The organism is Paenibacillus sp. 1-18 (assembly GCF_000520755.1).
Lineage (GTDB): Bacteria > Bacillota > Bacilli > Paenibacillales > Paenibacillaceae > Paenibacillus > Paenibacillus brasilensis.
Map to the genome: position 1 here is coordinate 1 of NZ_ASSB01000204.1, position 57,671 is coordinate 57,671.

Genomic DNA, 57,671 nt, shown 5'->3' on the forward strand with positions numbered 1-57,671 from the left:
GGTGTCACCTATATTTTGTCGGAAGCCTGTCCACCCAATGGGCTGGGAGATGCCGTTATGAACCGCCTGTTGAAAGCCGCAGGTCATCGAGTCGTTCGTCTTTAGCAAGACTCACGTACCTTGTTGGAGAACAGAAAGGGTTCCCGTCTTGTCTGACCGCTCTTAATAAAATCCTCCTCTCTCCTCGTCCTCGTACAGGCGCTTCCGTTGTATGCTTGTACTGTTTTCCCCCTTGTCCGCATAACGTTAACAAGAACGGACGGATAATGGAGGGATGGAGTATGCTGTCAGCCTCTGCCCATGTCGGGCAGGTTGTAACGATTCTGATCATGGCAGTAGCGCTGGGAATGGATGCGTTATCGCTGGGCGTAGGGATCGGCATGAAGGGGATACGCCTGCGGGATGTGCTGCGCATCAGCACGGTAATTGGCTTTTTTCACATTCTGATGCCATTGCTGGGGATGTTCACAGGGCATTATATGAGTTCTTTACTGGGCCATGTAACGACCTATTTTGCAGGTGGGTTACTCATCCTTTTAGGCGGGCATATGGTATATAGCTCCTTCAAGGGGGACGGTGTACAAGTATTGGATCATCGTTCACCTCTGGGTCTCTTGCTGTTTGCACTTGGGGTGAGCATTGACTCGTTTTCTGTAGGGGTGTCGCTGGGGATGTTCCAGAGTGATCTGGTGCTGAGTGTTCTGGCATTTGGCTTTTGCGGAGGTGCAATGGCAATGCTGGGATTGCTGGTGGGCCGCAAGGTCAGCCGTAATCTGGGGGATTACGGAGAAGCCGTAGGCGGTGCTATTTTGCTGGCATTTGGCTTTATGTTTATGTTTTGATTTTAGCGTGGACAGTGTAAAATAAATACAGGATTATAGTAAGGCTTAGGATTATAGATAATGATCCTCTGTTTACATATTTTTAACATACGGGGGGTGAAAACGTTGAAGCATATCTTATTCGTATGCACAGGGAACACTTGTCGCAGTCCAATGGCTGAAGGGATGCTGCGCAAGCTGGCCGCTGAACACGGGCTGGAGCTGGAGGTGCGCTCTGCGGGAGTGGCGGCGATGGAAGGTACACCGATATCTCGACATGCAGAGGCGGTTCTACGGGACCACGATATCTCGGATCAGTTGACCTCGACCCCTTTGAGCGGCGGACTTGCAGAGTGGGCACATCTGATTTTGACCTTGACGCAAGGGCATAAGCAGCACGTCATTCAGCGCTTTCCCCATACGGCGGGCAAAGTATTTACGCTCAAGGAATACGTGGAGGATCGGGATGAAGTGCTGAATGATGTACAGGAGTTAGACGGCTTGTACGCTTCACAGCAGCTGATGGCTTCACTCGGACAAGAACTGTCGGCGCAGGAGCGTGAGCGGATGATTGAGCTGAACCAACGGATTCCGGGCTTTGATATTTCCGATCCATTTGGGGGTTCGCGGGAAGATTACGATGTCACGGCTGCGGAAATCCGCACAGCACTGCATAAGTTGCTGGACAAGCTAAAGACTTCTTCCGAATAAAGTCGGTGTCACTCATCTGATTTGTACGGATTCTGTTGATTTTCGACGATTAATCCGTTAAGATAAGGTGGAAAAATGAGAATCCGGTGTAACTGGCGACAAAAGTGGGATTAACCACGATGGAGCACCGGATATACGGCCGGTCGCCTGGGCAAAAGAGCAATTCCACGTAGGTGTGGACTGCTCTTTTTTCGTATATGAGCTATTCCAGATTTTTTGCTGTCTTCTTGCTCTTCAATTTTTCTGCTCGAAATCCAAATCATCGGCTATAATATAGTCAGATTGTGATATCAGGAGAAAGTGTGTTGAACTTACGGCATGAGACCATGCCTAGTCTCTGAGGGACTGGTCAACCAGGGGAGGTTCCAATGGTAGGACAATTGGATCGTGAGATTTCACTTGAAGCACAGGCCGCTTCTGTCGTGCGGGAGCTCGCTGAAGCAGTCGGTTTGAAGGCTGGGCGCCTGCTGGTGATTGGTGTAAGTACGAGTGAAGTGGCCGGAAGCCGGATCGGCACGGCGGGAGCGCTCGATGTGGCGCAGCAGCTGCTGGCTGGAGTAGATTCCGTACGCCGGGAATATGGCTTTGACGTGGCGTTTCAATGCTGCGAGCATTTGAACCGTGCGCTGGTCGTTGAACGGGCTGTGCTGGAACGGCTGGGATTAATAGAAGTTGCCGCTGTTCCTGTACGCACGGCAGGCGGCTCTATGGCTGCGGTTGCCTACCGGTCACTGGACGATGCGTGTTTGGCGATGAACGTGCAGGCGCATGCCGGGATAGACATTGGCGAAACGCTGATTGGCATGCATCTGCGTCCCATAGCCGTTCCGTTTCGTCCAAGCCTTCGCTGGATTGGCGAAGCACGTGTGACTGCGGCGTTCACGCGTCCTCCACTGATAGGAGGACAACGGGCGGTGTACACCCTTGAACAAGAAGACGGCGGAAACTGTGATTAGCATTTGGCGTGGACTGTTTGTTTTATACTTTGTATACCCAACAATTGACTATGGAGAGGGAGTAATCAATCATGATGGAACATCTGCGTAATAGTGACCCGGCAGTGCTGGAAGCAATGGGACTTGAACTGAAGCGACAACGCCACAATATCGAGCTGATCGCATCCGAGAACATCGTTAGCGAAGCGGTTATGGAAGCGATGGGCTCTGTACTGACGAATAAATATGCTGAAGGTTATCCGGGCAAACGTTACTACGGTGGCTGTGAGCACGTAGATATCGTCGAGGACATTGCGCGTGATCGCGCCAAAGAATTGTTCGGTGCTGAGCATGCCAACGTGCAGCCTCACTCTGGAGCACAAGCCAACATGGCGGTCTATTTGGCAGCACTCAAACCTGGTGATACCGTACTGGGTATGAATTTGGCGCATGGCGGCCATCTGACACACGGAAGCCCCGTTAACGCTTCCGGCTTGTTGTATAACTTTGTTGCTTATGGTGTACGCGAAGACAACTTCCGCATTGATTATGATGAAGTGCGCAAGGCAGCCTTCAAGCATCGCCCTCGCCTGATTGTAGCCGGAGCGAGCGCATATCCGCGTACGATTGATTTTGAAGCCTTTGCTTCCATCGCCAGCGATGTGGGTGCGCTGTTCATGGTAGATATGGCACACATCGCCGGTCTGGTAGCAGCGGGTATTCATCCTAACCCGGTTCCGCATGCCCAATTTGTGACCACAACCACGCACAAAACGCTGCGTGGTCCGCGCGGAGGAATGATTCTGACTCGCAAAGCGTGGGCGCAAGCGATTGACAAGGCGATTTTCCCAGGCATTCAGGGCGGTCCATTAATGCATGTGATCGCGTCCAAAGCCGTTGCCTTGGGTGAAGCACTCCAGCCTTCCTTCAAAACCTATGCACAAAACGTAGTTCGCAATGCACACGTACTGGCAGAGACGCTGCTGGCGGAGGGGATTAACATCGTATCGGGCGGTACAGATAATCACCTGATGCTGCTGGATACGCGTAACCTGAATATTACAGGCAAAGAAGCCGAGCATGTATTGGATTCCGTAGGCATCACGGTGAACAAAAACGCGATTCCGTTCGACCCGACAAGTCCGTTCATTACCAGCGGAATTCGTATTGGTACCCCTGCTGCGACATCCCGTGGTATGGATGAAGAGGCTATGGTTAAAATCGGTAAGATCATTGCCGAAACACTCAAAAATCCGAAGGATGATACGGTATTGTCCAAAGCGAGCCAAGCGGTTGGCGAGCTGACTGAAAAATTCCCAATCTATCCAGGTACTCAATACTAATTAAATCAACCACCTATCCATGTTGAATAAGGCTGTTTTCCTTCCGTAAGCCGGAGGGGGAACAGCCTTTTTTGTTTTCTGGCGACTCGAAACTTACATTTTTGGTTAATAAGCGATTAAGGATTTATTTGTATTTTCCTGCACGATCTACACAGAGGAGTGATGACACTTGAGTCAAAGAAAATCCGCGCAGTTATTGCAGCAGCTCGTATTTATAGGCCCTATGGCGTTGTTTTTCGTCTTGATTATGGTCATTCCGTTCCTGCTGGGACTATATTATTCCATGACCAATTGGGACGGAGTGTCGGAAAATGTCCAATGGCTCGGATTGGGGAATTACGTCCATATTTTTAGAGATGATCCGGATTTTCGAAATGCATTTTGGTTCACGGTCCGTTTTACCGTATGTGGCGTGATCCTGACGAATCTGATCGGCTTTTCCCTGGCTTATGTACTTACAAAGCCGTTGCGTACCCGCAATGCGTTACGGACTGTATTTTTTATGCCTAATATGATTGGTGGCTTACTGCTTGGCTTCATCTGGCAATTTATCTTTGTGCGCGGTTTTTCTGCGGTGGGGGAGGCAACCGGGCTGTCCCTTTTCAAGCTACCATGGCTTGGTGATGGGCCAACTGCTTTTTGGGGAACTGTCATCGTGTTTGTTTGGCAGTACGCAGGCTATCTCATGGTTATCTACATATCCTCGTTAAATAATGTCTCCCATGCCCTGATTGAATCAGCTCAAATCGACGGTGCAAGCCGAAGACAGATTTTACGCCAGGTAGTAGTGCCGCTTATTATGCCAGCCGTAACCGTTTGCCTCTTTTTGGCGATATCCTGGTCCTTTAAAGTGTTTGAGCTGAATTTAGCCCTGACAAAGGGTGGACCCTTCAAGTCGACAGAGTCTGTAGCGTTGGACATATATAATGAAGCGTTTACAAATAATCGTCTTGGATTGGGGACCGCCAAAGCTATGATTTTCTTTATCATCGTAGCAATCATTACGATCATTCAGGTGCGTCTCACGAAGAAGAAGGAGGTTGAAATGTAATGGGGAAAACGCCAAGCTACCGCTTGGGTACGTGGGCTGCTGAAATTGTGCTCATTGTGCTCGGATTGATCTTTCTGATTCCGTTTTATTTTTTGCTCGTCAATTCCGTTAAATCCTTTGGCGATATTTTGGCTCATTCCGCTTCGTGGCCGACAACCTTTCGGTTTGAGAACTACGCCAACGCCTGGAATAAAATAAACTTTCCGACAGCGCTGGGGAATTCATTGCTCGTCACCATCGTCAGCAATGCTCTCCTGCTGCTGATCAGCTCGATGGCTGCTTACCAGATGGTTCGCCATGACACGCGTTTTAACCGATTGCTGTTTGGTCTGCTTGTGGCTGCAATGGTCGTGCCTTTTCAGTCCATCATGCTGCCGCTTATGGAGGTATCCAACGTGCTGAGATGAACAATAGCATACCAGGATGCATTGCAGCCGGTGCGGTCAAGGGCTGATGGAGGGATAACCGATGAAAAAAACAGTGCTGCTTGTCCTCTCCCTGATCGTACTGCTCGCATGTACGCTTTCGGGTTGTGGAAATACGCAGGCCGGGCCAAACGAGACGAAAACGATACACATCTATCAGTTCAAAGTAGAGATTCAGAGCCGCTAAACAAACTCAAGGCGGATTATGAAAAAACGCATCCGGGCATCAAGCTGGATATCCAATCTGTCGGAGGCGGTACGGATTACAGTGCTTCGTTGAAGGCTAAATTCGCCTCAGGTGATCAGCCGGACATTTTCACCAATGAGGGCTATCAGGACCGTGATACGTGGTTTGAGTATTTGGAGGACTTGTCAGATCAGCCATGGGTAAAGGACCTGGATGATTTTGCCCGCAAGCCGATGACCGTTAACGGTAAGATTTACGGACAGCCCATGAACCTGGAAGGCTTCGGATTTGTTTACAACAAGGATTTGTTCAAGCGGGCGGGCATAACCAAGCTGCCTCAAACGATAAGTGAGCTGGAGGAAGCAGCGAAGCGCCTGAAAGCAGCAGGGATTACACCGTTTGCTAACGGATATGCGGAATGGTGGGTGCTGGGGAACCATTTTGTCAATATTCCGTTTGCCAGACAGCCGAACCCGGAGACCTACGTCGAGCATTTAAACAAGGGAACAGCCCGTATCCCTGGCAACCCTGTGTTTGATCAGTGGGTGAAGCTGCTTGACCTGACTTTAAAATATGGTAACAGCAATCCCCTTACGACAGACTATAATACACAAGTCACGTTATTTGCGACAGGCAAGGCCGCCATGATGCATCAGGGGAACTGGACTCAGCCACAAATAGACGGTATTAATCCTGACTTGAATCTGGGGATTCTGCCTGCGCCTATAGATAATGATCCTGCTAAAGGAGGCAGGCTTGCAGTGGGGGTGGCATCCAACTGGGTGGTCAATAAAAATTCGCCTGTGAAGCAGGAGGCAAAAGATTTTCTCAATTGGCTGGTTACTTCGGAGATAGGCAAGCACTATATTACCAAGGAGTTCAAATTCGTCCCCGCCTTCAAAAGCATTACATCCAGTGATGAAACGACAGGTGATCTTGGTGCGGAAATATCCCGGCATGTGAGGGAAGGCAAGATATGGAGCTGGAACTTCCAGCGCTTCCCGAAAGGACTGAATCAGGATTTGAGCAGTAGTATGCAGGCCTATATTGCGGGGGTTATTACAAAAGACGAAATGCTGCAGCAATTTCAGGGAGCGTGGGACAATTTGAAGTATAGATAAAAACGTCGCTTCATCAGGAGCCCGAACCCCAACTTATAGCACAGAGGGGAATTTTGAGTTCGACAGGCTTTGACGGTCAAGGGCCGTTAGAGCCTTTTTTGATGTGGTTTTCCATGACAAAAGTCACTCATAATGTGGCAGGGGAGATATTTTACTCTACATATCTTTCTCTTGGCCAAAGGTTGTGGTGGCAGGTGTTAAATCAACCAAGGGAATGTTATAATAAACAGGATTTACAGGCACGCACTGCATCTGTGCTTATTTGGTTTGTACAAATAGGTTACATAGATCCTTTCCATTCAGGATGTTCGATATTCTGGTGCGGAAGAACGTGACGATAATACCGGAGGGAATATATCATGGCAAAACTGGTGGTTTGTGATCACCCTTTGATCCAGCACAAACTTACATTTATCCGCGATGTGCGGACCAACACCAAGGATTTCCGCGAGCTCGTGGATGAAGTAGCAACTTTGATGGCTTATGAAATTACGAGGGACATCCCGTTGGAAAGCATTACGGTGCAAACACCGGTTGCTGAGACAGAAGGTAAAGTGATTTCCGGACGTATGCTGGGCCTTATTCCGATTTTGCGTGCAGGCTTGGGTATGCTGGATGGCGTTGTAAAGCTGCTGCCGGCAGCAAAGGTAGGCCATGTGGGATTGTTCCGCGACCCTGAAACATTGCAGCCTGTGGAATACTACACAAAGTTGCCTACAGATGTGACAGAGCGTGAATTGATCGTCATTGATCCGATGCTTGCAACAGGCGGTTCGGCGATTGCAGCCATAGATGTGTTGAAAAAAAGAGGCTGTACCCAAATTAAAATGATGAATCTGATTGCTGCTCCTGAGGGTGTCAAAGCTGTGCAAGAGGCACATCCTGATGTAGACATTTATGTCGCTGCTCTGGATGAGCGTTTGGATGAGCATGGCTATATTGTCCCAGGTCTTGGTGACGCAGGAGACCGCTTGTACGGAACGAAGTAGACCGTCTTTGGAGGTTCGGCAAATTTATGGACGTTGCGGCCAGGCTGATTTCGTATAAAAAAGATTTGTGAACCGAACGTTTATTATGAAAAGGGGTTTTAACTTAAAATGTCCAAAATCAAAGTAATGACCATTTTTGGCGTGCGTCCGGAAGCGATTAAAATGGCTCCTCTCATTTTGGAGCTTCAGCGTCATCCGGAGCATATCGAATCTGTGGTATGCGTTACGGCTCAACATCGCCAAATGCTTGATCAGGTTCTGGAGGTCTTTAACATTCACCCTGACTATGATTTGGATGTGATGAAAGACCGTCAGACACTCAACGAAATTTCCATACGTGTACTTCAGGGGCTGGAACCTGTATTACGCGAGGCCAAGCCGGATATCGTGTTGGTTCACGGCGATACGCTGACCACTTTCCTCGCTAGCTATGCAGCCTTTATGCAACAAATTGAAGTAGGGCATGTAGAAGCAGGCTTGCGGACATGGAACAAGCTTTCTCCATATCCTGAGGAAATGAACCGTCAGCTCACAGGCGTGCTGTCTGATCTTCATTTCTCGCCTACTTCTTTATCGGCTGGGAATTTGCGGAAGGAAAATAAACCTGAATCTCGAATATATGTAACAGGTAATACGGTGACTGACGTATTTCAGTATACGGTTCGCCAGGATTACGAGCACCCTGTACTGGAATGGGCCCAGGGCAAGCGCTTGATTCTAATGACAGCCCACCGTCGGGAGTCACAGGGGGAACCACACCGTCAAATTTTTAATGCGGTAAAACGGATCGCAGACGAATTTGAGGATATCGCTATCGTTTATCCGGTTCATCCAAGTCCGGCTGTGAAGGAGCCTGCATTCGAGATTTTAGGCAACCATCCGCGTATTAAGTTGATTGATCCGCTGGATGTTGTGGATTTGCACAATTTTTATCCGCACACACATCTGATTCTTACGGATTCCGGCGGTCTTCAGGAAGAAGCGCCTTCGTTCGGCGTACCTGTACTGGTACTACGGGATACGACCGAAAGACCGGAAGGAATTGAGGCGGGTACATTGGAACTGGTCGGTACGAGTGAAGAGAATGTCTACAATCGCACTAAGGCCCTTTTGACGGATTCCGGGCTGTATGAGTCTATGAGTCAGGCGGCAAATCCTTATGGCGATGGACAGGCATCGGTAAGAATTGTCAATGCGATTTTGCACCATTACGGTGTCAAAACCGAACGACCTGAAGAATTTCACACAATGTTCACAAAAGGCGTCTGCTCGTAATAATATTCCTTTACAAGGCAAGCATACAGTTAAACTGTACGGTTACCAAGGGATACAGCATTTTTAGATGCTTTGTCGACTGATTTTTATACTTTAGGGCGCTAAAATATCTCAATTGACAAAGCATCTTATATTTAAGTAAAATGGACTGGAATTACAGGGGTGACATGGAAAAGTGGTCAGACCTTCCAAGCAAAACAACAACCGAAATAACACCGGAAATGCCTTCAAGGCAATTGGACTGGTGAGCGCTATCGGCATTGATCTGACGGTGTGCACACTGGGTGGTTTCTATGCGGGAAAATGGCTTGATGCCAAACTTGGTGGCTCCGGAATTTGGACTGGCGTAAGCGTTCTCGCAGGCTTGGTTGTAGGCGCATTAAGTATTGCCCTTGTGATCGGAAAGGTATTGAGGGATAACCATGAATGAGATGACCCGTATGCAAAAAAAGTTATGGATCGTAGCGCTTATTATAATGGCTCTGTGTTTCCCGGTCTCCGCCCTCATGCCCCAACATCGTGACATTGCTCACGGAATCATTCTGGGAACGGGAGTAAGCTGTCTAAATGTGCTGTATATGGCCTACAGAATTCGACAGGTTGCGAGTGCGGCCGCCGGTGAAAGAAAGAAGAGAGTGGTAGGTATTGGCTTTGGCGTTCGATTAGGGACCTCAATTTTGGCCGTGGTGCTGGCCATAGAATTTCCGGCCTATTTCCATGAGATCGCTGTAATGGCAAGCCTGGTGACTGGGCAATTTCTTCTTTTAATTATAGGCATCATATTCGCGCTTCAGGAAAAATGATGGCTCAACTGAGAAAGGGGTGAGAAAACATGTTGCATGAATCACCGATTATCCAATTGGGCGGGTTTAACATTGACTTGTCCGTCATTATTATGCTGGTTGTGACCTGCGCTATTGTGTTTGGACTGGCTTTTGCTGCAACGCGCAATTTGTCTGTGGACAATCCCGGAAAGCTGCAAAACTTTATGGAATGGGTTGTGGAATTCGTTCAAGGGCTCATATCCAGTACGATGGATTTGAAAAAAGGGAAGCCATTCCTTTCTTTAGGGATGACGCTGATCATGTTCATTTTCGTCGGAAATATGCTGGGTCTGCCGTTCGGGATCGTGACTGAATTTGATAATGTGCAAAGCGCACAAGTATTCGGGCATGACATCGTTCCAGTCAAGGAAGCATTAGAGCAAGCACAGGCGACTCATCCGGGCGAAGCTGCCCATATAGGTGTCAACTGGTGGAAATCACCTACCGCAGATGCAGGGGTATCTATTGGACTGGCATTGATGATCTTTGTTCTGGTTCATTTTCTGGGAATTTTCCGTAACACCAAAGCTTACTTTAAGCACTATGTTCAGCCATTTCCATTCTTTCTGCCAATTAACCTGATTGAGCAGTTCTCAAAACTATTGACACATGGTATGCGTCTATTCGGTAATATTTTTGCCGGCGAGGTTTTGATCAGTGTTCTGCTGAAAATGACAGCACTTGGTGTGGGAGGTATGGTTGCTTCCGTATTGGGGCTCGTAGTCTGGCAAGGATTCAGTATTTTTGTCGGCAGTATCCAAGCGTTCGTCTTTACAATTCTGACGTTCGTATATATTTCACAATCCATTGATACGCATGAAGAAGAGCATTAGACAAGCTCATTTTTCGGTTTTTAGTTAAGTTCAGAAGTGCGCTTCGCTCTTAACTGCAAATACATGTAAAACACAAATACACATCACTAAGGAGGATTTTAAAAAATGGGAGTTTGGGCATATATCGCAGCTGCAATCGCAGTAGGTTTGGGCGCTTTGGGCGCTGGTATCGGTAACGGTCTGATCGTAAGTAAAACAGTTGAAGGTATCGCTCGTCAGCCTGAAGCAAAAGCAACGTTGCAAACAGTAATGTTTATCGGTGTAGGTCTGGTCGAAGCCCTGCCAATCATCGGGGTCGTTCTGGCATTCATTTTCTACTCAGCTGCTTAATTGAATGGAAGCAAGGTTTGGCGGGGAAGGCACAGCCATCCGCGCCTTCTTTGTTCGTTTGAATATGAAAGATCTAGGACTGACGTTCACCGGAAAGGAGTGACTTCAATTGCATTTAAATTGGACAAGTATCGTGTTTACTGTCATTGCATTTTTGATCTTGTACTGGTTGCTGACCCGTTATGCATTCGGCCCTCTCTTTTCAGTTATGGAGAAGCGGCGTGAGCTTGTTTTGAAGCAAATGAGTGAAGCGGCACAAACGCGTGAACAGGCTGCTGCCTATGTCGAGGAGCAAAAACAGGCTCTCCAGCAAGCGCGTAAGGAAGCTTACGATATTATTGAGCAGTCGAAACAAACAGGTAACAAGCAAGCGGAGCAAATTATTATTCAGGCTAAAGACGAAGCAGTTCGCCTGAAAGATGAAGCTGTTCGTGAAATCACAAGCGAGCGCAATAAGGCAGTTGCCGAGCTGCGCAGCGAAGTGGGTAAAGCTTCGGTACAAATTGCTTCCAAGCTGATTCAAAAAGAAATCAAGGAAGACCAAGTCCAGGGAGAGCTTGTCGACCAATACCTTAAAGAGGTAGGAGGCAAAGCATGAGCCGGGATACGGTAGTTGCCAAACGGTATGCGAAAGCCTTGTTTGAAGTGGCAGAGCAGGAGCAGACCATTATGGAGACCGAGCAGGAACTGCGAGCTTTTGTAGAGGCTGTATCAGGGGATGCCGAAATCCGTAAGTTCATTAATTCTCCTAACATTACGGAAGAGGTCAAGCTTCAGGTTCTGGCCAACAGCTTTGAAGGCAAGATGTCTGCCTCGCTGATTAACACGATTAAGTTGTTGATTCAGCGCAGCAGAGCCGATTTGTTTGAAGCTCTCCTTGATGGATACCTTGAGATTCAGGAGTACAAGCTGGGGCTGGCTCATGCAAAGGTGTATTCCACCTATGCGCTCAGTGAGCAGGAAAAAGCAACGGTAGCTGAGGAATTCGGAGCCCGTGAACATAAAACAATCCGCGTGGAAAATATAGTAGACCCGAGTCTGCTGGGTGGATTGAAAGTGTTTATTGGCGATACACTGTATGACGGCAGTCTGGCAGGCAAGCTGGATCGTCTTGAAAAATCCTTTAACAGACGAGTATAGAAGATAGGGGTGAACACACTTGAGTATCAAACCTGAAGAAATCAGTTCATTGATTAAAAGTCAGATTGAACAATATAAAAATGATATCGAGGTCGTTGAAGTCGGCACTGTTGTTGAAGTCGGCGACGGTATTGCCCGCGTCTACGGACTGGAAAAAGTCATGGCCGGTGAATTGGTTGAATTCGATAACGGCGTATTGGGCTTGGCGCTCAACGTGGAAGAGAGCAATGTCGGTGTCGTTATTCTTGGACCATTCTCCGACATCCGTGAAGGCGGTCAAGTTAAACGTACAGGCCAAATCATGCAGGTCCCTGTTGGGGACGCACTGATTGGACGCGTAGTTAATCCATTGGGTCAGCCGGTGGATGGCAAGGGTCCAATTGCTACCACGGAATTCCGTCCGGTGGAAAGTCAGGCCCCTGGTGTTATGGCCCGTAAATCCGTACATGAGCCAATGCAGACAGGAATTAAAGCCATTGACGCTATGGTTCCAATTGGCCGCGGTCAACGTGAGCTGATCATCGGTGACCGTCAAACAGGTAAAACTTCTATTGCAATTGATGCGATTCTGAACCAAAAAGGCAATGGTATGAAATGCATTTATGTTGCTATTGGTCAAAAACAATCTACAGTAGCTCAAGTTGTTGAAACATTGCGTCGTCACGGTGCTTTGGAATATACGATTGTTGTTACAGCATCTGCTTCTGAGCCATCACCTTTGCTGTACATTGCCCCTTACTCCGGCTGCGCTATGGGTGAGTATTTCATGTACAAAGGCGAGCATGTCCTTGTCGTATATGATGACTTGACCAAACAAGCGTCTGCATACCGGGAGCTTTCCCTGTTGCTGCGTCGTCCACCGGGTCGTGAGGCTTATCCGGGTGACGTTTTCTATCTGCATTCTCGCTTACTGGAACGTGCAGCGAAGCTGAATGATGAATTGGGCGGCGGCTCACTTACCGCGCTTCCGTTTATCGAGACACAGGCGTCCGACGTTTCTGCATACATTCCAACCAACGTAATTTCCATCACAGATGGGCAAATTTTCCTGGAGGCAGACTTGTTCTATGCGGGTCAACGCCCGGCGATTAACGTAGGTATTTCTGTATCCCGTGTAGGGGGCTCCGCTCAGATTAAAGCAATGAAAAAGGTTGCAGGCTCTCTGCGTCTGGATCTTGCTCAATATCGTGAGCTTCAAGCGTTCTCCCAATTCGGTTCCGACCTGGATAAATCCACTAAAGCCCGTCTTGACCGAGGCGCTCGCATGATGGAAATTTTGAAACAGGGTGTACATCAGCCGTTGCCTGTTGAAAAACAAGTTGTGAGCTTATACACCGCTGTTAAGGGCTTCCTTGATGATATCCCGGTAACGGAAGTAAAACGTTTTGAAAAGGACTTCCTGTCTTTCATGGAGTCTGATCATCAGGATGTGCTTCAATCTATCCGTGATACAAAAGACTTGGTGGCTGATAACGAAACAGCTTTGAAGGCAGCTATCGAGAAATTCAAAAAATCGTTTGCCACGTCGGTTTAATACATGAAATTGCCTGTTTATGACGAAAAATGTTCTAAGGAAGCATGCCCCTCGGGCCTTGGCTTCCTTGGCATGTTTTACCCCTAATAACAGGCCCTTTAACATATGTCCGGCTGGACTTGAATCTTACGAAGAGCTTTGTTTTTCTCAAAGCTAAGGGATTGCTTACGAAGTTAGCTTTGGCTTTGCCAAAGCTTGAAGGTGGTGAAATCATGGCAAAAGGTATGCGCGAGATTAAACGTCAGATTAAAAGTATACAGAGTACAAAGCAAATTACGAAAGCGATGGAAATGGTCGCTGCATCCAAGCTGAGAAAAGCTCAGGAGAAAGCGGAGTCGGCTCGTCCTTACGCGGAAAAGCTTAAGGAAGTCGTCAGCAGTATTGCTTCTGGATCGAACAACGTCAAGCATCCGATGCTGGAGACGCGTCCGGTCAAAAAGACTGCTTATCTCATCATTACATCTGATCGTGGTCTGGCTGGTGGTTATAACGCCAATATTTTGCGGCAGGTTACGCAGACGATTGCGGAACGTCACCGTTCACAGGATGAATTTGTGATTTTCATCATCGGACGAAAAGGACGGGATTATTTCAGACGTCGTGAGTTCCCTATTGCAGAGTCAGTAACTGACTTGTCGGATACGCCTGCTTTTGCAGATATCAAAACGATTGCAAGCAAGGCTGTAAAAGGCTTTGAATTTAAAGAATTTGATGAGCTTTATCTATGCTATAACCGCTTTGTCAATGCACTGACTCAAATTCCAACAGTTGACCGTTTGTTGCCAATGGCAACACTGGATTCGAATACTGCTTCATCCTCGATTGATTACGAGTATGAGCCTTCACCAGAAGGAGTGCTGGAAGTATTGTTGCCGCGTTATGCAGAAACACTCATCTACGGCGCTTTGCTGGATGGTAAGGCCAGTGAGCTGGGAGCGAAGATGACGGCGATGGGTTCAGCTACCAAAAATGCGACCAAGCTGATTGGTGAACTGTCGTTGACCTATAACCGTGCTCGTCAAGCGGCTATTACCCAGGAAATTACGGAAATTGTGGCAGGTGCAAATGCTCAATCTTAATGAGCTTTTGCAGATTGCTGTATAGCAGAGCCTATACTAATATGATAATTTGCGGGCGCAAAACAAATCAGAGTTGTTCAGATTTGCGGCTGTGCAAGCTTGTAGGAGGGAAACCAAAAGATGAACAAAGGACGCGTAGTGAGCATCCAGGGTCCGGTTGTTGACGTTGAATTTGAACGCGGTCAGCTTCCGGAGATCCTAAATGCTATTCATATTGGGACTGTGCTGGAGACTGGAGTTAAGCTGGATCTAACGCTTGAAGCATCAAAGCATCTGGGCGATAATCGTGTACGTTGTATTGCCATGTCTTCCACAGACGGTCTGGTTCGCGGAGCTGAAGCGGTAGACCTGGGGGCGCCTATTTCGGTGCCTGTTGGTGAGGCTACTCTGGGACGCGTATTTAACGTGCTGGGAAATCCAATTGATAACGGTGCTGACATTAGTACAGCAGAAAAAAATCCGATTCACCGTCAGGCCCCTTCTTTCGATGAATTGACGACTCAAGCGGAAATGCTCGAAACAGGCATTAAAGTTATCGACTTGCTGGCTCCTTATGCCAAAGGCGGTAAAGTTGGATTGTTCGGTGGTGCTGGTGTAGGTAAAACCGTAACCATCCAAGAATTGATTAACAACATTGCTCAGGAGCATGGCGGTATTTCTGTATTTGCAGGTGTAGGTGAACGCACACGTGAAGGAAATGACTTGTACCATGAAATGAAAGAGTCCGGCGTTATCAACAAAACAGCGATGGTGTTTGGACAAATGAATGAGCCTCCGGGTGCGCGTTTGCGTGTTGCCCTCACGGGTCTGACGATGGCGGAGTATTTCCGTGATCAAGAGGGCCGCGACGTATTGCTCTTTATTGATAACATCTTCCGCTTTACTCAAGCGGGTTCTGAGGTTTCAGCCCTGCTGGGACGTATGCCTTCCGCAGTAGGTTACCAGCCTACGCTGGCAACTGAAATGGGTCAATTGCAAGAACGGATTACTTCAACTAAAAAAGGTTCTGTTACTTCCATTCAGGCGATCTATGTGCCTGCGGATGACTACACTGACCCGGCACCTGCTACAACATTTGCCCACTTGGATGCAACGACAAACCTGGAACGTAAAATTTCCGAAATGGGTATTTACCCAGCGGTTGATCCACTCGCATCAAGCTCCCGGATCTTGTCTCCAGACGTTGTAGGTGAAGAGCATTACAATGTAGCGCAAGGGGTAAAACAAATTTTGGCCCGCTACAACGAACTTCAGGATATCATTGCCATCCTGGGTATGGACGAACTGAGCGAGGAAGACAAAATGCTGGTAGCACGTGCACGTAAAATCCAGCGTTTCCTGTCCCAACCTTTCCACGTTGCCGAGGCGTTTAACGGCTTCCCGGGTAAATATGTACCGGTTAAAGAAACGGTACGAAGCTTCAAAGAAATTCTGGAAGGGAAGTATGACCATCTTCCAGAAGCAGCGTTCCTTTTCGTAGGAGCCATCGAAGAAGCAGTAGAAAAAGCCAAAACAATGTAATTACACAGGCAAAGAATAGCCGAAAGCCTTACGAAGTGAGCTGTCTGTGGACAGCTTTCAGGAGGGATTCAAGTGAGCACGTATTTATTAGAGATTGTGACGCCGGAGCACCTGGTCTATACAGAGCAGGTCAACAGCATCAGTGTTCGCGGCTCGGAAGGCGACCTTGGTATTTTACCTGGACACCTTCCCTTGGTCACTCCCTTGAAGATTGCACCGGTAAGTATCAAAATCGGTGGTCAGACTGAGGTGATCGCGGTCAATGGGGGCTTTGTTGAAGTCCGCAAGGATAAAGTGGTTATTTTGGCTGAGAGTGCGGAACGCTCTGAAGATATTGACGTAGAGCGTGCCCGTGCGGCAAGGGAGCGGGCGGAGCTGCGGCTCCAGAGCAAGCAGGAGCAGATAGACCATCATCGGGCGGAAGTGGCTCTGCAACGGGCGCTTAACCGTTTGAATGCTACAAGTATCAGGACCAAATAAGAATTAAATATTAGGTTTTAGTGGAATTATTAAAGGGTTCGGCATAGTATACGGATGGAATGACAGGGAGACCGCTTCATAACTTCTGCCAGAGAATGTCCGGCAGGTGGAGAGGAGAACCTTTCCTTCCTTCAATCACTGTGATCGGGCCCTTTTTTTAATATCATTACCAAATATGCAGTCCTATTTCTTGCTCGGCAGCTAGGTACATAGTACCTTTTAAATTCACGAAACAGAAGTAATTATTCATATTTTGTCGAGATAAATGTTCTGAAAGCAGAAATATGACTAGCATATTAGGCGCTCGCCGAGTATTATAAAGAAGTCTGTGAAGCAGATGGGAGGGATTACAGATGAACGGGAAGCAGCAGCTGGCTGAACAGCTAAGTCAATCGGCGAGTATGACCGCGTTGATCTCCATGATCGTGTCACTCATCTGTATAGCGCTAGCTTGGTGGGCTTTACAGAGCTTAAAGCTGGATTTAATAATCCGGCACCCCAAAGGACCGCATGGCAGATTGTTGCACTTGTTTCTTGCTATTATCGTCGGACAGTTGGTTTCTGGTTTCCTGCTGAGCTACATCTCATGGAGCCAGATGCTCTAGTGTGTTGTTTTAACATGGAGCGAGCGGGTTATATGACTTTATGACTGCGTCATTGCGGGAAATGTCGAATAACATCGTTTCAGATTGTCAACAATGGTAAACAAAAGAACCATACATGTATAACCGACTGAATCAGTTGGAGTATGATGGACGTCAAGTACAAAAAACGCTTGTATACTTGTTTTGATCAGTGGTATGATGGCAGTTAGGGTATTAATAAAATCTTGTTTTTTATGTAATTGAAAAAGCAAGGCATGAAAATAGCGGAATATGTTCTTTTTTTCCATGATGGAAAAGGGAAATGACGCGCGGAGGGAACCATAGATGAGCAAATTTATCGTCCGCGGTGGCAACAGATTGACCGGGAGTGTCAAAGTCAGCGGAGCCAAAAACTCAGTTCTGCCGATCATCGCTGCTTCTCTGCTAGGAGAAGAAGGAGAAAGTGTTATTATTGATGCGCCTCCTCTAGACGATGTGATGACCATTAACAAAGTACTGGAGTCCTTAGGAGCAGGCGTTACATACCAAGATGAGGTCATTCGTGTTGACGCGCGGAAGATAATTTCCTGTGAAGCCCCTTATGAGTGGGTTAGGAAAATGCGCGCATCATTCTTGGTTATGGGACCGTTGCTTACACGTTTGGGACATACGAGAATTTCGCTTCCGGGCGGCTGCGCAATTGGCACACGACCAATTGACCAGCATTTGAAGGGCTTTGAAGCATTGGGGGCCGAGATTAGTCTAGGCCAAGGTTTTATTGAAGCGAAAAGTAACGGGCGTCTGCGTGGAGCCAAGGTTTATTTGGATGTAGCCAGCGTAGGAGCAACCGAGAATATTATGATGGCCGCTACTCTTGCCGAGGGCGTAACCACTATTGAGAATGCTGCTAAGGAACCTGAGATCGTTGATCTTGCGAACTTCCTCAATGGTATGGGAGCCAAGGTACGCGGTGCGGGTACTGGCGTTATTCGTATTGAAGGCGTCGAGAAACTTCATGGTGTGAAGCATACGGTCATTCCCGACCGTGTAGAAGCAGGTACTTATATGGTTGCTGCTGCGATCACAGGCGGGAACGTATATGTGGAAGGGGCAATATCTGATCATTTGGGACCTGTTATCTCCAAGATGGAAGAAATGGGTGTAACCATTCAACCAGATGAAAACGGAGTTCGTGTTATCGCTGATAAGCCGTTAAAGGCTGTTGATGTTAAAACGTTGCCTTATCCTGGTTTCCCTACGGATATGCAGTCTCAGATGATGGCACTTCAACTTGCTGCTGAAGGAACGAGCATTATCACCGAAACCGTCTTTGAAAATCGCTTCATGCATGTGGATGAATTTCATCTTATGAATGCGGAGATTAAAGTCGAAGGTCGTTCTGCGATTGTAACAGGCAATGCGAAACTGACAGGCGCGAAAGTGACTTCGACAGATTTGCGTGCAGGTGCTGCGTTAATTCTGACCGGGCTTATTGCGGAGGGTACTACAGAGGTATCCGGTGTACATCACATTGACCGTGGCTACGTTCATTTGGCTGAGAAGCTGACTGGATTGGGTGCGGATATTTACAGAGTGACCGTAGAAGAGCCGAAGCTGGATCATTCGTCCACTACAGAGCGTGTAATATCGGAAGAAACTACAGGGAATTTGTTCAAAAAGATTCAACCTTCTCTGGCATAAGCTTTAACACACGCGGTGTATGAATATGGTTTACAACAATTAGGAACCAAGTCCGAAAGGGCTTGGTTTTTTCGTGTTTTCGGCTTGTCTTTTTCATTCTTTCAGTCCTCTTAAAACGGTTCTATCAAAGTGGACGACCTCATATGATTGAAAATATCTACTGGAGCAGTTTATTGCTTCCAGCCAGATATTCAGCCCTTTGATGGAGGTTTATGCCCATGAAAGATTCACAGGTTCGCATTCGTATACCGATTCATCATGCCAACGATCATCGCCGGACTTTACCTGAAGAGGAAAGTCCCGGCTTTATAGCTGCTCCGGCACAGACAAGCAGGCTTGCCCAGCAGAGATCGGGTACACGAGGCCCAATGACCGCTGAAGCCAGGTACGCACGGCGTGCAACGGCAGTGACTCCCGCTGTGCATCTCGTAAGCGCGTCGCTGCCTGCCACCGGCGCAGCAGCTCGTGCCACACGCGACGTAAGCTTACCGCCCGCATCAATGCCCGTGCCACACCTGCGGCCTGCCACCGGGCGTGCTCCACGCTGGGGAAGCCACCGTCCCTGGCTGCCAGCTGTCGCCATAGCAGGCCTGCTGGCGCTTGCACTGGCTGTGCCTGCGTTAATGACGTGGCCACGTCATACGGCGAAGCCGTTGCCACCGGGCAGCCGCAAGGTAGCCCCCGAGATATCCGTCGCGGCTGCGAAGTCTGAAGCCACCGTCACGCGGCTGCCTGGGGTTCCACCCATCCCCGCGATCCCCGCTGCTCCAGCGCGTGGTGTTCCGACAGTGGCAGAGCCGGACGTGCGTGTTTACGTCACGTCTACGGGCCGTACAGAGACGCTGCCGCTGGAGGAGTACATTGTCGGTGTTGTAGCCGCCGAAATGCCGCCCAGCTTCGAAGGCGAGGCACTGAAGGCGCAAGCTATTGCCGCGCGCACCTTCATTACTCGGCGTTTGCTGGCTGATGATACCAGCGGCGCACCAGCAGGAGCAGATGTGACGGATACCGTTAAGCATCAGGCTTATATTTCTAAAGCTAAACTTACTAGAGAGTGGGGGCATTCCGGTAAAGCTGCTGAGCTGGCTAAAATTCGGCAGGCTGTACGCGATACCAAGGATACAATCATGGTGTATGAGGGCAAACCGATTACCGCTTCTTTTTTTTCTACCAGCAACGGTTATACCGAAAATTCAGAGGATGTTTGGGCCAAGGCAGTGCCCTACTTACGGAGTGTATCGAGTCCCTGGGACAAGCAGCTGGCTCCACGATATAAAGAAACCATCACACTAAGCCGTCAGGGCGTGTTTGATAGACTGGGATTGAGCCGTGCTGCGATGGCCGATTCTACTGGAGGAGTAAGTATGCCCGAGATTCAGGTGCTTTCCAAGACAGAAGGCCATCGGATCAAAAAGATTAAAGTAGGAGGGACAGTCTTTACAGGACCGGAAATTCGCAACAAACTGGGACTTCGTTCGGCTGAATTTACCTGGAGGATCGAAGGAAACAAGATTGCTATAACGACCTATGGCTACGGCCATGGTGTCGGCATGAGCCAGTGGGGGGCCAATGGAATGGCCAAGGAAGGCTATACTGCCACTCAAATTCTCCTTCACTACTATACTGGCATTTCCTTTACACAGGCTTCTCGTATTCTAGGTTAGTAAATTTTTCAAAACTTTGAAGTATAAAAGAGTTGCACCCGGTAACACTGGTTACTGAGGTGATGAGCAAATGAGTGAACAAAATAAAAACCAGAACCAAAATCATGAAGAAACACCCAAAACCTTTCAGGGTGGAAGAGCTTCACAGCCGTCTTCGTGGAAAAAGCTGTTGTCCAAAAGGTGGGCATACCCGGCAGCCTACATTGCCGCAGCAGCCATTATACTAACTTTAGTGTGGGTCTATCAGGATGCCAGCCAGAAGTCTTTCAAACCTGACCCAGCTAGTCCATCGGTACAGAGCACAAGCGCAGTCGATACAGATGTTAACGGACAACAGCCAGAAAGTATGGAAGTCGTTGCCCAGTCGGAAAATATCGCATGGCCGGTGGCAGATGCCGCCGCAGTAAAGGTCGTAAAGCCATTTTTTGACGAAAATGCGACAGCTGATGAGCAGGCAGCAGCCATGGTAGAGTATGATAAAACCTTTACTGCTAACACCGGAATTGATCTTTCCCGGGCCGACGATCAAGCGTTTGAAGTGAGAGCCGCCCTGAGTGGCAAAGTATCCCGTGTGGAACAAAATCCGCTGGTGGGGAATGTCGTAGAAATCACGCATGATAACAATCTCAAAACGGTGTACCAAAGCTTGAGCGATCTGAAAGTAAAAGAGGGCGATCAAGTTAAACAGAATGATGTGATTGCTTCAGCGGGTCGTAACGAGCTTGAAAAAGATTTGAAAACGCATCTGCATTTTGAAGTGTACCAGGATGGCAAGCCGGTGAATCCTACAGGTCTGCTTCCTAAAAAATAAATTCAGTTATGGCTTTGCATGCAAAGCGGGGAATCCATATTCCCTGCTTTTTTCTTATTCATTTTTGTTCAGGAGGTAAACAGATAAGTTGCTTCTGTCAAATAAATAGGCCTTCGGAAGCATGTCTTCCCGCCAAACCGCGAATATATAAGCACGCTCCTCATATAATGTACCAAACTATCCACAGTAGGGAGGCGGGAGCGTGCACGATTACATCAAGGAACGGACCATCAAAATCGGTCGCTGTATCGTGGAAACAAGGAATACGGTCCGTACGATTGCCAAGGAATTTGGTGTCTCCAAGAGCACGGTGCATAAAGATCTGACCGAACGGCTGCCTGAAATCAACCCGGATCTTGCCGATCAAGTAAAGCACATTCTCGAATACCATAAATCCATCCGCCATCTGCGGGGAGGGGAAGCGACGAAAATTAAGTACAAAAAAACGAGTGGGAAAAGAAGGGAGATTCTCATTTCCGGCAAGTCTTAAAAATATATAGTGAATTGGCTGGCAAAGCCATTGAATCAACCCCCTGAAGTATGATATGTTAAAAGATGGTACAAGACGAAAAATGACATGTAACCGTAGGTTTATACATATATTTGCCGCTTCTTGTCGAATCTTAGCTTTTAAAATATCACTTTGGGGGCCTTTTTAATATGTTCAGTAATGATATCGGTATCGACCTCGGTACGGCCAACGTGCTTATCCACGTCAAAGGGAAGGGGGTTGTTCTTGACGAACCTTCCGTTGTTGCGATAGAAAGCGATACAAAAAAAGTATTGGCTGTCGGAGAGGAAGCGCGTCGCATGGTTGGGCGGACTCCTGGTAATATCATAGCCATTCGTCCTTTGCGTGATGGTGTTATCGCCGATTTTGAAGTGACGGAGGCAATGTTAAAATATTTTATCAATCGGGTAGGGGGGAAAAGCTGGTACAGCCACCCTCGTATTTTGATTTGTGCACCGACGAACATTACCTCAGTGGAACAAAAAGCGATTCGTGAAGCGGCAGAGCGCAGCGGGGCGAAAGAAGTATTTTTGGAGGAAGAGCCAAAAGCAGCTGCCATCGGGGCAGGAATGGATATCTTTGAGCCTAGCGGCAACATGGTCGTGGATATTGGTGGTGGAACGACAGACGTCGCAGTCCTTTCTATGGGGGATGTGGTCACAGCTTCTTCCATTAAAATGGCAGGGGATAAGTTTGATACAGCCATCATGAAATATGTGAAAACCAAGTATAAGCTTCTCATTGGGGAACGTACGGCCGAGGATATCAAGATTGCTATCGGAACCGTGCATCCGAGTGGAAAACGTGCGGAAATGGACATTCGTGGACGGGATATGGTATCCGGATTGCCCAAAACATTAAGTATTTCCGCCGATGAAGTACAGGACGCGCTTAGAGACCCTGTGTCAGCGATTGTTGCTGCGGCCAAGTTTGTATTGGAGCAGACCCCACCGGAACTGTCAGCCGATATTATTGATCGTGGTGTCATTCTGACTGGTGGCGGTGCGCTGCTTAGCGGATTGGACGAGCTGCTTGCAGAAGAATTACGTGTTCCGGTATTGGTTGCCGAGGATCCGATGCATTGTGTTGTTAAAGGCACAGGAATTATGCTGGATAATTTGGATCATGTGGTTAAGAAAAAGTTCTAATCTGCCGATAGTGACTATATGAGACTCGTGTGTGGTCGGACAGGTTGCCTTGTATATCGGCTTCCAAACCTCCATGCGAGTAGATGATGCATTAGCAGAGTATAGGATTGGGGTGCACGATACATGTTGAGAGGTCTATATACTGCGGCAGCCGGAATGATGACACAGCAACGACGCCATGACACTGTGACGCAAAATATTGCCAATATGGATACGCCGGGATACAAGCAGGAGAACAGCGTTCAACGTTCTTTTCCGGAAATGCTTATTTCTATGACGGGCGGTAACCCGGATAATCCGAACCGTACGGTCGGCAAGCTCAATACTGGCGTTTTTGCCGAGGAAAGCCTCTCCCCTTACATTCAGGGGATATTGAAGGACAGCGGCCAGGCCACGGATTTCGCGATACAGTCCAATATCAATGTGAACGACCCGGCAACGGGTCAGCCTATGGCTTTTGATCAGGCAGGGAAATTTGTTAATGCTAACGGTGAAGTCACCTATCGTCCAGAAGCGTTTTTTACGGTCCGTGACAATAACGGTAATGTACGCTATACACGTGATGGACATTTTCGGGTAAATGGAGCGGGGGCATTGCTTTCATCGACTGGCTCAGCAGTGCTGGATACGAATGGCAAACCGATTCGATTGACGGGTGCTGTCTCAGCACTTAAAGTAAATGAGCGAGGCGAATTGGTGGATAGCCAGTCCAACCAGACATTGGGAACAACGCTTGGAATTAGTGTCATAGATCGGCCGTACCAGCTCGTTCGTGAGGGCAATGGGAATTTCCGCCTGAATGATACGGATGGGGCTACAGCCAGAATGATGACCGCTAATGATACTGTGTCTGTTCGTCAGGGTTATCTGGAAGTATCTAATGTGGATGCTTCGCAGTCGATGGTGGATATGATGGCTGCGTTAAGAGCTTATGAAGCGAATCAGAAGGTTATTCAATTTTATGATAAAAGCTTGGACAAGGCCGTTAACGAAGTAGGCCGTGTATAACAGGGGGTAAGTGATGAACAACTCCATGATTGGCGCAATGGTATCTATGGCCAGTGTGCAACAGCGTTTGGATTTGATTGCCGATAATATCGCTAATATCAATACGACTGGCTATAAGAGTAAACAGGGCTCCTTTGAAGATGTGCTGGCTAATGTACAGCAACAGCCTTCAACGTATCTCCAAAACGGGCGGGCTATGCCGCTGGGTTATAATTTGGGCTACGGAGTTAAAACGGCCTCAGTTATGAAAAATATGGAACAAGGATCACTCAAGGAGACGGGGCTTCCAACCGATCTGGCAATCCAGGGCAATGCCATGTTTGAAGTTCAGGGCAATGGGCAAAAAGCCTGGACTCGTGACGGTAGCTTTCATTTTGTTCCTGACCCGAATGACAGTGCAACGATGATGTTGACCACGGCTGAAGGCTATTCGGTACTGGACAACAATGATATTCCTGTGACTGCGCCAGCAGGCTCCAAGGTGGCTATTAATTCGGACGGTGAGTTGTTGATTCGTGCTAATGGGACGGGCGAACCAACAGCTGGTCAGCGAATCAAGCTGATGGATGTTCAGCGTCCAGAAGGACTGGAACAGCGGGATGATAACCTGTTCGTATTAGCGAATGGAGTAACAGAAGCAAATGTATTCGGTGCAGCAGGTGTAGCGGGTGCTGTTCCAACGGACGTATCCGTGCGTTCCGGTTACCTGGAACAGTCCAACGTGGATTTAGCGGGTGAAATGACAGATATGATGCAAGTTCAGCGGATGTATCAAATGGCAGCGCGGGCGCTGACCTCTAGCGATACGATGATGAACCTGGCTAACAATCTGAGGGCTTAGGGCTTTGGTAATGAAAGAAGAACAATCCGATTCCCGTCGAGTTCCTGAAAAGACAAAGTCCCGTTGGCGTACTGCCCGTTATTTCGTAGTTCCGCTGCTGCTCCTGTTTTCACTGTTAGGTGGTTTAATTGCAGGATACGTGATTGTAGGTAAGCAAGGACTGGCAGGCGTATTTGAATGGAAAACCTGGCAGCATGTCATTGATCTTATATTTGCGCCTTAGTTTACTTTAAATGAGTGGCTGTGGTGGGAAAAGACCGCTCCGCGTGCAGATTGTTCTTCCGATTGCTGTTATCCCCGGATTCCTTTTTGATTTTAAAACATTGGAAGTTTGAATCCGGGGATAAAGGCAAACGCTGCGCTTCTCCAGAACAATTCTGCCCGCTCCGCTGCTACCCGCCATTAGGACCACTCTTATTAAAATAAACCACCCGCAATTTGTGTGGGTAGTAATAAAACAACAAAACCCTGTGCCAGTGGCGCAGGGTTTTGTTTTGTCTTCAATGCATTCAATGCAGAACCCTCCAGCGTAGCACGCATGGATTGCGGCCAATGGAGGCCATCACAGAGGCCTTCGGTTGTTTTGTTTCGCCCTTCACGACAAGCGAGCATTATTGAAGCGAGGCTTTCTTTTGAGCCAAAAGTAACTCGGCGGAGAGGTTTATTTGAATCTGGAGAAGCGATAGCGTTCGCCTTTGCCCCTAAATTTTAACCTTACAGGTTTTATAAAATGAAAAAATTAAGGGGCAACAGCGATCGGAAGATCAAATAAATCGCGCAGCCCGCCCCCCTTGACTCAAATTGAACGCCCGTTTCACCCCATAATAGGAGCAACCAATATGGTACTTCCGCGTAATTTTCTTTTTGCATCCGATAACTGTATAATGATGGGGAGTTTGTAACACTGCGGGGTAAGACCAAATACGGGCAAAAGGGCCTCTTCGCGCCTCTGGTTGCGTAACCGGCGGAAAAAGCCCCTTATCTCAACCTTCACTTCTGCAGTAGGTGAAGGATATCTAACATTGTTGCCGCTTTGCACTGTTTTTATGCAGCACAGGTAGGGTAATATTATGCTTGCAGCCATTTATGATTGGTGCAAACCAAACCTGCAAGCGAGAGGAGTTATTAAGGTAAATGGACAAGTTGCAATTGGATGTTAATCAAATTCAGGAAATTATTTCCCATCGACCGCCATTTTTGTTGGTGGATCGCATCATTGAGCTGGAGGAAGGGGTAAGAGCAGTAGGCATTAAAAATGTAACGATGAGTGAGCCTCATTTCATCGGACATTTTCCGGGGTATCCGGTCATGCCTGGTGTGCTGATCACCGAAGCACTGGCTCAGGTTGGGGCTGTTGCATTACTGCATTTAGAGAAAAATCGCGGCAAAATCGGTTTCTTGGCTGGGTTGGATGGTTTCCGCTTCCGCGGACAGGTGGTTCCTGGGGATACGCTGACGCTTGAAGTGGAAATAACCCGTTCTAAAGGGGCATTCGGCAAGGGGAAAGCTACGGCTAAAGTAGGCGATACGGTAGTAGCTGAGGGCGAGATTATGTTTGCTTTATCCGATCCTCCTCAATAAGCAGGCTCTGCTGACATAAGCACGACGTTTGAACCGAGTGCATGTGTACATAGAAATCCTGTTTTGACAACAAAAATGGAGAGGGGAAATTCCGTATGACGCAGTTGAGTAAAAAAGCACTAGAAGGCATTGAGAGCTGGCTGCAAGACCCTTATATTGATGAAGAAACCAAACAGGAGTTGCGCGCATTGGAGGGCAACGAGCAGGAGTTGGAGGATCGCTTTTACAAAGAGTTGGAATTTGGTACAGGTGGTTTGCGTGGAGTAATTGGTGCAGGCAGTAACCGAATGAACCGCTACGTCATTGGACGTGCGACTCAAGGGCTGGCTCGCTATATTTTAGAGCAGCATGCTGGAAAAGAAGGCAAGCCTTCGGTTGTCATTGCACATGATTCGCGCCATTTCTCGCCGGAGTTTGCTCTGGATGCAGCCTTGGTGCTGGCAGGCAACGGTATCGTAGCTAAGTTGTTCCCGTCCCTGCGTCCGACGCCACAGCTTTCGTTTAGCGTACGTCATTTGGGAGCCAGTGGGGGGATTGTCGTAACTGCGAGCCATAACCCGCCTGAATATAATGGATACAAGGTATACAATAATGAAGGTGGCCAGCTTGTTCCTGATCAGGCTGAGCAGGTGATTGGTTATATCCGTGAGGTTCCTACTTTTGCTGATATTAACCGTCTGACCCGTGAAGAAGCAGAGGCACAGGGACTGCTGGTTTGGCTTGGAGAAAAGGAAGATGAAGCGTTTGTAGAGACGGTGGCCAGTGTGAGTGTGAACCGTGAGCTGATTGCAGCCGGACCAGGGAAAAACTTTAAGGTTGTATTTACACCTCTTCATGGAACTGGAAATGTACCGGTGCGCCGTGTGCTGGAGAAAATCGGCTTTGAGCAGGTGCATATTGTACCTGAGCAAGAGCTGCCTGATGCTGAGTTTTCCACTGTCAAATCGCCTAACCCGGAGGAACGTGATGCATTCAAGTTAGCAATTGCACTGGGTGAGAAGATTGGTGCGGATTTGTTGATCGGAACAGACCCTGATGCTGACCGCATGGGGGCGGTTGTGAAGAACCGTGACGGCGAATATGTAGTATTGTCTGGAAATCAGTCCGGCGCAATTATGGTGTACTACTTGTTGAATCAGCTAAAAGAAACAGGTAAGCTTCCGAATAACGGGGCGGTCATCAAAACCATCGTAACCAGCGAAATGGGTGCAGTCATTGCCGAACATTTTGGCGCAACTGTGTTTAATACGCTAACTGGCTTTAAATATATTGGTGAGAAAATGAACCAGTTTGACCAAACGGGAGATTATACCTACCTGTTCGGTTATGAAGAGAGCTATGGCTATTTGGCAGGCAATTATGCTCGCGACAAGGATGCTATTCTTGCGGCTATGCTGATTGCTGAAGCTGCTGCTTATTACAGCACTCAAGGTAAGACGCTGTATGATGTTTTACAAGAGCTGTACGATCAGTTTGGATACTTCCTTGAGACGTTGGAGTCTCGTACTCTGAAAGGCAAGGACGGAGTGGCGCAGATTCAGGGAAAAATGGCGGATTGGCGCAGCAACGTCCCTCAAGAGATTGCAGGGGTGAAGGTAGACAAGGTACTGGACTACTCGCAAGGGTTGGACGGTCTTCCACAAGAAAATGTGCTCAAATTTTTACTGGAGGACGGTTCATGGTTCTGTCTGCGTCCTTCTGGTACTGAGCCAAAAATCAAAGTATACTTCGCGGTACGCGGTTCTTCGCTGGCAGATGCGGAGCAAAGAATCAGCCGTCTGGCGGAAGCTGTTATGGCGCGCGTAGACGCTTGAGACAAATCCATTTATAATAGAATAGGGTAAGACAATTGGATATGAAATAAGTAATCGGTGACCTCTCACGGCAAAGGGCAGTACGCCGTGGGGGTCATTTCTATGTTGCGAATAATCTGGAATAGGCATTGGGAAAATAGATTTATTGCGGCAACGATATTAAGGAGGTTCTTTGGTGTATCAGAAATGGCAGTATTGGAATACGGCTTCTCGAAAATGGTTATGGATTCTGGTTGCACTCGGCTTGCTGGCCTCCATCCCAATCATCGCCGATCGTGTGAAGACAGAATCTTCAAGTAAAAAAGTAGAGATTGTATTCGATTATCGGGATTTGACAGAGGCAGCTTCGTACCAGGCTCACCCGCAGGACTATTTGAACGAGCAGCTGGACCGCTTAAAGCAGGCGGGTGTAAACAGTATGGCAATGTATGAAAGTACATTGGACGATTTCCGTAAAGCGGGCCGGGTCGTAACCTATACGACTCAGAACGTTGCTGATTTGGAAAAACGTCTTTCACCTGCAAATGAGAATTTTACGTATGTTGTTTTTGCTGACAAAGAAAATGCTGAGGCACTAAAGCCGTTAATTGAACGTACGTTTACAAGCCTTGGCATTAACGTGAAGCCATGGAGCTATCAGGGACAAGAAGGGCTGGTTGTGGAAACATCCCCGGAGGATGCGTATCTTAAGCCGATGCAGCCTGACCCGATTGCTATGAAGCAGCTTCGGAGCAAAGGATTTTTTATTGTTCCGCGGATGAGTGACAGTCTTCCTTATAACGAAAAATTGACGGAAGAGATGCTGGCCTCCTTTCAACAGAATGGTGTGAAACGCATTTTGTTTGAAGGGGATTCGGTCAAAGGCTTTACAGATAACGAAAAAGAGCATAGCTTGGCGGCATTTGCTAAATTGCTTAATAAATATGATATTGGCTTGGCTGCTATTGAAAACTTGAAAAAACCACAAGCAGGCTTCAACAGGCTTGCCTACGATATTCACTATAACGTTGTCCGACTGTATTCTCTGAGTGACAAGGATTCAACACTTGATGTCGAGACCTTGGCGGATCGTTTTGCATTGGCGACCAAGGATCGCAATATTCGCATGCTTTATCTTAATACTGCCCCTACGCGCAGCGTGGCTGAGGCAAAAGTAAAGGATTCGGTAGACAATCTGGTCCACAGCTTGGACAAACCAGGTAACGCTATACAACGGATGGAGAATAAGGGATTTGAGCTCGGACAGGCTGAACCATTCAAGGTGGTTGATTCGTCAATTCAACGCTATCTAAAAGTGGTCGTCGTATTGGGTGCACTTGCATTCTTCTCCATAATGGTGTCTTATTTCGCCCCGGTGTTGACCCTGCTGGTCTTTGTAGTCGGTTTGGTTGGCTCCGCAGGACTTTATGTCTTGAACTCCAGCCTGATGGAGCAAGGCTTGGCGTTGCTCGCAGCAATTAGCGGCCCTACAGTAGCAATGGTTATTGCCGTACGTACCGTTAGAATTAAACATGAACAGGAGCTTTCTACAGGTCAGCGGTTGGTTCAAACCCTTATCCTGTACGTGCGAACAGCAATTTTGTCGCTGGCTGCGGTGCCTTTTGTTATTGCGCTGTTGAATAGTATTGCTTACAGCCTTGTATTGAACCAGTTTAGAGGTGTGGGTTTGCTTCACATTCTGCCAATCTTTTTGGCTGCGGTATATATTTTCTTTTATCGTGGCGTTTCTATACGTGAGGAAATTTCCAAGCTGCTCCGTACGCCGATTACCGTACTGTGGGTAGTTGCATTGGCTGTTATCGGAGCCGCAGGATTATACTACTTGAGCCGTACGGGGAATGCAGGTACAGTGTCGAACACGGAGCTGGTTTTCCGGAATTTTCTTGAGAATGCATTTGGTGTACGTCCTCGTAATAAGGAATTCTTGATGGCACACCCGCTGTTTATTGCAGGCGCGTTCTTGGCGTTAAAATACCGCAAAGCGATCTATTTATTGATTATAGCTGCTATCGGTCAAGCTTCTATGGTGGATACCTTTGCTCACATTCATTCTCCAGCAGCACTCTCGCTTAGTCGCGGGTTATTAGGATTGGGACTGGGTCTGCTCCTGGGAATTATCGCAATTGTCGTGTGGCAGGTGCTGGAAGGATGTTGGAAGAAATGGTCACCACAGCTCAAACGATAATAATCTCGGGTTATTACGGCTTTCGCAATAGTGGAGATGAGGCGGTACTCAAGTCCATTTTGACTGCATTAGAAGAGGAAAGTCGTGAAGCAGGGATTACGATCAAGCCTGTTGTTCTGTCTTCCGACCCCGCATGGACAAAGAAAATGTATGGAGTAGAAGCTGTCCCACGTATGAGCCTGGGGGAAGTTCGAAAAGCGATTCAAAACAGCGACGGGTTAATCAGTGGTGGTGGAAGCTTGCTTCAGGATGCGACAAGTCCCAAAAGCATTCCTTATTACCTTGCAATTCTCAAGTTGGCTCAATGGGCTGGTAAGCCGACGTTTGTATATGCTCAGGGCATTGGTCCGGTGCAACGAAAGATATTTTACCCCATGATCCGGTCTGTGTTTCAACGTTGCGAATATGTATCTGTAAGAGACAAGCAATCCGCTGCATTACTGAATAGCATGAAGCTTAAGCGCCCGCCTGTCGAGGTTGTTCCCGATCCGGTAATGGGACTACCATTGCCCTCCGCTGCCGAGCAAGCGGCTGAGAATGATCAGGGCGAGCTTCCGATCGTTGGTGTGTCAGTCCGCTACTGGGACAAGGAGCATCGTGAATTAAAGGCTATTGCAGACGGTTTGAAAAAATTAGCTGCTGGACGCCGTGTACACTTGCGTTTCTTACCGTTCCATTTGCCTGACGACGAGGAGGCCTCGAGAATGGTCATGGATTTGTTGGGGGATATTACGTCAACGGGAAGTCGTGTCAGTATGTGTGATCAGGTTACCGATCCTCAGCAGATGCTGTTGGAAGTCAGTCGTTGCAGCTTGATGATCGGGATGAGACTGCACAGCTTGATCTATGCAGCATCCCATCATGTCCCCCCGTTGGGGATATCCTACGATCCCAAAATTGACCATTTCCTCAGTCGTGTCGGCAGCCAGCCAGTAGGCACTACAGAAGCGCTGGATGGACAAAAGCTGGCTCAAGAGGCTACGCGGCTGCTAGACGAGCGAAATCAATGGATCGAGAGCCAGGGAGCGGCAATTGCTTTGTTGAAGAGCGAGGCCCGTTTGCCGGCACAGCATATCATTAATTACTTGTGTCGCAAAGGATGATGGATACAGTGACAGTTGATAAGGTTACGAATGTGCCTACCGTCCCGATTTTCGGTGTTCGGGTATCAAGGCTTAATATGAAAGATACTTTAAATGTATTAATCCAGGCGGTGGAGTCTCGCAGACCCCATCAAGTGATCACTGCCAATCCGATTATGGTTATGGCTGCATTGGAAGACCCTAAGTACATGTCAGTGATGAAGCAGGCCGAATTAATTGTTCCAGATGGGACTGGCGTGGTCTGGGCCGCAAATTATGTAGGACATCCTGTACCTGAGCGAGTGGCCGGTTTTGACTTGTTACATGAATTGCTTAGAGCCGGAGAAAACTATCATTGGAAAGTTTATTTACTTGGATCAACATCCGAGGTGATTCAAGCGACTGCACAACGGGTACATGAGCTTTATCCTCGGATTACGGTTTGTGGCCAACGTGATGGATTTTTTGGACCCGAAGAGGACAAGGCAGTCATTGCAGCTATTCGTGAAGCGAATCCCGATTTGTTGTTTGTAGCACGTGGCGCGGACACACAGGAACCGTGGATTGGTAAATACAAGGAGCAACTTGGCGTGCCGATAATGATGGGGGTTGGCGGTAGTTTCGATGTTATATCTGGCAGAACAAAACGAGCACCCAAATTGTTCCAGAAACTCAGAGCCGAGTGGTTGTATAGGCTACTTAAAGAGCCTAGCCGGTACAAAAGAATGCTTGCGCTGCCGAAATTCGCCGTGAAAGTGATGCGTGAAAAAGAAAACGTCACAAAAGAGTGATAAATAGCTTGAATCTACCTTTAAAACCCGCTAATTTGCCAGAATATGAAGCTTGGTATTTATTTTTGATCAGAGTATAATTCAATGCGGTTACATCTGAAAAGGGATTTGCTTTAAAATTGGGGGTCGAATGATCAAATGCTATTGATCTATATTATTGGTTTCGTCATGGCACTGGGACTTGCGCTGTTACTGACACCGCTCGTTAAGAAATTCGCTGTTAAGGTTGGAGCCGTCGATGTACCGAATGCCCGAAAAGTACATACCCGGATTATGCCGCGACTTGGCGGACTGGGGATTTTCTTGGCGTTTCTGTTGTCCTTATTGGCGATTTTGCCTTTAGTACCCGACGGAATGCTGTCCTCACGGGATATTAACTTTATCGCGGCCTTTCTGATTGGCGGTACGCTGATTACACTGATTGGTGCTCTCGATGATCGTTTTGATCTCAATGCAAAGTTGAAATTTTTGGCTCAAATTGCCGTTGCTTGTATGGTTGTGTTTGCTTTTGATATCCGTGTGGACTTTGTGAATGTACCTTTTCAGGATGCATACTCGTCCTTGGAGAGCTGGATCTCCATCCCGCTTACGATCTTCTGGATTGTAGGTGTAACGAATGCCATCAATTTGATTGACGGTCTGGATGGACTGGCTGCGGGTGTTTCGGGAATTGCGATTGGAACCATCTTTGTGATGTCCCTTCTGATGGGCAACTACATGGTGGCTATGCTTTGTCTGGTGCTGCTGGGCAGCATTGTTGGATTTTTGTTTTTTAACTTTCATCCCGCTAAAATATTCATGGGTGATACTGGGTCACTGTTTTTAGGTTTCTGTCTAGCCATGCTATCCATGCTTGGTTTCAAGCAAATTGCTATCGTATCGTTTATTACGCCATTGATTATTATCGGTGTACCATTATCGGATACATTTTTTGCCATTGTTCGTCGCAAACTGCAGAAAAAACCGATTTTCTCACCGGATAAAGGTCATCTGCATCATTGCTTGCGCGAGCTAGGTTTCAGTCACAGACAGACCGTATTGATTATTTACTGTATTGCTGCATTTTTCGGTGTATTAGCTGTGATTCAATCGTATGCTGCGCTTAATGAAGCAAACTGGGTTATCTTTGTCGTGATATGTATTATGATGTTTTTCCTGCAGATTGGTGCAGAGGTCATTGGTCTCGTGGGTAAAACAAAGCGTCCAGTGATTAACACACTGATTCGCTTGTTGGCTAAGCCAGATTCGCAGACGCGATCGAAATTATAAATTTTCATTTTAAAAGTAAGTCTTCAAGCTTGGCGGTTTGCCGCGGGTTTGAAGGCTTTTTTGTTGTCTGCTGTAAAAAAATCTCCCTCCTTTTTTGAGAATTTACTAATTTTTTGTATGTTCACTACCGATAAAAAAAGTATTGAATGATTACGTGCCCCAAGGTGCGACAGAATCAAAGGAGGACAATGATTTGAAACGATTGCTATCCATGTTGCTGACGGTTGGTCTCATCATTGGCTTGGTGCCGGCGGCCCTGGTAGGTACGGCTCATGCTGCGACAGGAACTTATTTTATTTTTCCAAATGAAAAATATGATGTCGATTCGGCCAGATCGGTTAACACCGACCGTATTACAGTAAACGGTACGATTAACGGAGTGAACGGAAGCACGATATCGTATAGTGTATTCCAGCTCTCTAAAAACGGAACGACCCTTAACGTGGTAAATAAAAATGAGAGTCAAAAAGGCGGAATTTCAGTCAACGGCTCTACGCTTAAAGTTTCAGACATTAAACTGTTTCCTGGCTTGAACAGAATCACATTCCAAAGCAGTCAAAATTCGGCTGATATGAAGGATTCTATTTATGTAGAGTACCAGGATGGACCCAAGGTTTATGATCTGTCTGCTGCACTGAATGGTGAAACCGAGCAATTGGTAGAGAACCAAACAGCTGTGTTGACAGACGCTAGAAATAGCGGTACGGATGACGTCAAGGTAGTCATTCAAGGTACGGCGCCTAATGCTGGCAGTGTAACGCTCACGTCTGCAAAAAGCAGTAATACGTATACTGTTAACTCTTATACCGGCTATAAACTAACAGGTAGTGTTGTACTCAGTCCGGGTAAGAATATAGTGACTATTAAAGTAGGCAACGGAACTCAGGCCCTTACGGTGATGCGTGAAATTACAATTTATACAGGCAAACCTGAATTTTCCGATTTGAACTTGAGCAAGGATGGAAATGTGTCTGCTGACCTGACCACTTCGCCTGACTTCACCGTTTCATCTACGAGTGGAATTGTTTTGAATGGTAAGGTTTTGGTTCCAGGCGGTGCATCCGATCCGGGAGTAGCTACGATTAACGCACGCTTTACAGATGTAAGTAACAATGGCAGTGCTGTAGGTAGCGCTACTGGGATTGATGCCACGATTGATACTGCTAATGTGGTTACATCAAATGGCTATAAGGTGTATCCATTCCAGGTGACTGTACCTTCAGAGGCTGTAATTGATCATTTGACCAGAGCATCCCTGGGTATAACCTATACTGATAGCAGTACACCTCCAGCTCCATCGGCTGTTCAATTTACATTGCGCAGTAGCACTCAGCCATACATTGATGATGTAAACTATCTTCCTGATTTTAATAATCAATTGTTGAGCAGAATTAATGGAAGCGGGTCTGATCAGGCCGCTGCCATAGATGAAGCCATAAAATTAACTGGAAGCTCTATGAAGAACAAGACCACAGATGCTCCATCTGTTCCTGTAGGTATGGAGTTCATTGTTGTCAACGGCGCTCCTTCTTCGATTTCTGAACTTTCTGGTGTATCCGTTCATACTGTGGGTTCACCTCAAGATGTGATTCGGACAATCAATGGAAAGGCAACACAAGTGAAGAAAATCGTTGCTTATGTAGATACTCTGCCTAAAGAAGGGCAAAACGTACTGAATTTCTACCTGAATGGCGACACAAGCAAATTGGTTAAAGCAACAGTAAACCTATTGCAGGGTCCTTTCATGAAATATGATACCATCTATGACGGGCAGCAAATCCCGTTGAATACATCAAGTGCAAACTTGAACACCTATAAACTGACACAACTGGGGTACTTTAAAGGTAAATTGCTTGATGTAAGCAACACAGCAGATATTCATTACACTGGCGCTAACCGAAATGTATTCTTGTATGTCAACAATGTGCTGGTTGATCTGGATGGCTCAGGAGCAGACTTTAAGCTTGCTGCTTCCTCGGAAGCAGCCGCAGCCAATGCGCTAGCGAATGGGAATAATGAAATCAAGTTTGTGTACAAGCCAGGTATTGAGTATAGCAATACCGTAAAAGTAAACTTTACACAGACGAATATCCCGGTAATTCCGGCGCCAAACACACAAGGGATTATCCCTTTTACACCAGTTAGCGGCTTGAGCAGTACGCCGAAATATAGCGAGATTGCACCAAAAGCAAAAGATGCCAATTTTACTAAGGTAGATGACACAAACTACAAAACTTCTCTGAAAAATATCAATGTGTTTGGTACTTTCAGTATTGCCGATTTGGGTAAAGCAGATCAGGTAAATGGTTCATTAAGTGATATTGCCAATAAAGATCAATATATTCTGGAGATTAAGGGTTCGGACGGCACTGAGATGAACTGGACGCTGAATAATGAGTTTTTCTCAGCAGAAGATGCCAAAACAACGTACAACTCCGGCGCTACTACAGATAAATTTACAAGCAAAGATTTAAAGGACCTGCTTGTGTACTATCATCCGGACAAAAAGTATTTCAGCTTTGTGTTGAAAAACCAAACCGTTCCGCAGGATGGAACACCAGTAGCCTATAACATTACCTTGTACAACAGTGGCAAGGGCGGACCATTTGCTACTTTCCGCCTGCAAGTATCCGGTCAATCCACGGCTTTTGATATTTTGCGTCCTCTCCCTGAAAAGAGAATCGTGAATCAAAACTTTGTGCAAGTGGTTGTGAACGCGCCTAATGCAGATAGTGTTACAGTGGGTAAGGAAACAGCAGTTCAAGAGGGATTTGACTCTGATTATGATGGCACCATTGATTATCCTTCAACCTACAAAGCCATCGTTACAGGACTGAAAGCCAATAAGGATAATAAAATTGATGTCATCGTTACAGCAGGTAAGGAAAAACTGAAACAATCTATTACTGTGAAATATGTGCCTACGAATATTCCTGGCGAGCAGTACATGGAAGCCATGAAAACATCACATAAAGTGTTTGATGGTAATCTTGCACTTGCTTTTGCAAAGGGAACTAGTCTGATCCGTCGCGATTACGACCAACCTCAACAATTCAAAAACCAGGTATTCTCTGGCCATACGTTGTACTTTGCAATAGCAAATAGCGAAGATGGTGTAGTAGACCGTCATGAATTTGAAACTGAAAAAGCATTATCGGATATGCGGAGCTTGATTGCAGATGGAAGCAGATACTTTAACAGAGATTTCCCAACTCGCTTTAACATGTCGAGTCCGGTATTCTGGATTGACCCAGGTATAGCGGATGATATTAAAACAGATGGGTATGATCCGGTAACTTATGGTGCCGATCCTTATCAATTGGCCAATAAGTCGCAAAATGACAGCAGTAAAATCAAAAATTTCTACTGGCGTGATCCGGCTAACGAATTAGTACCTTCAAAGCGCGGTACATTAACGCTGACGTATGATAATAGTATCTCTCAGGATGCAGGGAAACAAATGACAGTGTTCTATTTTGATTCTGATCTTAAAGATTGGCAGAACATTGGTGGTGTGGTGGATCCGAAGAAACATACCATTAAAGTACCGTTCGATCGTTTCGGGTATTATGTAGTCGCTAAGGTTGGAGAAACGTATAGTGATGTCATTAAGCACAAGTATGCCAGAGATTACATTGAGGCTATTCTGGCTAAAGGTGTCATGAATCCGATGGATCCAATTAATAGTTTTGGACCTGATAGCTACATTAAGAGAGGCGAATTCACGGCCATGATTGTTAAAGGCCTGCAACTTCCTCTTAGTTTCAGTGGGGCAAAGCATTTTGACGATGTGTCCATTCCAAATACGATATCAGCAGATGCTCTTTACGATTATCGTTATATTGAAACGGCTGCACGTGCCGGCATTGTAAAAGGCTCGCAACCGAGAATCTTTATGCCGGAAGATGTAATCACGCGCCAAGATGCAGCGGTCATTATCGCCAAGGCATTGAATTTGAAGCTGGAAACAGATCATGACAAGATCATGAAGAATCTGTCCAAAACCTTTAAAGATGCAGACAAGATTGATTATTATGCACAAGCATCTGTACTGGCTATTGCCAAGAAGGGCTTTATCACAGGTTCGCCTGTTGATGCAAGTGATCTGAAGCAAGGATATATGTTTAACCCTACATCTCTGACCTTGCGTGGCGATGCAGCTATTATTATTGGTAAAGTTATGGCTGATAAAAAGCTGCTCCCTAAAATCTAATCCTTATAAGCTTGATTTATTGAACATCCCTCCATGCAAAATTGGAATTCCCTTTCATAGACATGAGAGGGATGTTTTTTATAAATCAGCTATTTGACTGGAATTGAGGGCCTGTGCCATAATATCAATGAGCAAATAACTAAGGGGAAGGTTTACAGCGCCTTTGCTTTTTGAATCACCTTAAATGCATTTAAATTAACTACTTTTTTTTAAGTATTTATCTCAAAATGTGTTTATTATTTGCTTATATATTTTTTTTGCTTTTTTTTGCACATATATCTGAAACTTTACGCCTGTTTTTTCGTAGTAGAGGATTAGTGTGCTTAAAAGTTACATAAAGAAGTGAGTGGGGAGTGATGAGATGTCTCAGTTTTCAATACGCCGTCCTGTAACAGTATTTATGTTAATTGTTGCTTTGTTGATCGGGGGCGGTATTTTTTCGTTAAGGCTTCCTGTCGAGTATATGCCTGATCTGAAGCTGCCTATTGCTGTGGTAGTGACCAGTATGCCTAATTCGACACCGACAGAAGTTGAGAAATTGGTGACCAAACCTATTGAAAAGAGTCTGGCTTCTATTGAGAATGTGGATAATATCGAGTCCCGGTCTTCAGAAGGATCATCTATGGTCATAGTTTATTTTAATTGGGGAGTAGATATAAACCAGGCAACCCTAGACATGCGAGATAAAATTGATGGGGTTCGGGGGTCTCTTCCAAAGGCGGCAAATTCACCGCGCGTAATTAAAGCGGATATCAACGCAACGCCAGTTGTTACGCTCGCTTTTACAGGGAATCAGGATATTAACACGCTGAAGCCTATTGCTAAAGATATTATTGAGCCACGTCTGGAAAGAATTTCTGGAGTAGCCTCGGCCAACATGTCAGGCGGGCAAGAACGGCTTGTGAAAATTACTGTAGATCAAGCGAAGCTCCAAAGCTATGGCATTACGCTGGATCAAATCAGCCAAGCGCTATCAGCTAATAATGTAGCTGGCTCTGCTGGTTCTGTATATCGTGGTAATACACAAATCCAGCTTCGGGTTCAAGGTGAATATAAAGCTGTTTCAGAAATGGGTGAAACGCCAATCCCTGTAGGAAAGGGAAGCGTAAAATTAAAGGACATCGCGACAGTTGAAGACTCTGTGGAAGAAGTCACTACCATTTCTACCTTTAATGGAAAGCCTAGTATTAATATTTCTGTTAATAAAGCTACAGGAGGGAATACTCTAGAAATCGCTAATTCTGTGAAGGAAAGTTTAGATTCAATACGGAAGGATCTGCCTCCGGGAACTCAACTGGAGATGGTCACAGATTCTTCCAAACCTATTAGAGACTCTGTACATTCATTAATAGAGCATGCTATATTGGGGCTCATTATAGCCGCAATTGTGCTGTTACTATTCCTGAATAGTACGCGTTCTATGATTATTGCAACTATTGTTATTCCAATCTCTTTTGTGGCTACATTTATGATGATGTATTTCAGCGGGCAAACCATCAACGTCATTTCATTGAGCGGTTTGCTACTGGGGTTAGGGTCCTTTGTCGACTTTGCCGTTGTTATTATTGAAAATATTTTTAGGCAGAGACATGAAGGGAAGAGCATGCTCCAGGGGGCTATTGATGGCTCCAAGCAAGTGGGTAATGCGGTAATGGCATCTGCACTTGCACAGATCGTAGTATTTTTACCAGTTGTTTTTGTCAACGGACTTGCGGGAGCTTTGTTTAAACCGTTGGCATTAACTGTTATCTTTTCTCATATTGCTGCCTTGCTGGTATCGCTTCTGATTGTGCCGATGCTCAGTTCGCGTTGGTTACTCACTGTGCCAGATGAATCTCTATATTCTTCGGGTACTTATAAAGGTATTAACCCGATTATCTGGTTTAATATCGGATTTGAAAAATTCAAGGGCGGATATCGGCGCGTACTAAATTGGGGAATTAACCATCGGAAATCTGTCCTGATCATCATTTTATTAATGTTTATTCCAGCGGGCTCCTTGCTCTCTATGGTTAAGCTTGATTTTATCCCAGAAGCTGATCAAGGTGAGTTTTTAATTGATGTGAAAATGCCTAACGGGACAGTATTGAAAGAAACTAATGAAGTTGTTCAAGGGATAGAAAAAGAAATTTTAAAAATTCCGGATCTTGACAAAATGACAGTGACCGTCGGTTCCGGTGCTACTTCAGGTTGGTCAGGTGCAACACCAACTGACTCGGCGGAGCTATCCGTTACATTGAAGGATGGGCGTATTCAGGCAACAGATGATGTAGTAGCTGAACTGCGGAAGAAGTTCGATAGCATTCCTGATGCTGAAATTACAATTCGGTCTGCAACAGGGACTTCAACAAGCGGGTCTGCTGTTTCGATTAACCTGAAAGGTGACGATATTGACGTACTGAGAGAGCTCTCAGACAATCTCGTAACCGATGTGAAAAAAATACCAGGGACAGTCAATGTAAAAAGTAGTTTGAGTGCAGTGCGTGAAGAATATGAGATCACTGTTAATCGGGAGCTTGCTAGTCGATATGGTTTGTCAGCAACTCAAATTTTGTCTGCTGTGAACACTTCCTTTAATGGATCTGTCGCTACAAGTTATCGCACAGGTGAAGATCAGATAGATGTTAGAATATCTTTGCCAGAGCAGGACCGTCATGACTTGTCCTATCTGCAATCTTTACGTATTACAACCGCACAAGGTATTGATGTACCTTTGTCGTCGGTTGCAAGCATAGATAAACGTGCTGTTCCGGATACTGTCAGTCGTAAAAACCAAACTCGTCAGGTGAATATTACTGCTGACCTAGACGGATCAGTGGACTTAGGTACAGTTAATCAAAAAATAGATGCTCTGTTGAAGAGCACTCATTTCCCTGAGGGCTATGGAGTAGATACGGATGGCGGACAAAACGAGAAAATGATGGAGTCTTTTATAAATCTGGGGATAGCTCTATTGCTATCTGTTGTTCTGATTTATATGGTTATGGCAGGGCAATTTGAATCCTTGCTTACGCCGTTTGTTATTATGTTTTCGATTCCGCCTACGTTAATTGGTGTACTTATCGGTCTAGTTGTAACGGGAGCGAGCGTCAGTGTACCAGCTTTTACTGGTTATATCATGCTCGTCGGTTTGGTTGTCAACAATGCTATTGTTATGATTGATTTCATCATTCAACTCCGAAAAGAAGGACAAGATCGGGATGAAGCTATTATTCATGGTGCATCTGAACGGTTACGCCCGATTTTGATGACTACACTTGCTACCGTGCTTGCTTTGATTCCAATGGCATTTGCTACAGGGAATGGCAACGAATCCCAAGCGCCCATGGCTGTTGTTGTCGTGTTCGGGTTGTCCTTCGCATCTATTATTACACTGATTCTTGTTCCAGTAGTTTACGTTATCATGGATAACAGAATAGAAAAGCGTAAAGAACGGAAGTTGAAAAGACAGGCGAAGAGAGAGCTTAAAAAACAAACAAAGCTGCAACAAAAGAATGTTCACATTTAATAATGGGGTGAAGAGAAATAATGAATAAAAAAAGTGCTCTGATAGCCACGACATTGCTTCTTTCTGTCGCGTTGGCAGGCTGCGGTGGGGGGGAAGCCCCCGCTGCTGCTCCTGCTGCCCAAAAGGCAATTCCAATCCAGGTAACAAAAGTAGCTAAAGGAAGTATAGCGGATTCAACAGGTATTGTAGGCAGCTTTGCACCTAAGGATACAGCTCAGGTTTCTCCGAAAATTAGCGGGAAGATAGAGAGCATTAATTTGACAGTCGGACAAAAGGTAAACAAGGGAGACGTTTTGTTTACGATTGATCAAAAGGATCTCAAGGACACAATTACACAAAATCAGGAATCCTATCAGGTTACACTGGCTAATTTGAAGCAGGCTGAGTCTGGAGCAGCGCAATCTGTGCAGCAGGCTGAGTCCAGTGTAGACCAAGCTAAAAGTGCACTTGTTCAGCAAGATAGCTCTATTACACAAGCTCAGAATTCTCTGGTAGATGCTCAAAATTCCGTTAATAATGCCCAAAGCACGCTAACTCGAAACCAGCAGCTGTTTAGTGCTGGTGCTGTCTCGCAATCTGACTTGGAGCAGTCCGAAATAGCGTTTAAAAAAGCTCAAACAGCGCTGGAAAACGCTCAGATTGCACTGCATAATGCACAAACATCCAAGGAAAGTGCCCAAACAACATACAATAATGCTCTAAAATCATTGCGTCTTGCACAGCAGAAAACAGGTATTGACGTGGCGCGTGCTTCGGTGAATCAGGCCAAGGCTTCTCTAGACACTGCACGTAGTCAGCTTGCGAATGCTATAGTCAGATCCCCTATGTCGGGTACTATTTCTGTAGTTTCAGGGACGACAGGGCAAATGATCAGCCCTCAGTCAGCTGTTGTTACGATTGCCAATACCAATCCGATCCTTGCCAAGATCAATGTTTCTGAGGAGGATTTGACTAAGCTAAATGTAGGATCCACTGTAACTGTGGGGGTGGACTCATTAGGCAAACGAATTGATGCTAAAGTGACGGCGGTCAATCCCGTTATGGATAATGATCTCAAAGCATATCCTGTCGAAATATCTGTTCCCAATCCATCTGGCGAGTTCAAATCCGGTATGGTTGTGAATGTTTACATGAAAACAGAAGCTCCGCGTAATATCCTTGTGACGCAGGATGCAATTTTAGAACAGGCAGGGAAGAAGTATGCATATGTAGTGGAAGGAACTGTTGCTAAGCGGGTAGAAGTGCAAACAGGCCAGGAAAGCGCCAAACAGGTTGAGGTAACCAAAGGGCTTACTGAAGGGCAAAATGTCGTCGTTAAGGGAGTAAGTTTGCTTTCAGATGGTGCGAAAATTAATGTAGTGAAATAATTCGTTTTCGTTATCTTACAGTAAATTGCTGTTACTCCGTCATTCCTACTACCTAAAACTGTATTAGATTTCTACAAGGAATCTATAGTCTTTATGTACTTTATATATTCTATGGATAATTCTTAATGAATATACTCCATTGAAGACTGGCTTTAATGTATGGGAATCACCTTGTACATTTAAGGTTGATAAGGTAAAAGTTGTAGGATGACGAAGGAACAGGTTTAATAGTATAATTATGACTGTGGAAAGCGGAATACATAATCAAAAAAAAAAATTTTTTTTTTGAAACTGACGCAACTTTTTAAACCTATGCTACGTCTAATTGGGTGAGTATGAAACAAAGGGGTACAAAAGCGTAAAGACAAAATTCGCTAAAAAAAATCTTTACGGCATTGTTATCACATTGTATAATACTGGAGTACGTCATAAATGGACGCTTTCTTTCAACTAGATTCCAAGCTTCTGTGATATTGTCACAGATATCATTTTATAAGGGTTCTCATAAAGCTCGGAAAGGAGGTGTAACGACTGATGAGTGACAAGATCCGACAAAAAGACAAAAATAATATTTCTGTTTATATTCAAGGAGGAGAAAAAAAGGTTATGACAAAGTTTAACAAAAAAATGATCAACGTGCTGGCAACAGCGACATTGGTTGCTGGTGTAGCAACTCCAATCGCAGCATTGACTGCACCAACTGCTATCCATGCAGCTTCTAGCTATGAATCCGTGTATACTCCAAGTATCGATTCTAGACAGCAAGACAACGCTACTTTAGGTAGAGCAAGAATTACCGTTTCCCAAGCTTCTGTTGCTAAAAATTCTTCGTTCACTGTTACTTTGCCTAAAGGCTTCACTTTCGGTACTGCTTCGAAAGGTGCAGTTGGTGCTACAACTTCTGCTAGTGATGCTACTTATGGTTTAGGTGTTTATGTTGACGCTGGTGACAATAAATCTAAAGCGACTACTGACAATCCTTTCCCTGCTGAGCCACTGAAAGTTGAACAACTAACTAATAACTCTGCACGTGTAACATTCAATTTTGAAAACTCTTTGGATAGTGCAAAAGTATACTTGAACTTTGCAAGCATCAATGTTGCTGGACCTAGCAATGGACCAGTGAAAGCTTCCATCGATGCTTCTTCTACAAGTGGTTTGACTAGCGGTGAAGTTGCAATTGCAAACGTAGTATCTTCCGGTCAAGTATCTTTGTCCGCTTTGGATACTGTTTCTAACACTGATAATTTCACTGCAACATTGAAAGTTAAAGAGCAAACTGCAGCTTCTTTGGCTAACAATAATAACATCAAGCTGAAACTGCCTAGTGGTTTTAAATGGAACGCTCCAAGCACTGCTACTATTCTGTATGGTGACCTTGCACCGAGCGATGTAGATTATAAAGTTGATGGTGATACTCTGACTGTCTCCTTGAAAAAGGTAAGTTCTAAGGAAACAACATTTAATCTGCCTATCAGCTTCTACGTTGATGACGAAACAAACGCTAAAGAAGGCGACATTACTGCAACGATCTCTGGTAACACAACCACTGACGTTAGCTCCCTCGTAGTTGGTAGCTATGGACAAATCGGTGGTGGCGTTTCCGTTGCTACTCCAACAACAATTCTTGCTGGACATGACGAGCAAAAAATTGGCGATATCGTAATTAAAGAGAAAGTAGCTCACTCTTTTGTTTCAGGTCGTACAGTAACTCTGCGTTTGCCTGAGGGTGCTCGTTGGCAGTCTACTTTCGATAGCAATAACCCAGGAGAAAATTTCGTTGGTTCTTTCGAAAATACTAATGGTATGGGTAACGTGAAAGTATCTTACACTGACTCCGACAAACGTACTTTGAGATTGACTTTCAACAATCCTAGCAGCACTACTGACCCAGGTACTTTGAAACTGAAAAACGTTGAAGTTGCTACGCAACCAGGTTTCTCCGGTGATCTGAACGTTGAAGTTGCTGGTAGCCAAGGTCTGAGCGGTAATGTTAAGGTTGCAACTGTGAAACAAGCAGTTACTCTGGCTGCTGCTTCCAAACCAACCCTGACAATCGGTCTGGGCGATCAACAAGTTGGCGATATCACAATCACTGAAGCTGCTAAAGAAGCTTTCGTTAAGAAAGATGGTAGCCGTGAAGTAATCTTGGAATTGCCAACAGGCGTACGTTTTGCTTCTACTCCAGATGTAAAAGTTACAGCTGGTGACGTTAAAGTGAAGAGCGTGTCTACTGATACTTATGGCGAAAGCGATAAAGGCCGTCTGAGCTTCTACATTGATAGCGAAAGTGCTACTCCAAGTACAATCACAATCTCGGCTCCTAAGCTGACTGTTGACCGTACTGTAGCTCAAGGCGACATCGTTGCTAAGCTGAAAGGTAGCGCAGTTTCTTACACTGCATACAAAGGCGCAACTGACAACACTCAAAACTGGAAAGACAACAACACTGCAGCTGCTGAAGTAGCAATCGCAACTGTTGGAACTCCAGCTCCAGGTGCTACTAAAACTAAAGCCACCTTCACACTGGGAAGCACTTCCTACACTGTGAACGGCGAAAGCAAAACAGCTGATGTAGCTGCTTATGCGCAAAACGGACGCACTTACTTGCCAGTACGTTATGCTGCTGAAGCTCTGGGTGTATCTCCACAAAACATCCTGTTTGACAAAGCAACTTCTACAGTTACCCTGATCAAAGGTAACACTGTTGCCCAAATCAAACTGAACACTAACCTGTTGACTGTTAACGGTACTGTGATTCGCATGGACGTTAAAGCTGTAACTAACAAAAACCGTACTGTACTGCCTATCTACTGGGTAGGTAGAGCACTGGATGCAGCTGTTAACTATGATGCAACTGCAAAAACAGTTACTGTTGAAAACAACAACTAATTTAAGAGCAGCTCTTTTGAGTTAACTGAATTAGATGAGAAGAGGGTTCCTTTTGGAGCCCTTTTCTTTTATTAGCCTTATTGACAAAGGAGAGAAATTATGAAACGTTTTGGAGTGGCACTACTGTCCACATTGGCTCTTACTTCTATGTTCGCCAATCTTGCGGGAGCTCAATCAGGTGATATAAAGGTTATTATTAACGGTGTAACTCAGCAATATACACAATCCCCAGTGATTAGTCAAAATACAACCTTGGTGCCTCTTCGCGGCGTTTTTGAAAGTTTGGGAGCGCAAGTGGAGTGGGATAGCAAAGCTAAAAAAGTAACAGCATCCAAAAATGATGATACGTTAGCTCTAAATGTTGGTTCTAAACTGGCTTATAAGAATAGTGCGCCTGTACAACTGGATGCGGCAACTCAAATTCAGAAGGGTCAAGTATTCGTTCCTTTACGTTTTGTGAGTCAATCATTAGGCGCCAAAGTAAATTGGGATCAGACTACACGGACAGTAACCATTTCAAATCAAGCTGATGGAATCACTACTGGTGATCAAAGCAACAGCTTATCCAGTAAGCCTTTTGCAGCTCCTGTGACTAAAGTTACTTATGATACCTACTATAACGATTCTTTGACTTATGATGATGCAGTTAAACTGGCTATAGCTGATAGTACCTCAGTGAAAACAGCAGAAACGAATATTGATCAATCTGGAAGAATCATGAAAGAAACAGGGAAGGATATTAAATTTGTTCCTGCAGAAGCAGGCGATGAAGCGCAAGATAAAGCCTTCAAAGGTTATGCTCAAACTAACCTTAACTATGAGGCCGCCAAAAAGAACCTGGACATGACCAAAGAAGGTATTGAATATAATGTAAAAGATCTTTATAACAAGCTTCTTCAAAAGCAAAATGCTGTTAAGCTGGCTGCATTGAATATAGAAGATGCTGAGCGCAAACTGAAAGTTGTACAAATTAAAAGAGATAATCAAATGTCGAGTGATTATGAGGTGACTCAAGCCACCAATCAATTAACTCAAAATCAAGCTACTTTAGAAAAGGCTAAAAAAGATCTGGATAGTGCATATGTATCTTTGAATCAAGTAATTGGCTATAAACCGGAACAACGTTATGAACTAAAGGATAAGCCTGTTTATTCTGAGTTTAAAGATAATGTGGAAACTAAAGTGAGCCAAGTACTTACTAGCAGCACTGCTATTTGGTTAAGTGAACAAAAAGTAGATTTAGCTGAATTGAGCTTGAAACTCTACAATTTTAATGCGCCAGGAAATACGCCATACGAAGCTCAACAACTTGATGTTGAAAAAGCTCAGTATGCAACAGAGGGTACAAAGAGACAGCTTGAAGAAGCTGTAAGAACCATTTATAACAACATCAAAGGATTGGAAAGTCAGTACTCCCAAATACAAGCTGGTTTGGTGAGCGCTAGAAGTGCAGCTGATATGACTAAAAAGCAATTTGATGTTGGCTTAGCTACTGAGCTTCAGGTTTATGAGGCTAATTTGAAAGTAACCACTGCTGAACAGCAGGCTGAAGATATTGTTACAAATATTGATACATTGAAAATGGCATTTGATAAACCGTGGGCTATGAAAGGTGCTTCTTCTGAAGCAAGCCAATAATACGAACACAAAGTGTTTTTGCAGATGCATTAACCTGCTGTAGGAGGATTCCATGAAATCACGCTATAAAATATCGTTGGCTACTGTTTTACTTGGTGGAGGAATTGTTGCAGGCTCCTTAATGAATAATTCAGTAAATGGGGCCTCCGACCCTGGACAACCAGGTACAGCTGATGATCCAGTCGTAACTAAAAGCTATGTTGATCAGAAAATTGCTCAGGCAATCAAAGGTGGAGGATCAGGAAGTAGCAGTAATAGTAAAACGACTAGTTCAACAGCATCCACAACAAGCGCTACTTCTAGTGCGACAGCTTCGGGAGCGTCTAATACAGGCAAGGCTTCAACAGCAGTAGAACAGACTGAGGAATTAAAGGTTGTTGATATAAAGCCTGGTCAAAAGTTAATTGCCAAAGCTGGAGCGGAATTTATTTTACGCAATGGGTATGCTGTTGTATATAGTATGGATGCCAGTGGTGCTATTGATATTACTTCTGGAACAGAAATTGTTCATAATCAGGCTGTCGAAAAAAATCATCTATTATCGTTTCCTAGAGAAGGAAGAGGTATTCAGGTAAAAGAAGGGCAAAAGTTTGGCTTGGTCGTTATGGTACGAGGCGGTTATACGATACAGTAAACTGTTTTGTTCGTAAATACTGTTTGGGATAGCAAATTGTTCTTGGCTAAGTGACATCTAATCGCTGCACACTAACCTCATGAAAGACAATACATTTAATGGAGGGTGTGTACAATGGCGTCAAGAGGCCAAAGACAATTAATTCCTGAAAGCCGTGCCAGGTTACATGATTTGAAGTATGAAATCGCTGCGGAGTTTGGGCTCCCTGTCTATAACCCTCAATATTCTCATATACATCCCAACACTGACAGTGAATTTGCTGCGGAATTTGGAGAGTTTGCGGGGAATGGGAATGTGGCTTGGCGAGATTTAACTTCAAGACAAAACGGTTCTGTTGGTGGAGAGATTACGAAGCGATTGGTACAATCTGCTGAACGTAGCTTATCTGAATTTGGTGCATTATAAATTGCAATAATTTCAACTAAATATATTAGCTTGTAAAGTGCAGTTATTTGCATGTGAATCAAAATTGATTTACGTGTAAACTTATTCCGACTTTGAAGCTTGTAATTGAGCATATGAATTGACACCTTGTTTTAAATAAGATATCATGGCATTTGAGGCTTGTACGCAACCTTTTCCAACCGGAAAAGGTTCATTTTTTGTTAGTCAGGTGAAAAAGCTATCTTCCCTGTCATATGCTGGCTTGAAGGTACCTGAATAATACCATCGTCATGTCAGGATTTCTCGTATAAATCCTCATGTATTTTAATTATGGGAGGTTGAAGTTCATGTCTGTAAAGGGCCGTCATTTGTTCACGTCCGAGTCTGTAACAGAAGGGCATCCAGATAAAATCTGCGATCAGATATCCGATGCTGTATTGGACGCCTTTTTGGCTAATGACCCTAATGCACGGGTAGCGTGTGAGGTATCGGTAGCTACCGGTCTCGTTCTCGTCATTGGTGAAATCAGCTCCAAATCGGAATACGTGGATATTCCATCCATTGTACGAAACACGATCAAGGAAATTGGCTATACACGTGCGAAGTACGGTTTTGACTACAATACTTGTGCTGTATTGACTTCTTTAAATGAACAATCTCCGGACATTGCTCAAGGTGTTAATGCTGCCTTGGAGAGCCGTGATCCTGCTGAAGTGGATAAAGAAACAGAAAACATTGGTGCAGGGGACCAAGGTTTGATGTTTGGTTTTGCTACGAATGAAACCCCTGAGCTGATGCCTTTGCCTATTGCTATGTCTCACCGTATTGCACGACGTTTGTCTGAAGTACGTAAGGATGGAACACTTAATTACCTTCGTCCAGATGGTAAAACGCAAGTAACCGTTGAGTATGAGAATGGCAAGCCTGTTCGTATCGATGCAATTGTGGTTTCTACACAGCATGCAGAGGATACTACACTGGAGCAAATTCAAGCAGACATCAAAGAAAAGGTAATTTTGCCGGTTGTTCCTGCTGAATTGTTGGACGAGCAAACCAAATATTACATCAATCCGACGGGACGCTTTGTTATTGGTGGCCCTCAAGGTGATGCAGGTCTGACAGGGCGTAAAATCATTGTCGATACGTATGGTGGTTATGCACGTCATGGCGGAGGAGCATTCTCCGGTAAGGATCCGACCAAAGTGGACCGCTCTGCTGCTTATGCTGCTCGTTATGTAGCGAAAAATCTTGTGGCAGCTGGATTGGCAGACAAGGTAGAAATTCAGCTTGCATATGCTATTGGTGTGGCTACACCTGTTTCGATTAACGTAGATACATACGGTACAGGTAAAGTAAGCGATGAGAAGCTGGTTGAGTTGATCCGCAACAACTTTGATCTTCGCCCAACAGGTATCATTCGCATGCTGGATCTGCGTCGTCCAATCTACAAGCAAACAGCTGCTTACGGTCACTTTGGCCGTACAGACCTGGATGTACCTTGGGAAAGCGTAGACAAAGCAGATACTCTGAAAGAACAAGCGGGTCTGTAGCTCCTGGTATGTTAATAAATAAAAGCAATAAACTAAAAAAGACTGTCTCATGTAAATGAGCAGTCTTTTTTAGTTATGTTTCGCAGACTAACTACAGCAGATTCAGCAAAATTTACTTTATCGGCGTCTGAAAATCTGTTTTAACTGCACCGAATGGTTGGCTATTATTCCGATTCCGGTGCAAGGTCTAATAAATTTTTGAGTAAATGGCAAACCTTTTGCAGTTCCTTACGTTGCTCCAAATACGAAAAAAGAGCTTTTAAGAGCCCTTTCTGAGGGTTCGCTTTCAGAGCTTCTTCCTTTAGTAGAGTGGAAATTTGCTGGTACTCTTGCTTATCCTCCAAACTCCATGAAGACAGAAGTATACTGTCTTCCAGAGAGTGAAGAAGGACATTGATCTGGCGGCCCTGATCGAAGGGATTGCTTATAGTGCTTTCAGGTAACCAGCCTGGACTGCCCCACAAATGATAGACCGAATCAGTACTCTTCAGGCTGGCAACTAAAGAATTGGATAAGAAGATGATGAATTGCGTAAGATGCTCAATCGTTTCATCGTTCATCCGGTCAGCAAAGAAACGAATATATTCAAATACAACACTTTTAAGCACAAAAGTAATATCCCATACATAATCTTCAATGTCAGATCCGAAAACATCAATCAGACAGTCGCATACCCATTTGTACAATTTATATTCATGTTGTTCGAAGGTGCTGTTGAGCTGTTCATTTTGGAAAATAAGCATGGACGGCTCAGGAAGATCCATCATCGAATAGACTTTGTTTTTAACCAGATTTCTTAAATAAAGTACAATAAAGTCGTGCAGCTTATCCTCATTCGTAAGATCAGGTTTACTGTAAAGTGCCCTGATGTCTTGTTCAATATTGTTCTCCAGAATGATACACATTTCCAGAGGCAATTCTTCTTTTCCCTGAAAATATTTATAAAAGGATGCCTTCGCCATCCCGCTTTCTTTGGCAATTTCTTCGACAGATGTCGAAGAATAGCCTTTTCTGGAGAACAACCGAATGGCTGCCTGTAGAATATCATTCTTTTTGCTTTCCATACATACTCCCCTTTTAGGGTCCAGTCCGGCACACGTCGCATTACTCCATGCGTTTTATAAAGGCTGATCGGGTGTCATAACCGTGTGTTGTTGTTTTTGGAGCTGACGGCGCAATTTGAACTTGGCCAAAATCATATACAAGGACGGCACGACAAACAAGGTTAACATAGTTGAAAACAACAAACCGAAAATGACGGTAAAGGCCAGTGGTTTGAAGAGAAGGCTTCCCAGCAGGGCTAACGGAATCATTCCTACAATAGCAGCCAGAGAAGTCAATAAAATGGGTCTGAAACGGGCAGCGGTAGCTTGTATCACGGCTTCTTTTAGTTCCATTCCTTCGTGCCGGGCATCTTCAATAAATTCAATTAACACAATTCCGTTCCGTACAACAATGCCTGCAAGAGCAATAATTCCCATGATGCTCATAAAACCGATAGGCATACCAGTCAAGAAAATACCAATGATCCCGCCGGCTGCTGCCAGATATACGGTCGTCATAATGATAATAGGGATGGACAGCGAGTAAAACTGCATAGTGATCAAAAGTAAAATGAGTAGAACTACAACGATCGACAGCTTCCCTAAATCTCCGAATATGGTGGATTGATCGGATGTCTCGCCGCCTACCTCCCATTTATAGCCTTCAGGGAACTTCATTTGTGCCAATTTGCTTTTTACATCCACCATCGCTTCGCTTGCAGTACGCCCGTTCAAATCGGCTTCTACCGTAATCGTCCGCTCCATATTGTAATGCTTGATTTGCTGAATTGCAAATGAAGGCTTGATCTGTACAAGCTGGTTTAATGGAATCTGCACACCGGCAGAGTTGACCACACTTAATTGTTGGAAAAGGGTGCTAGGCTCCTCATTGCTATGATTCAAATACAATTTAATATCCACCAGGTCGTTGCCAGTGTCAAATTGGCTGACTTTCGCTCCTTCTTTTAATAAAAGCAAAGTACGAGTCAGATCCGTGTAACTTACCAGGTATTGATCCATAGCCTGCTTGTTGACTTGCAGATCCAGTGCATATCTTTCAATCCCTATATCATCCACGATGCCGGTTGTGCCCTTCACTGTGGCAATCTGCTCCTTTACCTTTTGGGCAAGGGTTTGCAACTGGTTCAGATTCTGACCGGAAATCCGAATGGAAACAGGTTTGCCTACCGGGATTCCCAGACGGGGAACATGTGCCGTGATTGTAGCTTCAGGATATGACCTTTTAACATGCTGTTCCCAGGCATCCACTGTCGTGTTAAGATCAAAAGTATTTTTTTTGCCGACGACCGCAACTTGTCCCACGGTTTCATCATATCTAATATCTCCACCCGAACTACTAATATCACTAAATAGCTGCGGTGCAGCTCCTCCGGCACTGTAGACGACCTCGGAGGTTTCTGGCTGCTTCTTGATCCAGTCTGCAATGTCTTTGACGACCTGATCCGTTTCTGTAACGGAGGTGCCTATAGGCATCTTTATATTGAATGCGACATGAGGGTCCTCCGAATCGGGAAAGAGTTCGACTGCAGTAAATGGAACCAATCCATAAGCGGCTGTTCCAAGCATGAGTCCTGCCATTGCAGTCAGCAAGGGACGCTTAATGACTTTGGGCATCAGCTTTTGTGAATACAGCTTATTTAAAGACTGAATCTGCCGGCCCAACAAGCCTGCAGGCTTCATTTTACGTTGAGGTTGACGATTCTGTCTGCGTTTCTCATACCATTCCCGGAAAATGGGGATGATGGTGAGCGACATGATCATGGAAGCAAGCATGGTCAGCGAAACAATGGCTGGAATAGGCTTGATGAATGCACCTACATTTCCTTGCAAAAACAGTAGTGGAGCAAAGGCTGAGATGGTAGCCAGTGATGCAACCAAAATCGAAAGCATCACTTCTTTAGTACCTTTGATAGCTGCATCTTTGGGTGATTCCCCTAGTTCCGTAAGCCTCCGCTCAATATTATCATTTACCACTACAGCGTCATCGACAAGTATGCCAAGTACTATGATTAGACCGATAACCGAAATTTGATTTAGTGTAATACCGAACATAGGCAAAAAGATAATAGCAATGGCAACCGAAATTGGAATCGCCAGTGCGACAAAAGCAGAAGTCAGCAAATTCAGGCCCAACATACAAACGAGAATCACAGCTGCAATTGCTAGGATTGTCTCGCGTTGCAAATCGTCGAAGATATGGTCTACCTGATCCTTTTGTGCAAAAAGAGTTTCAAGCCGAATCCCATCGGGAAGGGTTCTTTCTAACTCTTGAAGCTTGGCATTGACCTTTTTGCTCATAGACGGGACGTCTGTGCCCTTTTCTGCTCCAATACTTAGCGTAATGGCAGGTTTTCCTTCTACATAGGCAAAGTATTCCTTTTTGGCGTGTGCCAGCTCGGTCGTGGCAACATCTCGCAAATAGACGGGAGCCCCCTCCTCAGTCCGAGTCAGAATGGCTTGATTTAATTCCTCGGCTTTTTGGGGCTCCCGGACAATGAGCTGAAAAGTACGTCCGTTGTAGTCAATATCGCCGGTCGGAACCCGATCGATTTGTGACTGGATCGCCTGTGCGACCTGTCCCCACGACAGATGGTACTGTTGAAGCTTTTGATTATCGATTTGGACACGCACTTCCTGGTCAGGGAGCCCGTTGAACTTGACATTGGATACACCTGGTATGGTGTTGAGCTGATCTTTCCACGTTGTGATTAAATCATTGAGCTGATATAGCGGTGCAGGGGAGTCAGCTACCAGCGCATAGGAGCCGATAAATGAACTGGTCAGCTTATCATTCACCACGGGAACTTCAGCACCTTCCGGAAGATCTGCTTGCGCATCTTGTACTTTTTTACGCATATTATCCCAGACTGTTTGTGGATCAACTCCATTTTTGGATTCAATTAAAATAGAGGAGAATCCGTTACCGGAAGTCGATGTAATCGTTTTAACACCTTCTACTTCCTTGATGCGCTTTTCCAGCTCCTTGGTTACGGTTTGTTCAACTTTTTGCGGTGAAGCACCAGGATAGACTGTTGTTACCATAGCATTTTGTATGGTGACATCTGGCATTTCCTGCTGTGGTAATTGGAAAAATCCAAAAGCTCCGACTAAAACAAGCATAACAAAAAAAAGTAACGTAATTTTTCGCTTTTTTACGAAATATTCAATCATGGGCGGCCGCCTTCTTCCGCTTTAATCGCATTGCCGTCAAATAGATTTTCTGCCCCTTTAATGACAATACGTTCGCCCTCACGAAGGCCAGATACGATTTGTAATTGATTTTCTATAACCTGATCGCCAAGCTTTACGGGTGTTTTAACAGCTTTTCCTTTAATATCTTTAAAGATAAAAGGCTCTGTTCCTGTGTTAATGACCGCTTCAGCGGGAACGAGAATGCCGTTCTTGTCTGTCACCTGTCGAGCAGCTTTAATCACCTGACCAGGTAACCAGTCCCGCTGAGGATTGTTTATAACGATCTCTACGTTGACTATTCCCGTATTGGCACTGGTTGAAGGGTAGATATTGGAAACAGTGCCTTGACGGCTTTCCTCATATAGCATCACATTCACAGATTGCCCCTTCTTCCAATCTCTGATTTCACTGTCCGGTACCGGAAGCAGTACCTTGAGACGGTCAATTGAGCCTATGCGATAGACGGTTTGGCCTGAAGCGACCAAGTCACCTGTATTCACGCTCTTGCTTAAAATAACGCCGTTCACAGGAGAAATTAGACGGGTGCGTGAAAGCGCAAGTTCTGCCTGCCCCTTGGCAACAAGGGCTTTTTCGTAGTTGGCATGGGCTTGTTTTTTGGAAGCTGCAGCCTGCTCACTGGCAGCAAGGGCTTTGCTTTTACCTGCAAGCGCATCTTGAAAGGAAGCCTGGGCGGATTGATGATCTTCGGTTGTGGCCCCTTCCAGCAAAAGGGACAGGGATTCCGTGGCTTGCTCCAGATCTTTCAGGGCCGCAGTAGCATTCAGGCGAGCATTCTCATTATCTGATGCGGTGGCAGCGCCTGCCTCAAACAGCTTCTGCGTACGCTCACTATCCGTCTTGGCTTTATTATAGGCACTTTGTGCCTTATCTACAGTGGCTTGCGCTTGCTGTTTCTCTTGAGCTCGTGCACCTTTATTGATCTTGTTGACATTCGCGCGAGCTCCTGTAATGCCAGCATCGGCGGATTGAATCGCAGAGCTAGCAGCTTGTAAATTAGCCTGTGCGTTATCAATACCAGCTTGTGCCTCCAGGATGGAGGCCGTCGCCTGTGCCACTTGGAGCTTGTAATCAGCGTCATCCAAACGAGCAATAACAGCTCCCTTCTGTACAGCAGTACCGACAGTGAGATCTGCACTGGCTACGGTGCCTCCATTTTGAAAAGCCAGTGTGTTTTCCTCATAAGCCTGAAGAGTGCCTGACAAGTTATAGGCAGTATGGAGCGGAGAGGATTTGACAACTGTAGTACGCACAACGGTTGGCTGTGCAGTTGAGCCTAGACTAGCATCTTTCTCCACGCTGGAACATCCAGCGATTGCTATGCTCAGGGATAAAGTAAGTACGGTAAGTAACCGTTGTTTATTCATGATTTCAAACCTCCCGATAGGTCAATAAAAATAGACCTGAACTCATTAGTATGTTTTGAACTTAATAGTTCATTCGTATTATATTTCGCCCATACTGTGTTCGTCAATTCGCTGTTTTCGATTTTGTGAATAAGTTGACGGGATTTTCGTAACTTTTGCCTTTATAATAAGTCTATTAATATAAGAAGACTTTTTTTGTTTATTGCTAGCGTACACGTACGGATCATTCCGTTTGAATACAATGAAGATGGGAGCTATTATCCAAATGTTTTTAAGTAATAGGAAACAGGGCAATGAGAAAGTGGACGGTAGAAGAATCACTAAGAGATGGGCTGTTCTGACACTGGCAGGAGTATTATGGGTAGGACCGGTTGCTGGAACAGGGACTCTAATCCCCTTGAATGGTTGGATATCTGCACCAATCGCAAGTGCAGCCTCCGGTTCAACGGTAAAGTTAGGTGAAGAAATTATTACCTCTGGTGCAACTTTGATGCAATATCGTTTTAAGGGTTCCAAAGGAACAGCACTGGCTGATATTATCCGGGTAGACTTGCAAAATCCATACGTCAAGCTGGATGTCATGACCGGGAAGAACGGACAGTTTACGACCCGTCAGAGTACAGGTGGTATGGCAAAAGAAACTGGTGCGGTTGCTGGTGTAAACGGAGATTATTTTAATACCTCCAGCGAGGGAGCGCCGATTGGCGGACAAGTATCCAAGGGTGTGTTAATGTCTACTCCGTCTGATTTAACAGGCATGTATGCCTTTGCTGTAACCAAGGACGGTTCTCCGATGGTAGAGCAGTTTACTTTTGAAGGTACAGTAAAGGCCGGGGATGGGTCATCCTTTTCTTTGGCAGGGATGAACAAGGCTTCATATACGCCTGAAACGAGTGGAAGCAGCTACAGCCACTCTAATGCTATGTATATTTATACATCTGCCTGGAAGGCAGTGGAACGTCCAAAAAACAGCTCGACAACGCCTACCGAGGTATTGGTGCAAAACGGCGTGGTTACGCAAGTCTCCAGCAACGCTGGATTGAATATGACCGTCCCGCAGGATGGCTATATTTTGCGTACTCATGGTAAAGCGGCTGAATATGCCAAAGAGCATCTGACTGTGGGACAGACGGTAGAAACGAGCTATCACCTTCGTGTGAAATCGACAGGGAGTGAAGTAGATCCTTCCAACCTTCAAATGATGATTGGTGGACATACCATATTAGTAAATGACGGTCAGAAAACCTCGTATTCCCGGAGCACAACAAGCATAGGCGGGACCCGTGCGCGTACAGCTTTGGGATATTCCCGTGACAAGCGTTACGCTTATGTCATTGCCGTTGAGAAGAACGGGAACAGCGTTGGTGTCTCTCTGAGCGAGCTGCAAACCCTGATGCAGGATATTGGCGTCTGGAAAGGGATGAACCTTGACGGGGGCGGTTCTACTACTATGGTAACCCGCGATTTGGGAGATACGACGGCAGAGCTCACGTTTAATACCGAATATGGCACGGAGCAGCGCAGCATCGTAAATGGAGTGGGTGTATATACCAGTGCTCCTAAAGGGACGCTTAAAGGCTTCACCATTAAAGGCAATAAAACATTGCTGATCGGTCAGACCGGAAGCTATTCCTTCAAAGGATATGACAACTACTACAATCCATTCGATACTTCGAAAGTACAAGTGACGTGGAAGTCCAGCAATCCGGCTGTTGTGTCAGTGAGTGGTGGCGTTGTAAAAGGAGCCAAACCAGGAACTGCTACACTAACAGCTTCCAGTGGTTCAGCAAGCGCAACGACCAAGGTTACGGTGCTTGGAGCAGATGAAATTTCATCATTGACTGCAGGAAGTGGAACAGGCTCACTCGCCGCTGGTGCTAAAATTGCTGTACCTGTAACGGCCAAGACAAAAGATGGTCAAAGCGTCAGCATTACGTCAGATGCCCTCAAGTGGGAGTTCATCGGCTTTAAGGGAAGTGTCAAGGACAACCAGCTTACAGTCAACTCGGTGGACTCGGGTGTGAAAACGGGCTATGCCATCGGTCGCTATGACGGTTTCAGTGCGGTTGTCTTCCTGTCTGCAGGTGGGGAAAGTACAAGCGATTGGGAGGATTTTGAAAATGTTTCGTATCCGATTGATTTTACTTCGAATGTAGCTGGTGTTACCGGGACAGCTGCCGTTGTGCAAGGAGATGGGGATCATGCCAACTCTAAGGTGCTGGAGCTGAACTATGATATGACAAACGGCAGTGGCA

Annotated in this window: 45 protein-coding genes, 2 pseudogenes and 1 riboswitch (1 of these 48 running past the window's edge); of the genes and pseudogenes, 44 read left to right on the forward strand and 3 right to left on the reverse strand. The window is 45.7% G+C overall.

The genetic code is table 11. The features are described 5' to 3' along the window. From L693_RS29975 to metK, 43 genes and pseudogenes are all read left to right on the forward strand, one after another. Positions 1 to 105 (forward strand): Sua5 family C-terminal domain-containing protein (locus L693_RS29975; protein WP_155983818.1); only part of this gene is annotated, 105 nt, incomplete at its 5' end. Positions 106 to 281: 176 nt separating this feature from the next. Further along, positions 282 to 842: a manganese efflux pump MntP gene (locus L693_RS0112640; RefSeq protein WP_025717558.1), complete on the forward strand. Its 561-nt coding sequence runs from the start codon at positions 282 to 284 to the stop codon at positions 840 to 842. Between the two features lie 105 nt (positions 843 to 947). After that, a complete protein-coding gene (locus tag L693_RS0112645; protein ID WP_025717559.1) occupies positions 948 to 1,532 on the forward strand; it encodes a low molecular weight protein arginine phosphatase in 585 nt (194 codons plus the stop codon). A gap of 78 nt (positions 1,533 to 1,610) precedes the next feature. Continuing rightward, positions 1,611 to 1,692, forward strand: a riboswitch (ZMP/ZTP riboswitch). A 208-nt stretch (positions 1,693 to 1,900) separates the two neighbouring features. Next, positions 1,901 to 2,488 carry a TIGR01440 family protein gene (locus L693_RS0112650; RefSeq protein WP_025717560.1) on the forward strand — a complete coding sequence of 196 codons (588 nt, stop codon included), beginning with the start codon at positions 1,901 to 1,903 and terminating at the stop codon, positions 2,486 to 2,488. 71 nt (positions 2,489 to 2,559) lie between these two features. After that, entirely contained in the window at positions 2,560 to 3,810 is a 1,251-nt protein-coding gene (gene glyA, locus L693_RS0112655) for a serine hydroxymethyltransferase (protein ID WP_025717561.1), read from the forward strand. 169 nt (positions 3,811 to 3,979) lie between these two features. Further along, positions 3,980 to 4,861 carry a carbohydrate ABC transporter permease gene (locus L693_RS0112660; RefSeq protein ID WP_025717562.1) on the forward strand — a complete coding sequence of 294 codons (882 nt, stop codon included), beginning with the start codon at positions 3,980 to 3,982 and terminating at the stop codon, positions 4,859 to 4,861. Beyond that, positions 4,861 to 5,291: pseudogene (locus L693_RS28060) on the forward strand (carbohydrate ABC transporter permease); the annotation flags it as partial. The gene L693_RS0112660 and the pseudogene L693_RS28060, both read left to right, overlap by 1 nt. A gap of 38 nt (positions 5,292 to 5,329) precedes the next feature. Further along, a pseudogene (locus L693_RS0112670) lies at positions 5,330 to 6,594 on the forward strand (ABC transporter substrate-binding protein). Positions 6,595 to 6,953: 359 nt separating this feature from the next. Continuing rightward, positions 6,954 to 7,583, forward strand: a complete 630-nt coding sequence (upp, locus tag L693_RS0112675) for a uracil phosphoribosyltransferase (RefSeq protein WP_025717563.1) — start codon at positions 6,954 to 6,956, stop codon at positions 7,581 to 7,583. Between the two features lie 108 nt (positions 7,584 to 7,691). Then, on the forward strand, positions 7,692 to 8,858 hold the full coding sequence (gene wecB / locus L693_RS0112680) for a non-hydrolyzing UDP-N-acetylglucosamine 2-epimerase (RefSeq protein ID WP_025717564.1): 1,167 nt from the start codon (positions 7,692 to 7,694) through the stop codon (positions 8,856 to 8,858). A 175-nt stretch (positions 8,859 to 9,033) separates the two neighbouring features. Next, on the forward strand, positions 9,034 to 9,288 hold the full coding sequence (locus tag L693_RS0112685; protein WP_025717565.1) for an AtpZ/AtpI family protein: 255 nt from the start codon (positions 9,034 to 9,036) through the stop codon (positions 9,286 to 9,288). Further along, positions 9,281 to 9,661, forward strand: a complete 381-nt coding sequence (locus tag L693_RS0112690) for an ATP synthase subunit I (protein WP_025717566.1) — start codon at positions 9,281 to 9,283, stop codon at positions 9,659 to 9,661. Before L693_RS0112685 ends, L693_RS0112690 begins: the two co-directional genes overlap by 8 nt. 29 nt (positions 9,662 to 9,690) lie before the next feature. Further along, positions 9,691 to 10,515 carry a F0F1 ATP synthase subunit A gene (gene atpB, locus L693_RS0112695; protein WP_025717567.1) on the forward strand — a complete coding sequence of 275 codons (825 nt, stop codon included), beginning with the start codon at positions 9,691 to 9,693 and terminating at the stop codon, positions 10,513 to 10,515. 105 nt (positions 10,516 to 10,620) lie between these two features. After that, positions 10,621 to 10,845: a F0F1 ATP synthase subunit C gene (gene atpE / locus L693_RS0112700; protein WP_025717568.1), complete on the forward strand. Its 225-nt coding sequence runs from the start codon at positions 10,621 to 10,623 to the stop codon at positions 10,843 to 10,845. A gap of 109 nt (positions 10,846 to 10,954) precedes the next feature. Continuing rightward, positions 10,955 to 11,443: a F0F1 ATP synthase subunit B gene (atpF, locus tag L693_RS0112705; RefSeq protein WP_025717569.1), complete on the forward strand. Its 489-nt coding sequence runs from the start codon at positions 10,955 to 10,957 to the stop codon at positions 11,441 to 11,443. Next, positions 11,440 to 11,985, forward strand: a complete 546-nt coding sequence (locus tag L693_RS0112710) for a F0F1 ATP synthase subunit delta (protein ID WP_025717570.1) — start codon at positions 11,440 to 11,442, stop codon at positions 11,983 to 11,985. The genes atpF and L693_RS0112710 overlap by 4 nt, the downstream gene beginning before the upstream one ends. A 19-nt stretch (positions 11,986 to 12,004) precedes the next feature. After that, positions 12,005 to 13,519: a F0F1 ATP synthase subunit alpha gene (gene atpA / locus L693_RS0112715; protein WP_025717571.1), complete on the forward strand. Its 1,515-nt coding sequence runs from the start codon at positions 12,005 to 12,007 to the stop codon at positions 13,517 to 13,519. Between the two features lie 212 nt (positions 13,520 to 13,731). Next, positions 13,732 to 14,598 (forward strand): ATP synthase F1 subunit gamma, encoded by an 867-nt coding sequence (atpG, locus tag L693_RS0112720; RefSeq protein ID WP_025717572.1) that lies wholly within the window; start codon positions 13,732 to 13,734, stop codon positions 14,596 to 14,598. Positions 14,599 to 14,718: 120 nt separating this feature from the next. Continuing rightward, the gene (gene atpD, locus L693_RS0112725; RefSeq protein ID WP_025717573.1) at positions 14,719 to 16,119 is read left to right on the forward strand and encodes a F0F1 ATP synthase subunit beta; all 1,401 of its coding nucleotides are present in this window, start codon (positions 14,719 to 14,721) and stop codon (positions 16,117 to 16,119) included. A 72-nt stretch (positions 16,120 to 16,191) separates the two neighbouring features. Beyond that, positions 16,192 to 16,599 (forward strand): F0F1 ATP synthase subunit epsilon, encoded by a 408-nt coding sequence (locus L693_RS0112730; protein WP_025717574.1) that lies wholly within the window; start codon positions 16,192 to 16,194, stop codon positions 16,597 to 16,599. Positions 16,600 to 16,952: 353 nt separating this feature from the next. Continuing rightward, complete coding sequence (locus L693_RS0112735; RefSeq protein WP_025717575.1) at positions 16,953 to 17,204, forward strand: DUF1146 family protein; 252 nt, start codon at positions 16,953 to 16,955, stop codon at positions 17,202 to 17,204. Between the two features lie 324 nt (positions 17,205 to 17,528). Next, positions 17,529 to 18,884 carry a UDP-N-acetylglucosamine 1-carboxyvinyltransferase gene (gene murA / locus L693_RS0112740; RefSeq protein WP_025717576.1) on the forward strand — a complete coding sequence of 452 codons (1,356 nt, stop codon included), beginning with the start codon at positions 17,529 to 17,531 and terminating at the stop codon, positions 18,882 to 18,884. A 218-nt stretch (positions 18,885 to 19,102) separates the two neighbouring features. After that, positions 19,103 to 20,548 carry a stage II sporulation protein D gene (spoIID, locus tag L693_RS0112745; protein ID WP_025717577.1) on the forward strand — a complete coding sequence of 482 codons (1,446 nt, stop codon included), beginning with the start codon at positions 19,103 to 19,105 and terminating at the stop codon, positions 20,546 to 20,548. Positions 20,549 to 20,618: 70 nt separating this feature from the next. Next, positions 20,619 to 21,359, forward strand: coding sequence for a M23 family metallopeptidase (locus L693_RS0112750; RefSeq protein WP_025717578.1), 741 nt, complete (start codon positions 20,619 to 20,621; stop codon positions 21,357 to 21,359). 202 nt (positions 21,360 to 21,561) lie between these two features. Beyond that, positions 21,562 to 21,849, forward strand: coding sequence for a sporulation transcriptional regulator SpoIIID (spoIIID, locus tag L693_RS0112755; protein ID WP_025717579.1), 288 nt, complete (start codon positions 21,562 to 21,564; stop codon positions 21,847 to 21,849). A gap of 170 nt (positions 21,850 to 22,019) precedes the next feature. Then, complete coding sequence (locus tag L693_RS0112760) at positions 22,020 to 23,018, forward strand: rod shape-determining protein (RefSeq protein WP_025717580.1); 999 nt, start codon at positions 22,020 to 22,022, stop codon at positions 23,016 to 23,018. A gap of 123 nt (positions 23,019 to 23,141) precedes the next feature. Continuing rightward, positions 23,142 to 24,026 carry a flagellar hook-basal body protein gene (locus L693_RS0112765; protein WP_025717581.1) on the forward strand — a complete coding sequence of 295 codons (885 nt, stop codon included), beginning with the start codon at positions 23,142 to 23,144 and terminating at the stop codon, positions 24,024 to 24,026. Between the two features lie 13 nt (positions 24,027 to 24,039). Then, positions 24,040 to 24,867, forward strand: coding sequence for a flagellar hook-basal body protein (locus L693_RS0112770; RefSeq protein WP_025717582.1), 828 nt, complete (start codon positions 24,040 to 24,042; stop codon positions 24,865 to 24,867). A gap of 10 nt (positions 24,868 to 24,877) precedes the next feature. After that, positions 24,878 to 25,090, forward strand: a complete 213-nt coding sequence (locus L693_RS0112775) for a DNA-directed RNA polymerase subunit beta (protein WP_025717583.1) — start codon at positions 24,878 to 24,880, stop codon at positions 25,088 to 25,090. 911 nt (positions 25,091 to 26,001) lie between these two features. Beyond that, positions 26,002 to 26,448 carry a 3-hydroxyacyl-ACP dehydratase FabZ gene (fabZ, locus tag L693_RS0112780; protein WP_025717584.1) on the forward strand — a complete coding sequence of 149 codons (447 nt, stop codon included), beginning with the start codon at positions 26,002 to 26,004 and terminating at the stop codon, positions 26,446 to 26,448. Positions 26,449 to 26,543: 95 nt separating this feature from the next. Continuing rightward, complete coding sequence (locus L693_RS0112785; RefSeq protein WP_025717585.1) at positions 26,544 to 28,262, forward strand: phospho-sugar mutase; 1,719 nt, start codon at positions 26,544 to 26,546, stop codon at positions 28,260 to 28,262. A gap of 175 nt (positions 28,263 to 28,437) precedes the next feature. Beyond that, a complete protein-coding gene (locus L693_RS0112790; RefSeq protein ID WP_025717586.1) occupies positions 28,438 to 30,447 on the forward strand; it encodes a DUF5693 family protein in 2,010 nt (669 codons plus the stop codon). Beyond that, positions 30,423 to 31,550, forward strand: a complete 1,128-nt coding sequence (gene csaB / locus L693_RS0112795; RefSeq protein WP_025717587.1) for a polysaccharide pyruvyl transferase CsaB — start codon at positions 30,423 to 30,425, stop codon at positions 31,548 to 31,550. Before L693_RS0112790 ends, csaB begins: the two co-directional genes overlap by 25 nt. A gap of 8 nt (positions 31,551 to 31,558) precedes the next feature. After that, positions 31,559 to 32,320, forward strand: a complete 762-nt coding sequence (locus L693_RS0112800) for a WecB/TagA/CpsF family glycosyltransferase (protein WP_025717588.1) — start codon at positions 31,559 to 31,561, stop codon at positions 32,318 to 32,320. A 138-nt stretch (positions 32,321 to 32,458) separates the two neighbouring features. Beyond that, a complete protein-coding gene (locus tag L693_RS0112805) occupies positions 32,459 to 33,589 on the forward strand; it encodes a glycosyltransferase family 4 protein (RefSeq protein ID WP_025717589.1) in 1,131 nt (376 codons plus the stop codon). Between the two features lie 193 nt (positions 33,590 to 33,782). Continuing rightward, positions 33,783 to 37,802: an S-layer homology domain-containing protein gene (locus L693_RS0112810; protein WP_025717590.1), complete on the forward strand. Its 4,020-nt coding sequence runs from the start codon at positions 33,783 to 33,785 to the stop codon at positions 37,800 to 37,802. Positions 37,803 to 38,163: 361 nt separating this feature from the next. Next, a complete protein-coding gene (locus L693_RS0112815) occupies positions 38,164 to 41,310 on the forward strand; it encodes an efflux RND transporter permease subunit (RefSeq protein ID WP_025717591.1) in 3,147 nt (1,048 codons plus the stop codon). A gap of 20 nt (positions 41,311 to 41,330) precedes the next feature. Beyond that, a complete protein-coding gene (locus L693_RS0112820) occupies positions 41,331 to 42,677 on the forward strand; it encodes an efflux RND transporter periplasmic adaptor subunit (RefSeq protein WP_025717592.1) in 1,347 nt (448 codons plus the stop codon). A gap of 534 nt (positions 42,678 to 43,211) precedes the next feature. Then, complete coding sequence (locus L693_RS0112825) at positions 43,212 to 45,569, forward strand: copper amine oxidase N-terminal domain-containing protein (protein WP_025717593.1); 2,358 nt, start codon at positions 43,212 to 43,214, stop codon at positions 45,567 to 45,569. Positions 45,570 to 45,668: 99 nt separating this feature from the next. Then, a complete protein-coding gene (locus L693_RS0112830; RefSeq protein ID WP_025717594.1) occupies positions 45,669 to 47,207 on the forward strand; it encodes a stalk domain-containing protein in 1,539 nt (512 codons plus the stop codon). Positions 47,208 to 47,259: 52 nt separating this feature from the next. Next, positions 47,260 to 47,841, forward strand: a complete 582-nt coding sequence (locus L693_RS0112835; RefSeq protein ID WP_025717595.1) for a hypothetical protein — start codon at positions 47,260 to 47,262, stop codon at positions 47,839 to 47,841. Positions 47,842 to 47,955: 114 nt separating this feature from the next. Then, complete coding sequence (locus L693_RS0112840) at positions 47,956 to 48,246, forward strand: alpha/beta-type small acid-soluble spore protein (RefSeq protein WP_025717596.1); 291 nt, start codon at positions 47,956 to 47,958, stop codon at positions 48,244 to 48,246. Between the two features lie 326 nt (positions 48,247 to 48,572). After that, positions 48,573 to 49,775, forward strand: coding sequence for a methionine adenosyltransferase (gene metK / locus L693_RS0112845; RefSeq protein ID WP_025717597.1), 1,203 nt, complete (start codon positions 48,573 to 48,575; stop codon positions 49,773 to 49,775). A gap of 164 nt (positions 49,776 to 49,939) precedes the next feature. Here the strand turns inward: metK and L693_RS0112850 are convergent, their stop codons facing one another. Genes L693_RS0112850 through L693_RS0112860 form a run of 3 tightly spaced genes read right to left on the reverse strand, consistent with a single transcriptional unit; the run spans position 49,940 to position 55,416 of the window. Further along, positions 49,940 to 50,839, reverse strand: a complete 900-nt coding sequence (locus L693_RS0112850; RefSeq protein WP_025717598.1) for a TetR/AcrR family transcriptional regulator — start codon at positions 50,837 to 50,839, stop codon at positions 49,940 to 49,942. Between the two features lie 54 nt (positions 50,840 to 50,893). Then, positions 50,894 to 54,010 (reverse strand): efflux RND transporter permease subunit, encoded by a 3,117-nt coding sequence (locus L693_RS0112855; protein WP_025717599.1) that lies wholly within the window; start codon positions 54,008 to 54,010, stop codon positions 50,894 to 50,896. Then, a complete protein-coding gene (locus L693_RS0112860; protein WP_025717600.1) occupies positions 54,007 to 55,416 on the reverse strand; it encodes an efflux RND transporter periplasmic adaptor subunit in 1,410 nt (469 codons plus the stop codon). Before L693_RS0112860 ends, L693_RS0112855 begins: the two co-directional genes overlap by 4 nt. A 265-nt stretch (positions 55,417 to 55,681) precedes the next feature. On the opposite strand from L693_RS0112860, the gene L693_RS0112865 reads away from it, so the two are divergent. Next, on the forward strand, positions 55,682 to 57,671 hold the 5' portion of the coding sequence (locus L693_RS0112865) for a stalk domain-containing protein (RefSeq protein ID WP_025717601.1). 728 nt of this gene lie beyond the right edge of the window; the window shows 1,990 of its 2,718 coding nt (coding positions 1-1,990); its start codon is at positions 55,682 to 55,684; its stop codon lies off the right edge, out of view.

Bases quoted from the DNA above. Each gene is read 5' to 3' on its own strand.
- atpG (WP_025717572.1), top strand. From the start codon at position 13,732: ATGGCAAAAGGTATGCGCGAGATTAAACGTCAGATTAAAAGTATACAG.
- spoIID (WP_025717577.1), top strand. From the start codon at position 19,103: ATGAAAGATTCACAGGTTCGCATTCGTATACCGATTCATCATGCCAAC.
- L693_RS0112840 (WP_025717596.1), top strand. From the start codon at position 47,956: ATGGCGTCAAGAGGCCAAAGACAATTAATTCCTGAAAGCCGTGCCAGG.
- atpE (WP_025717568.1), top strand. From the start codon at position 10,621: ATGGGAGTTTGGGCATATATCGCAGCTGCAATCGCAGTAGGTTTGGGC.
- L693_RS0112650 (WP_025717560.1), top strand. From the start codon at position 1,901: ATGGTAGGACAATTGGATCGTGAGATTTCACTTGAAGCACAGGCCGCT.
- L693_RS0112690 (WP_025717566.1), top strand. From the start codon at position 9,281: ATGAATGAGATGACCCGTATGCAAAAAAAGTTATGGATCGTAGCGCTT.
- L693_RS0112835 (WP_025717595.1), top strand. From the start codon at position 47,260: ATGAAATCACGCTATAAAATATCGTTGGCTACTGTTTTACTTGGTGGA.
- L693_RS0112860 (WP_025717600.1), bottom strand. From the start codon at position 55,416: ATGAATAAACAACGGTTACTTACCGTACTTACTTTATCCCTGAGCATA.
- L693_RS0112750 (WP_025717578.1), top strand. From the start codon at position 20,619: ATGAGTGAACAAAATAAAAACCAGAACCAAAATCATGAAGAAACACCC.
- murA (WP_025717576.1), top strand. From the start codon at position 17,529: ATGAGCAAATTTATCGTCCGCGGTGGCAACAGATTGACCGGGAGTGTC.
- L693_RS0112770 (WP_025717582.1), top strand. From the start codon at position 24,040: ATGAACAACTCCATGATTGGCGCAATGGTATCTATGGCCAGTGTGCAA.
- glyA (WP_025717561.1), top strand. From the start codon at position 2,560: ATGATGGAACATCTGCGTAATAGTGACCCGGCAGTGCTGGAAGCAATG.
- L693_RS0112815 (WP_025717591.1), top strand. From the start codon at position 38,164: ATGTCTCAGTTTTCAATACGCCGTCCTGTAACAGTATTTATGTTAATT.
- L693_RS0112850 (WP_025717598.1), bottom strand. From the start codon at position 50,839: ATGGAAAGCAAAAAGAATGATATTCTACAGGCAGCCATTCGGTTGTTC.
- atpD (WP_025717573.1), top strand. From the start codon at position 14,719: ATGAACAAAGGACGCGTAGTGAGCATCCAGGGTCCGGTTGTTGACGTT.
- L693_RS0112805 (WP_025717589.1), top strand. From the start codon at position 32,459: ATGCTATTGATCTATATTATTGGTTTCGTCATGGCACTGGGACTTGCG.
- L693_RS0112640 (WP_025717558.1), top strand. From the start codon at position 282: ATGCTGTCAGCCTCTGCCCATGTCGGGCAGGTTGTAACGATTCTGATC.
- L693_RS0112775 (WP_025717583.1), top strand. From the start codon at position 24,878: ATGAAAGAAGAACAATCCGATTCCCGTCGAGTTCCTGAAAAGACAAAG.
- L693_RS0112830 (WP_025717594.1), top strand. From the start codon at position 45,669: ATGAAACGTTTTGGAGTGGCACTACTGTCCACATTGGCTCTTACTTCT.
- fabZ (WP_025717584.1), top strand. From the start codon at position 26,002: ATGGACAAGTTGCAATTGGATGTTAATCAAATTCAGGAAATTATTTCC.
- wecB (WP_025717564.1), top strand. From the start codon at position 7,692: ATGTCCAAAATCAAAGTAATGACCATTTTTGGCGTGCGTCCGGAAGCG.
- L693_RS0112820 (WP_025717592.1), top strand. From the start codon at position 41,331: ATGAATAAAAAAAGTGCTCTGATAGCCACGACATTGCTTCTTTCTGTC.
- csaB (WP_025717587.1), top strand. From the start codon at position 30,423: ATGGTCACCACAGCTCAAACGATAATAATCTCGGGTTATTACGGCTTT.
- metK (WP_025717597.1), top strand. From the start codon at position 48,573: ATGTCTGTAAAGGGCCGTCATTTGTTCACGTCCGAGTCTGTAACAGAA.
- atpB (WP_025717567.1), top strand. From the start codon at position 9,691: ATGTTGCATGAATCACCGATTATCCAATTGGGCGGGTTTAACATTGAC.
- L693_RS0112855 (WP_025717599.1), bottom strand. From the start codon at position 54,010: ATGATTGAATATTTCGTAAAAAAGCGAAAAATTACGTTACTTTTTTTT.
- L693_RS0112735 (WP_025717575.1), top strand. From the start codon at position 16,953: ATGAACGGGAAGCAGCAGCTGGCTGAACAGCTAAGTCAATCGGCGAGT.
- upp (WP_025717563.1), top strand. From the start codon at position 6,954: ATGGCAAAACTGGTGGTTTGTGATCACCCTTTGATCCAGCACAAACTT.
- L693_RS0112825 (WP_025717593.1), top strand. From the start codon at position 43,212: ATGAGTGACAAGATCCGACAAAAAGACAAAAATAATATTTCTGTTTAT.
- L693_RS0112760 (WP_025717580.1), top strand. From the start codon at position 22,020: ATGTTCAGTAATGATATCGGTATCGACCTCGGTACGGCCAACGTGCTT.
- L693_RS0112710 (WP_025717570.1), top strand. From the start codon at position 11,440: ATGAGCCGGGATACGGTAGTTGCCAAACGGTATGCGAAAGCCTTGTTT.
- L693_RS0112785 (WP_025717585.1), top strand. From the start codon at position 26,544: ATGACGCAGTTGAGTAAAAAAGCACTAGAAGGCATTGAGAGCTGGCTG.
- L693_RS0112765 (WP_025717581.1), top strand. From the start codon at position 23,142: ATGTTGAGAGGTCTATATACTGCGGCAGCCGGAATGATGACACAGCAA.